This is a genomic window from Bradyrhizobium sp. NAS80.1 (assembly GCF_001908205.1).
GTDB lineage: Bacteria > Pseudomonadota > Alphaproteobacteria > Rhizobiales > Xanthobacteraceae > Bradyrhizobium.
Window position 1 is genome coordinate 1 of the sequence record NZ_LGHL01000040.1, and the last position, 48,688, is coordinate 48,688.

The following is a 48,688-nucleotide window of genomic DNA, read 5'->3' on the forward strand; positions in this document are numbered from 1 at the left end:
GTGTTGCGGAAACCATCTTGGCCAGCGGCGACCAAGCTGCACAGACAGGCCGGACATCTGGATGCAAGCGATCCGATCAAACCTCACAATGCTCTTGTGCCACGGGGGCCGTCCACATATGGGTCCCCGCGTTCGCGGGGACGACACCGAGTTGTTGGAGACGCCTTCGCGCCCCCACTATTACTCCGCCAGCGCCTTCATCTCCCTGTAGAGATCCGACTTGCCTTCAAACCCGATGCCCGGCAGATCCGGCATGGTGATGTGACCGTTCTCGACGCGCACACCATCCGGGAAGCCGCCATAGGGCTGGAACAGGTCGGGGTAGCTCTCGTTGCCGCCGAGGCCTAGGCCGGCGGCGATGTTGAGCGACATCTGGTGGCCGCCGTGCGGGATGCAGCGGCTTGGCGACCAGCCGCAGGTCTTCAACACTTCGAGCGTGCGCTGGTATTCGCACAGGCCGTAGGACAGCGCGCAGTCGAATTGCAGCCAGTCGCGGTCGGGGCGCATGCCGCCGTAGCGGAGGAGATTGCGCGCATCCTGGTGACTGAACAGGTTTTCGCCTGTCGCCATCGGGCCCGGATAGAATTCGGCGAGTGCGGCCTGGAGTGCGTAGTCGAGGGGATCGCCGACCTCCTCGTACCAGAACAAGGGATAATCGCGCAGCATCTTGGCATAGGCGATCCCGGTCTCCAGATCGAAGCGGCCGTTCGCATCTACCGCGAGCTGCGCGTCCTTGCCGATCTCCTTCAGCACCGCCTCGATGCGCGTGCGATCATCCTCGATCGGCGCGCCGCCGATCTTCATCTTCACGACGTTGTAGCCGCGGTCGAGATAACCGCGCATCTCGTCGCGCAGCATCGAGAGATCCTTGCCGGGATAGTAGTAGCCGCCGGCTGCATAGACGAACACGCGCGGATTGGCGGTCACGCCGTGGCGCTCGGCGAGCAGGCGAAACAGCGGCTTGCCCGCGATCTTCGCCACCGCGTCCCACATCGCCATGTCGATGGTGCCGACCGCAACCGAGCGCTCACCGTGGCCGCCGGGCTTCTCGTTGGTCATCATCGCGCCCCAGACCTTGTCGGGGTCGAGATTGTCGCCGGCCGTGTTCAGAAGCGACTTCGGATCGGCCTCGAGAATGCGCGAGGCGAAGCGTTCGCGGATCAGGCCGCCCTGCCCATAGCGGCCGTTGGAGTTGAAGCCGTAGCCGACGACGCGCTTGCCATCGCGGACGACGTCGGTGACGACGGCAACGAGGCTCGTCGTCATCTTGGTGAAGTCGATATAGGCGTTGCGGATCGGCGACGAGATCGGCTTGGTGATCTCGCGGACATCGACGATGCGGACGGACATGGGGTGGCTTTCAGTTTATTGGCGTCATTCCGGGATGGTCCGAAGGACCACACCCGGAATCCCGAGATTCCGGGCTCGCGCTAACGCGCGCCCCGGAATGACGGCTTCGCCGTCACTTCTTATCCCTGAAATACGGCTCCACCGGACCATGCACCTTGATCGTCAGCGGATTGCCGTAGCGGTCCTTGGCGTTGCCTGCGGTGACGCGGACCCAGCCTTCGCTGATGCAGTACTCCTCGACATTGGTCTTCTCGATGCCCTTGAAGCGGATGCCGACGTCGCGCGCCAGGATGTCCGCATTGTAATAGGGGCTGTTCGGGTCGACCGACAGGCGGTCCGGAAATTCGTCGCTCATGATTGTCTCGCTCATAACAGGGTCTCGATCTTCTGCCGCAATCCTTCGGGCCGGGCGGTCGGCGCGTAGCGCGCGACCACCTTGCCGGCACGGTCCACCAGGAATTTGGTGAAATTCCATTTGATGGAGGCCCCGAGCAGGCCGGATTGCTGGTGTTTCAGGTACTCATACAGGGGGTGCGCATGGGCGCCGTTGACGTCGATCTTCTCGAACAGGGGAAAGGTGACGTCGTAGTTGGTCGAGCAGAACGCCTGGATCTCGCTCGCCTCCCCCCGGCTCCTGCGCGCCGAATTGGTTGCAGGGAAAGCCGAGCACCGAGAAGCCGCGCGGCGACAGGTCGCGATGCAGATCCTCGAGCCCGCGATATTGCGGCGTGAAGCCGCACTTGCTCGCGGTGTTGACGATCAAGAGCACCTGTCCCTCGAAGCGGCGCATCGGCACCTCCTCGCCGGCAAGCGAGTTGGCCTTGAAGTCGTAGATGACAGACATCGCTAACCCACAGGATCGATCGGCGACGGCGGCACACCGCCCGCCTCGATTGCTTCGCCCGCGAGCAGGCAGAGATCCTCGCGATAGCGGCCCGAGACGATGTGCACGCCGACCGGCGCCTTGCCCACGAGACCGGTGGAGACCACGAGGCCCGGCAGGCCCATGAACGGAATCGCAATCTGCGGCAGCTGCGCTTCCCAGACGCGCTTGAAGGACTCGTCGTCCTTGCGGTCGAGATGATCCGGGAACGGCAGCTCGCCGGAGACCGGCGTCAGTAGCACGGCATATTTTTCGAAGAACAGCATCCATTCGCGGGTCAGCGTGGCGCGACGCGTGAGCGCCTTTGCGTAGTTGGCCTGATCCATTGGCGTGACCCTGGCGCGGTTGCCGCGCAGGCAGACCAGCGCGCCGGGATCGCCTTCACGCTCGGCCATCTCGAGCTGGGCCTCATAGCCGTCGCCGAGCCAGAGTTTTATCTGCCACTCGACCGCCTCGCGCATCGGCGGGGTGTTCTCGATCACATCGACGGTCCACCCCGCCCGCTCCAGCCGCTTGCCGGCATCGCTCACCGCGGCCTTTACTTCAGGCGTGGTCGCAAGGCCGTCCGGGTTGAGGCAGAGCGCGGCGCGCTTCGGCCTGGCCGGGCCCTCCAGCGGCACCGGGACCCACCAGGGATCGCGCACGTCGCGCGCCGACATGGCGGCGAGCGAAATCCTGATGTCGTTGACGGTGCGCGCCAGGGGTCCCGACACCGCCATGATCTGCGGCCCGATCGGGCGCTCCGGCAGCGCGGGATTGAAGGCCGGGATGCGGCCCAGGGTTGGGCGCAGGCCATGCACACCACAGGCATAGGCAGGGTAGCGGATCGAGCCGGCAATGTCGGTGCCGTGGGCGATATGGCCGATGCCGGCCGCGACGGCCGACCCGGCGCCGCCAGACGAGCCGCCCGGCGTCAGCGAGGCGTCGCGGGGGTTCTTGGTGTCGCCATGGACCAGACTGGTGGTGAACCAGCGATAGGAGAAGGCCGGGCAATTGGTGCGGCCGAGCAGGATGGCGCCGGCTTTGCGGAAATTGGCGACGACCGGATTGTCCTCGCGCGCGATCAGGTCGCGCTGCAGCTTGAGGCCGTTGGTGGTGGCGAAGCCTTCCTGGTCGACATTGGCCTTGATGGTGACGGGCACGCCGGCCAGCACGCCGGGGTCCTCCCCCCTCGCGATCGCGGCATCGACAGCGTCAGCCTGCTTGAGCACGTCCTCCGGCCGGTGGTCGATCACGGCGTTGAGCTTGGGATTGACCGCATCCAGCCGGGCGAGGCCAGCCTTGGCCGCCTCCTTGGCTGACACCTTCCTGGACTTGACGAGGGTAGCGAGGTCGGCGGCCGACAGGCGCCAGAGATCTTGCATGGCTTGCTCCGTGTGACCGGCGTCTTTTAGCGCCGGGAACGCGGCAAAGCCATGCGGATTTCGCGGGGGCGAAGGTGAAGCTAGTGGCGAGTGGCCGACTGATCGGGGATGTCCAGCAGCGCCTCGGTGAAGGGAAACTCGAGCACGATTTCCCCATCGACGTCGGTCACCTCGATAACCGCCTCAAGCAGGGCCCGCTGGGTACCCTCGGACTTCACGACCTCAAGGATCATCTGGCGGGCGACTTCCCAGGCGCGATCAGGATTGCGCAGGTCCTCGCCGTCAGGATCCACGATCAATTCGTCGCCGATACGGGTGTTGAAGAAGTATCTGGGCATTACCGAATTCCAGCTGGGTCGCCTGTACCGGATTGAAAGCTGCACTGCACTCACAACTGCTTTATCAGGACAGGCTTCGCGACCGAATGCGCCACGCGCAAGGCAGCGTCGTCAGAAGTGATGTTCCACCATCATTTTCGCGCCGCAACATGGCTTTCTCGGGAAAATTTCACTGGCGAACTTTTCCGCCCGCAGTAATTTAACCGTTGGGCGGATACGTCCGAATTCGCGAATATGGAGAGCCAAAATGGCCTGGAAAGCCCCCAAGATCGTCGAAGTGCCCTGCGGTATGGAAATCAACATGTATGTGAGCGCCACCCGCAAGTAAGCGGTTTGTGAGTTCGCGTTCCGCGCAGGTGGATCTTTCGGTCACGATAGGTTTCCGGAAGATCGAGGTGTCTCGGCCTGAGATCCACCTCGCGACATTCCCTCCAGGAGACGGATTATGCTTCGCGTCGTCGTCCTGGGCGCCGGGGCCGGCGGCGGAGTACCGCAATGGAATTGCGGCTGCGAGGGCTGCCGGGCGGCCCGTACGAATGGCCATGAGCTTCAGAGAACCCAGGCCTCGGTCGCCTTCAGTGGCGACGGCGAGCACTGGTTTTTGATCAACGCCTCCCCCGACCTTCGCCAGCAATTGAACGCCACGCCGCAGCTACATCCGAAGGCGGGCGCGTTGCGCCACACGCCGATTGCGGGCGTGATCCTGACCAACAGCGAAGTGGATGCGGTCGCAGGCCTGCTCTCGATGCGGGAGGGTTCGCCCTTCACGGTCTATGCGCATGAGAAGGTGCTGGCGATCCTGAAGAGCAACAGCATCTTCAACGTGCTGAACGAAAAGAACGTACGGCGCCAGCCGATGGCTATCCGCGAGCCCTTCGAGCCGCGGCTCACCGATGGCGCGCGCTCGGGACTCGAAGTGCTGCCCTTCGCGGTGCCCGGCAAGTCGGCCTGGTATCTCGAAGGCAAGGCACATCCCGGCGGGGAGACCGGCGACGGCGATACGCTGGGGCTGAAGATCACCGACAAGTCGACCGGCAAGTGCTTCTACTTCATTGCCGCCTGCGCCGAGGTGACCGACGCGCTCAAGGCCGAGATCGATGGCGCCGCGCTGGTGTTCTTCGACGGCACGGTCTGGCGGGACGACGAGATGATCAAGGCCGGACTCGGCCACAAGACCGGCAAGAGCATGGGACATGTCGCGATGTCCGGCGACGACGGCGCGATCGCGCGGCTGGCCGATCTCAATATCGACAGGAAGCTGTTTCTGCATATCAATAACTCGAATCCGGCGCTGCTGCCTGGCTCGATCGAGCGCAAAGCCACTGAGGAGGCGGGCTGGCAGATTCCCGCCGATGGAACGGAGATCGTGCTGTGAATGCCGCGTCACTGACTGGAATGACCGCGCTCTCGATCGGCAAGGACATCAGGCTCAACTCGGCCGAGGAGCTGGAGGCGACGCTGCGCCATATCGGCGCGACGCGCTATCACAGCCTGCATCCGTTCCATAAGCTGCTGCATGGCGGCAAGCTGAACAAGGGCCAGGTACAGGCCTGGGCACTGAACCGCTACTATTACCAGAGCACGATCCCGATCAAGGACGCGGTGGTGATCTCGCGCTTCCGCGACCGCGCCACGCGCCTGGAATGGCGCCACCGCATCGAGGACCATGACGGCGATATCGGCTCTGAAGGCGGCATCGAGCGCTGGCTCAAGCTGACCGACGGCCTCGGGCTCGACACCGCCTATGTGGAATCGACGGAAGGGATTCTGCCGGCGACGCGCTTTGCGGTCGAGGCCTATGTCCATTACTGCCGCGAGAAGAGCCCGCTGGAGGCGATCGCCTCCTCGCTCACCGAACTGTTCGCGCCGAACCTGCACGAAGAACGTATTGCCGGGATGCTGGAGCACTACGACTTCGTCAACCCTGACATCATGAGCTACTTCAAGCGCCGTCTGGCGCAGGCGCCGCGCGACGCCGGGTTCGCACTCGACTACGTCAAGGCCCATGCGAGGACACCTGAAGAGCGCGCCTCCGTCTGCAATGCTCTGATCTTCAAGACCAACGTGCTATGGGTGCAACTCGATGCGCTCTACCATGCCTATGTCGAAGGCCACATTCCGCCGGGCGCGTTCGTGCCCAAGGCGAGCTGAAGAGGAACAGAAATGGCCGGGCCGCGTAACATCAGCGTCAGCGAGGCAAGCCGCCCCGTGCTGCCGCGGCATGCCAAGCTTAGATATGACGAGACGCGAAAAGTCTGGGTGATCCTGGCGCCGGAACGCGTGCTGGCGCCCGACGAAATCGCGGTCGAGGTCTTGCAGCTCTGCAACGGCGAGCGCAATGTCGGCGACGTCGCCGATCAGCTCGCGGCCAAATACGCCGCGCCGCGCGATGCGATCCTCACCGACGTGATCGCCATGCTGCAGGATCTCGCCGACAAGGGCTTCCTCACCGAGGCCCGGGAGAAGACGTTATGAGCGACGTGCTCGGCAATCCCGCTATCCCGCCCGACGCTAGCGACAGCCTCGCGGTGCTGGAGAAGCAGCGCTCGACGGCGGAGACCTTTGGCATTCCGCTCGCCGTGCTGCTCGAAATCACCCACCGCTGCCCGCTGCAATGTCCCTATTGCTCCAACCCGGTCGAGCTCGACCGCTCGAACAAGGAGCTGACGACGGATGAATGGAAGAAGGTCCTGAGCGAGCTCGCCGAGATCGGCGTGCTCCAGGTCCACTTCTCCGGGGGCGAGCCAACGGCGCGGAAGGACCTCGTCGAGCTGGTCAAGCATGCCAGCGATGTCGGCCTCTACACCAATCTCATCACCTCGGCCGTGCTGCTGACGCGCGAGAGGCTGAGCGAGCTTGCGGATGCCGGGCTCTGCCATGTGCAGATCAGCTTCCAGGGCACCGAAGACGGCCTTTCGGATCGCGTCGCCGGCTACAAGGGCGCGCATCACAAGAAGCTCGAGGTCGCGAAGTGGACGCGCGAGCTTGACCTGCCGCTCACCGTGAACGCGGTGATGCACCGCCAGAACCTGCACCAGCTCCCCGACGTCATCCAGATGGCGATCGATCTCGACGCCGACCGGCTCGAGGTCGCCAACGTGCAGTATTACGGCTGGGCGCTGAAGAACCGCGCCGCACTGATGCCGACGGTGGCGCAGCTCGATGAGGCCACGCGCCTCGTCGAGGAAGCACGCGAGCGGCTGAAGGGCACGCTTGCGATCGACTACGTCGTTCCCGACTATTACGCGCTGCGCCCGAAGAAATGCATGGGCGGCTGGGGTCGTCAGTTCTTCAACATCTCGCCGGCCGGCAAGGTGCTGCCCTGCCACGCGGCCGAGAGCATCACCGGGCTCGACTTCGAATCCGTTCGTTCAAATCATTCGATCGCCTGGATCTGGCAGAACTCGGACGCCTTCAACCGCTATCGCGGCACCGGCTGGATGAAGGAGCCGTGCAAGTCCTGCGAATTCCGCGAGATCGATTTCGGCGGCTGCCGCTGCCAGGCCTTCGCGCTGACGGGCGATGCCGCCAACACCGATCCGGCCTGCGCGCTGTCGCCGCTGCACGAGACCATCTTCAAGCAGGCCGAACGCGAGGCCGAGGGCGAGACCAACCGCTTCATCTACCGCAACTTCGCCGGCGGCACTCTGGAATCCGAGAATGGTGCCTGACGCCGACGCGGCCGCATCCGCCAAACGTACCGATCCCTTTGCGCCGCTGACCTCCGAAATGCTCGACGTCGGCGACGGCCACGAGCTTTACGTCGAAAGCGTCGGCCGCACTGAGGGCATTCCCGCAGTCTATCTGCATGGCGGCCCCGGCAGCGGCTGCCAGCCCGACCATCGCCGCCTGTTCGATCCCGATCGCTTCTGCGCCGTGCTGTTCGACCAGCGCGGCTGTGGCCGCAGCCGGCCGAAGGGATCGCGCGAGCACAACACGACGCAGCATCTGATCGCGGACATGGAAAAGCTCCGCGAAAGATTCGGCTTCGACCGCTGGATTGTCGTCGGCGGCTCCTGGGGCGCAACGCTGGCGCTGGCTTATGCGGAGGCGCATCCCGAGCGCGTCTCCGGCATCGCGCTGCGCGCGACCTTCCTGGGCACGCGGGCCGAAGTCGAGACGGCCTTCACCTCGCGCCTGCGACAGTTCTATCCCGCGCTTCACGAGGACTTTTTGAGCGCGCTGCCGCTAGAGGAACGCGAGCAGCCGGTGGACGCCATTTGGCGCCGCATCCTCAACGCCGATCCGGCCGTTCACGGGCCCGCGGCGCGCGCCTGGCACGACACCGAACGCACATTGTCCGAGCACAAGCCCGCAAAGACGCGACTGGACCTTGCCTCACTGAACGTCTGGCGCACACTGCCCGCGACGCCGTTCATGGAGGCGCATTATTTCATCAACAATTCCTTCATGACGGAGGACCAGTTGTTGCGAAATGCAAGCCGGCTGTCCGGCATTCCCGGCATCATGGTCCAGGGTCGCTACGATCTGTTGTGCCCTCCTGAGACATCCGAGGCGCTCGCTAAAGTTTGGCCGGGTTCCGAGATTCGTATCGTGGAAGGGGCCGGACATTCGCTCTATGATGCCGGCGTCAGGGACGCGGTCATGAGGTCGATCGCGGACCTTGCTTCGAAGACACCACGCTAGAAATCTAGACCCTCATCCTGAGGAGCGCGCTCTTTGCGCGCGTCTCGAAGGATGAATGGCCGAGGTGCTGCCGCGGGGGCCTTCATGGTTCGAGACGGCGCTTACGCGCCTCCTCACCATGAGGGTCTGGGTTCGCAAGGGAAGGACAACAAGAAAATGCCGCTCGCCGGGAAAGGCATGCTGCTGACGTCGATGAACATCGACGAGGCTGATGAGGCCGATTTCAATCGCTGGTACGATCGCGAGCATCTGGAAGAGCGCGTCGCGATCGAGGGTTTCCTGGAGGCGCGGCGCTATGTCGCGCACGCCGCCAATCCCAAATATCTCTGCCTCTATTCGACCGCGACGCTCGACGTGCTCGACAGCCCCGCCTACCGGACGCGGCTCGCAAATCAGACCGATTGGTCGCGGCGGACCATGGCGCGCTTCAAGAACATGCTGCGCGTGGTCGCACGCATCACCATCAGCAATGGCACCGGTCGCGGAGCTGCGCTCGGCGTGGTGCGGCTGCGGCCAACGCCCGACAATGCAGGGGCATGGCGCGATGCACTGCAAGAAAAGCTGGCGCCGGAAACGCACGAGGGCATCGTCTCGATGCATCTGCTCGAGAGCGAGCCGGAGCTATCCGGCGCAACGGTTGGGATTCCGGTTGTGCGCAACGAAGGCGCACGCGACTGGTTCGTGCTGATCGACGGCACGCATGTCGGCGCGGTCTCGGCCGTGATCGCCGAACGCCTCACCGGCCCTGCTGCCGCGCCCTTCCCGCTGCCCGTCTCCGTCGGCACTTACAGCCTGATGTGGGATCTCGCGAAGAGCGATATCACGCAGGGCTGAAGCAGCTATCCGCAGCGCAACATGTTGCACCGCCGCATTACCGCGCGCGGCCGCCAATGCCGTCTGCGCGCAGCTCCCATGAAAGGCGGTGATCGCGAAAATTTAGCGTTGTACTTCGGAACGGTTCTAATAAGCTAACCTCATGACGTCATTCAGAAACCAGATCGAAACGCCCTAAGCGTTCGCCAAGCTCAAGAAAAGGCCGCGGGGTCTTTGGGCCTGCGCGGACAGGGTAGGAATGAAACCGACCGATATCGCGGCCCCCGACTACTTTCACAAAGTGGTCGATTGTCAGTGGGCCTGTCCTGCGCACACCCCGGTTCCCGAATACATTCGACTGATCGCACAAGGCCGCTACAGCGACGCCTATATGATCAATTGGAAATCAAACGTGTTTCCCGGAATTCTGGGACGCACCTGCGATCGTCCATGCGAGCCGGCGTGCCGCCGCGGCCGCGTCGAGGAAAATCCCGTCGCGATCTGCCGCCTGAAGCGCGTCGCGGCTGACTTCAAGGATGACATCAAGCAGCGCCTGCCGCGCCCCTCACCCAGGAACGGCAAGCGCATTGCGCTGGTCGGCGGCGGGCCCGCCTCACTGACGGTCGCGCGCGATCTCGCGCCGCTCGGCTATCACTGCACCGTGTTCGATGCAGATCCCGAAGCCGGCGGCATGATGCGCACCCAGATCCCGAAGTTCCGCCTGCCCAATTCGGTGATCGACGAGGAGACCGGCTACATCCTCAATCTCGGCGTCGAGTTCAAAGGCGGTCATCGCATCGACAGCATGACGTCGCTGCTTGCCGAGAAATACGACGCGATCTTCGTCGGCTCCGGCGCGCCGCGCGGCCGCGAGCTCGACATTCCCGGCCGGAAAGAGGCGGCCGCCAACATCCACATCGGCATCGAGTGGCTGGCCTCGGTCTCGTTCGGCCATACCGACAAGATCGGCAAGCGCGTGATCGTGCTCGGCGGCGGCAACACCGCGATGGATTGCTGCCGCACCGCGCGCCGCCTCGGCGGCGAGAACGTCAAGGTAGTCGTCCGCTCCGGCTTCGAGGAGATGAAGGCCTCGCCCTGGGAGAAGGAGGACGCGATCCACGAGGACATCCCGATCCTCAACTACATGGTGCCGGTGGCATTCAAGCATGTCGCCGGCAAGCTGATCGGCGTCACCTTCGAGAAGGTGAAGGCCGAATACGACGCCAAGGGCCGTCGCAACCTGGTGCCGTCGGGCGAGCCGGACGAGACGATCGCCTGCGACGACGTGCTGGTCGCGGTCGGCCAGGAGAACGCCTTCCCGTGGATCGAAAAGGACTGCGGCATCGAGTTCGACAAATGGCATATGCCCAAGGTCGATCCGAAGACGTTCGTCTCCACCAATCCGAAAGTGTTCTTCGGCGGCGACGCCGCGTTCGGGCCGAAGAACATCATCTGGGCCGTCGCGCACGGCCATGACGCCGCGCTGTCGATCCACAAGATGCTCTCGGGCGAGGACATCAGCGAACGCCCGCTGCCGGAGGTGCAAATCTCCTCGCAGAAGATGGGCATCCACGAATGGAGCTATGACAACGACATCTCCAACGACAAGCGCTTCAAGGTGCCGCATCGTGACAAGGTCGTCGCACTGAAGGACATCCGTGCCGAGGTCGAGCTCGGCTACGACGTCAAGCTGGCGCTTGGCGAAGCCGAGCGCTGCCTGAACTGCGACGTCCAGACCGTGTTCTCGACCTCGCTCTGCATCGAGTGCGATGCCTGCGCCGACATCTGTCCGATGGATTGCATCACCTTCACTGACAACGGGGAGGAAAGCGATCTTCGCCAGCGCCTGAAGGCACCCTCGCCGCACCAGGACCAGGACCTCTACGTCTCCAGCGATCTCAAGACCGGGCGCGTGATGGTGAAGGACGAGGACGTCTGCCTGCATTGCGGGCTGTGCGCCGAGCGTTGTCCCACCGGCGCCTGGGACATGCAGAAGTATTTCATTGAAATGACCTACGCAGGATCATCATGCCCGACAAAAAGCCGATCAGCAGCGTAAACGACTTCGTCGTCCGCTTCGCCAACGTCAACGGCTCGGGCTCGGCCAGCGCCAACGAGATGTTCGCGCGCGCGATCCTGCGCCATGGCGTTCCGGTGAGCCCTCGCAACATCTTCCCCTCCAACATCCAGGGCCTGCCGACTTGGTACGAGGTGCGGGTGACCGAGGACGGCCATCTTGGTGCCCGCGGCGGCGTGGACATGATGGTGGCGATGAACCCGCAGACCTGGGACAAGGACGTCGCCGGCATCGAGCCCGGCGGCTATCTGTTCTACGATTCGACCAAGCCGATGCCGTCGACCAAATTCCGCGACGACATCACCGTGATCGGCGTGCCGCTCACCGCGATCACCAACTCGACCTACACCGATCCGCGCCAGCGCCAGCTGTTCAAGAACATCATCTATTTGGGCAGCCTCTCGGCGCTGCTCGACATGGACCCGAAGCTGATCGAACAGCTGATCGGCGAGCAGTACAAGGGCAAGGAGAAGCTGCTTTCGTCCAACGTCCATGCGCTGCATCTCGGCCGCGACTGGGCGCTGCAGAACCTGAAATGCCCGATTGGGCTGCGGGTGAAGAAATCCGACAAGGTCGGCGACCGCATCTTCATCGAGGGCAACAGCGCGGCCGCGCTCGGCGCTGTCTATGGTGGCGCCACCGTATGCGCATGGTACCCGATCACGCCGTCCTCGTCGGTGGCGGAAGCTTTCACCGCCCATTGCAAGAAGTATCGGCACGACCCTGAAACGGGCAAGGCGAAATACGCGATCGTGCAGGGCGAGGACGAGCTGGCTTCAATCGGCATCGTGATCGGCGCGTCCTGGAACGGCGCCCGTGCCTTCACCGCGACCTCCGGCCCGGGCATCTCGCTGATGACTGAGTTCATCGGCCTGTCCTACTTCGCCGAGATCCCGGCCGTGATCATGAACATCCAGCGCGCCGGCCCCTCCACGGGCATGCCGACCCGCACCCAGCAATGCGACATCATCGCCTGCGCCTATGCTTCGCATGGCGACACCAAGCACGTGCTGCTGTTCCCCGAGGATCCCGCGGAAGCCTTCGAGTTCGCGGCGGCGGCCTTCGATCTCGCCGAACGGCTGCAGACCACCATCTTCCTGATGCTCGACCTCGACATCGGCATGAACCACCGGCTCTGCCGCCCGCTGAAGTGGGACGACGCGCGGCAATACGACCGCGGCAAGGTGATGACCGCGGAGATGCTGGAGGAAGGCCGCGACTTCGGCCGCTATCTCGACGTCGACGGCGACGGCATCCCCTACCGCACCTATCCCGGAACGCATCCGACCAAGGGCTCCTACTTCACCCGCGGCACCTCGCGCGACCGCTATGCGCGCTACTCCGAGGAAGGCTCGGTCTATGCCGACAACATGCAGCGGCTCGTACGCAAGTTCGAAACTGCACAGGATCTGGTGCCGCGGCCGCTGCAGGCCAATGCGGAACGGCCGACCAAATACGGCGTGATCTATTTCGGCTCGACCTCGCCAGCGATGGACGAGGCGATCGGGCTCCTGGAAGCACGCGGGCATCAGCTCGATCGGCTGCGTATCCGCGCCTTCCCGTTCCACTCCAGCGTGGCGAGCTTCCTCGCCGAGCACGACTTCGTCTACGTGGTCGAGCAGAACCGCGACAGCCAACTCCGCCAGCTCATCGTCAACGAGAACGGCATCGACCCGGTGCGCCTCGTGCCGATCGTGCACTATGACGGCACCCCGATCACCGCCCGTTTCATCGCAAAAGCCATTGGCGACCATCAGGATCACCTCAAGGTGACCCCGCTCCGCAAGGCCGTATCATGACCTATATTGCAAAGCCGAAATTCCATCATCCCGGGCTGAAGAAGAACGAGCTCGGCTATACCCACCGCGACTACGAGGGCAAGATCTCGACGCTGTGCGCCGGCTGCGGCCACGACTCGATCACCGCCTCCATCATCGAAGCCTGCTACGAGCTCTCGATCGAGCCGCACCGGGTGGCCAAAATCTCCGGCATCGGCTGCTCGTCGAAGACGCCGGACTATTTCCTCGGCAACTCGCACGGCTTCAATTCCGTGCACGGCCGCATGCCCAGCGTGCTGACCGGAGCCAACCTCGCCAACCGTGACCTGATCTATCTCGGCGTCTCCGGCGACGGCGACTCCGCCTCGATCGGCTTCGGCCAGTTCGCGCATTCGATCCGGCGCGGCGTCAACATGACCTATATCGTCGAGAACAACGGCGTCTACGGCCTGACCAAGGGCCAGTTCTCGGCGACAGCCGACCGCGGCTCGAAATCCAAGAAGGGTGTCACCAACACCGACAACGCCATCGACCTCGTCGCGATCGCGTTACAGCTCGGCGCGACCTTCGTCGCGCGCAGCTTCTCCGGCGACAAGGCCCAGCTCGTGCCGCTGATCGCGGCTGCGATCCGCCACAAGGGCGCATCCTTCATCGACGTCATCAGCCCCTGCATCGCCTTCAACAACCACGCCGGCTCGACCAAGAGCTTCGACTATGTCCGCGAGCACAATGACGCCGTGAACCGGCTGGACGTGCTGGTCGGCCGCGATCCCATCGCCGTCGATTACGCGCCGGGCACGGTGCAGCTCGTTGAACAACATGACGGCAGCAAGATCGCGCTGCGCAAGATCGACGCCGACTACGATCCGCATGACCGTCTTGGCGCCCAGACCTTCCTCCAGAAGCACGCCGCGAAAGGGCAGATCGTCACCGGCCTGCTCTATGTCGACCCTGATGCGGAAGATTTGCACGAGCATCTCAACACGGTCGAGACGCCGCTCAACACGCTGGAAGCGGACACGCTGTGCCCGGGCTCTGCGGTGCTGGACAAGATCAACGCCAGCCTGCGGTGATCGCCCAAAGCTTGATGGTTGAGCCACCTCTCCCCGACGGGGAGAGGTCGGATTGCGAAGCAATCCGGGTGAGGGGCCGCGGCCATTCAGTGAGACTGTAATCCCTCACCCGGACCGCATCTTCGATGCGATCCGACCTCTCCCTACGGGAGAGGTGGAAACCGGTTTCCCGGCCGGCAGCGATTCAATCAAAATTCATCGCGTTCTTACCAGGCTTGCAACAGGCTGCCTGACGCGCACGGTGATCTTCTCCGACACGATGGGTGGCTCGAACGGATAGTGCTTCGCATCTCCCAGCACCAGCTGCAGCGTGTGTGTCCCGGGTGGAAGCTCGAGGAAGGTTTCGGTCTGCCCCGCCCCGAAATGCAGATGCGACTTGTCCTGGAGGATCGGCTCTTTGGGATCGATGGGATCGTTGACGTCGACCAGCAGGTGATGATGACCGGCGTTCTGGTAGTCGTCGCCGGCGTGGGTGACGCCCATGTTGCGCAAGCCGAACCGGACCCAGAAACCACCGCGAACCTTCTGCCCGTCATGCGGCGTGATGAAATAGAGCTTTGCGTCCTTGGGAGCGGTCTTGCCCTGCGCAAGGGCGATGCCCGGAAGCAATGCGAGCACCGCCGACAGCGCGATGCAGCGAAGGATTTTCATCAAACCTACTCCCGCACCTAAAGGACTGCGCTTAAGGACTGAGCGCGACGCGGAATCCATGCGTCGGATAACGAACATTGGTATCGTAGCCATCGCGGTTGGATGGCCTCACATATCTCGAATCGTTCTTCCAGGAGCCCGAGCGCAGCACGTGCGAGGTGCAGTCCCCGCCGGTCCATGCCGAACCGTCACCGGATGCGCCCTGATAGGTCCTGCGCCAGCAGTCCTCGACCCACTGATCGACACCACCGCCCATGTCGTGGAGGCCGAACGGATTCGGCTTGAAGCTGCCGACCTTCGCCGGCTGCTCGGCCGCGAGGTCACCGCAATCCTTGCATCCAGCCATGCCCAGCTGGAGCTTGTCGCCCCACCAATATTTGGTCTGGGTTCCACCGCGCGCGGCATATTCCCATTCGGCTTCGGTCGGAAGTCGATACGGCTTCTTCGTCGCCTGCGCGAGATAGGCCACATATTGTTGCGCGTCGGTCCAGCTTACATTGCTGATCGGCGCATCATCTTTTCCGGTGGCCGTGAAGCCGCACGCCTTTGCAGCGGCGCATTCGTTCCATTCCTGCACCGTCACCGGATATTTGCCGATCGAGAACGGCTTGACCGTGACCTGGTGGACGGGACGTTCGGTCGGATCGTCATTGCTGCCCATCGCAAAGCTGCCGCCGCGAATGGCGATCATCTCGGGTTCGCGGAGCGGCGTCGCCGCTTGTCTCGGTGCTTGAGTTGGGGCCGGAACGGGCGATGGGGACGACAACGCCGGCGAGGGGGGGCGGCTGCGGCGTTTGCGTCGCGGCTTCGCGCTGCGGAGGTTGCGGGCTTGGTGATGCGACCGGAGCGGTCGGCACGGCGGCCTGCTTGCCTACCTTGCCCGGCGGCGCCAGCAGATACCACAGCACGTTGCTGGCCATCACGAGCAGCATGATGCCCAGGAGAAAGATCAGAGTATTTTCGCGACGGCCTCGCGTCCTCCCGACCGCATCTGAGTCCGGCAGCACGCGATAGACGCGTACCGGATCGGTAATATTCTTGACCTTGCGGTCCCCGAGTGACTCGTAGCCACATACGATTTTGTGCTTGATCTGCTCGTAGATCGCGCCGGAGATGTAGACTTGGCCGGGCTCGGCGATCCCCTCGATGCGCGTGGCAATGTTGACGCCGTCGCCGTAGACGTCGTCCGGCTCCACGATGACGTCGCCGAGATTGACGCCGATCCGGTATTCGATCCGGGAGTCCTTCGGAAGCGAAGCGTTGCGGCCGATCAGATTCTGCTGGATGACGATACTGCATCTGACAGCCTCGACTGGACTGTCGAAGATCGCAATGAAGCCATCGCCCGTCGTCTTCACCAGCGTTCCATGGTGCTCGACGATGCTGGGCTGGATGAGGTCCCGCTCGATCCGCTTGACGCGAACATGCGTGCCTTCCTCGTCGGCCTGCATCAAGCGACTATAGGAAGCGATGTCACCGACAATGATTGCGGCGAGACGACGAGGCATTGAGCCGTGTGGAGGCGGCTCATCATGATTTCCGGATCTGAAGTTGCGAATTTCACCCATTGCGGGGACTCCACAAACTTGCAAAGGCGGATCAGCTTACGATTGCGAAATACAGGTGTCTGTGAAGACTATCACATTGATGAACCGCGACAATGTCATAGACATCGGCGTCGAGTTCCCGGGCAAAACCGCAGCAAGGATTGAACCTTCCTGATCCGACAGCGACTAAGGCTGGTGCGGGCTCACCTAGGAACGTGGGCCTAGGCCTGCACTGTCCGCCGCTACGATGCGCAGCATCTGCCCCAATGCCCGGGAGCTGCGTGCCGTTCTAGCTGACGGGCTCAGGCTCAGGCACGGCGCGGCCATGATATGCCAATCGCCCGGCAGTCCAATATTGCTTGCAGGTATCGAAAAGTGTTTCGGCGTCCATGGTCAGGCCGCCGGCATTGACGACCACGCCGTCCGCACCAAGCGCCTTATTCATCAGCGACAATACGCGCTTGAGAAGCCCCCCGGCGAACCGCTCTGCGACGAGGGGGTCAAGTTTGAGCACCACGATCTTCTGATTGCGTTGCTGCCAGGGCAGTATGTCCCGCACAGATCTCCAGGCGATGGTCTCGTCGGCGATCCTGGTGTCGCGAATGCCGACACGGCTGATGAAGATCACCGGCTCCCTGGAGGAGATCAACATCCAGAGTATCTTGCAGGTGGCAAGGGCGGAAAACGCCACGCCGATATAACAGGCCGCTATCTGGAACGTGGTGATGTTCTTGCCGAGGTGCCAATTGAGCGCGAGCGCGGCACACAGGAGTGTCAACAGCAGGCCGGCCGCCAGGAGCTTCAGCAGCCGCACTCGGGAATAACCAATTGCAACGTTGGGCAAGTTTTGACTGACGGACATTTCCATCACCACCGACCAATAGCAACAACCAGTGGTTTACCAAATGCCCTCCTTCAAAAGTGTTAAGATGGAACTCAAGGCAGGGTCTCGGAGAACTGCGAGGCAAGAGCAACTTGAACGCGCGGCGCCCGGCCTGCGACTAACCGCCAGTTGGCCCCCACCGTCCCGATGGGGCCGTCAACGGCTCACACGTCCGGTGCGATCATGAAGCTTGCCCTCGTCCTTCCGCTGGTCCTTGCCGCATCCATCGGCGCCGCGCGGGCCGACGAGGCTGACGACATGCGCGAGCCAACCAAGGCCGAGGCCGAGACCTTCAACGCACGCATGTACGCCGGTACGCCCGGCGACAAGGCCTATGCCTGCTTCGTCAGGCACTATGATGCAGAGCATCTGGCGCGGCACCCGAAGCAGGAGGTCGCCTCGATGAAGCTGCTGATCTCGGCGGAGTACGACAAGGAAGACAGGGAGCTCCATAACTCCTTCCGGCTCGGCTTCAGGTATCGCCACCGCAGCGGCGATTTCGACTCCAGCGGTTCGTGCGGCCACGCCGTGTTCACCAAAAACGGCAACGAGGTGCGCCTCGGTTGCGGCGTCGACTGCGAGGGCGGCGGCATCGGCGTGGCGCTCTCCAAGGACGACAAGTCGGCGATCGTGCGGCTTGCGCGGGTCAGGGTCTGGCAGAACAACAAGCCGGATAACGATGCCGAGGAGTCGCTGGTGGCGAGCGCCGACGACGGGATTTTCCGGCTCGACCGCACCGACACCAGCGAATGCGCCTCGCTGGTGACTGACCGCAAGGAACTCGCCGCGCTGCGCCACAAGTGATATGTATTCGGTGAAATCAGGCCCGATCGAAGGAGATCGCCATGAACCGCCGGAACATCCTGTGGAGCGCAGTATCGACCCTGGGCGCAGCACTCGGCGCCTCCAGCGCGAAGGCCGCTACGGAAGCCGGAGCGGGCAACAAGCTCAGGGTCGTCTACCATCTTAGCGATGCCGAGAAGGTCAATTTCGTGCTCGGCAACATCCAGAACCACATCGACGGCGTCGGCGGGCCCGACCATGTCACCATCGCGCTGGTGATCCACGGGCCGGCGCTGAAGGCGTTTCAATCGGCGCAGGCCACCCCTGACGTCAGCAAACGCGTCGGCGATTTCTCCAAGGACGGCGTCGAGCTCGCCGCCTGCGGCAACACGATGAAGGCGCAGAACGTCACGCTCACGGACCTGCTGCCCGGCTTCGTCAGCGCGGAGAAGGGAGGCGTGGTTCGCCTGGCCGAGCTCCAGTCGCAGGGCTATCTCTATCTGCGGCCCTAGGAAGCGGGCAGAGCCCGGCAGGATAGCTCCTACATCGCGCTTGACTTATCCATAACTGTGCGGTTATGAATTTAACCATAACTTATAGGTTATGGATTTCTCATGTCTGCCGCTCACGACCTCCTGTTCAGGACGCTTGCCGACCCCACCCGGCGGGCGATCTTCGAGCGGCTGTGCCGCGAGGGCGAGCAGACGGTCGGGGCACTGACGGCGCGATCAGGCGTTTCCCAGCCGGCGGTCTCAAAGCATCTCGGCGCGCTGAAGCAGGCCGGGCTGGTGCGTGATCGCCACGAGGGACGCCAGACCCATTACAGCGCGCAGCCTGGTGCGCTCAATCCGCTGATCGACTGGACCAGCCAGATGGCCGGGTTCTGGCAGAACCGGCTCGATGCTCTCAATGATCTCCTGAAGAGGATGGACCAATGACCGAAACTGCAGCCCAGACACGCTCCGTGGTCGTCGAGCGCGAGTTTTCCTTTCCGGCGGAGCGGATCTGGCGCGCGCTGACGCAGCCGCATCTGATCGAGGAATGGCTGATGAAGAACGACTTCAAGCCGGTCGTCGGTCATCGCTTCAATCTTCGCGGCGAGTGGGGCGGCGTGCTGGACTGCGAGGTGCTCACCATCGAGCCGCAACGCAGCCTCGCCTACACCTGGAATTTCTCGCATGAGGACGCGGCCTTCGATCTGAAAAGCGTGGTGACCTTCACGCTCACGCCGACGGGCGCCGGCACGCATTTGCGCGTCGAGCAAGCGGGCTTCAGCCCGACGCAGAAGCAGGCCTATGGCGGCGCGCATGCCGGCTGGAAGCAGTTTTTTGCCAAGCTGGACGAGGTGCTGGCGCGGGCAGACTAACTCCCCCCGCCGGCCGCAATTCCGATTATTCCCAGAGGAGATTCCAATGAGCTCGAACAAGTGGATCCGGCAAATTCATCGCTGGCTGTCGATCGCCTTCACGCTCGCTGTCATCGCGAACATCGTCGCCATGATCCAGCAGGTCCCGGCGACGTGGATCGGCTTCCTGGCGCTCGTGCCGCTGATTCCATTGCTGATCACCGGCCTCTATTTGTTTGCACTGCCCTATGTCAGCCGCCGCAGCGACGCGTGAAGAGGCGAGATCATGAAGAAAGCCGTAACGGCAAAAAAGAGCAGCGCGAAGGAAGTGAATGGGCCTTCGCCCTCCGGGCTGATCGACGGCCGGATCAAGGAGCTCGGCGACTGGCGCGGCGAGATGCTTAAACGGATCCGCGGCCTGATCAAGGAGGCCGACCCCGATGTCGTCGAGGAGTGGAAGTGGCGCGGCGTTCCCGTGTGGGAGCACGACGGCATCATCTGCACCGGCGAGACCTACAAGGCCGCTGTGAAGATGACGTTTGCAAAGGGCGCGGCACTGGATGACCCCACCGGCCTGTTCAATTCCAGCCTCGAAGGAAATGTGCGGCGCGCCATCGATTTCCACGAGGGTGCGAAGATCGACGAGAAGGCGTTTAAGGCGCTGATCCGCGCGGCGGTGGATTTGAACGCGTCCAAGGTCAAAAGCAAGCCTGCCAAGAAGCGCTCGACGTAAACGGCGGCGTCAGGCCGCCGCCGGGATCGGGCGCGGGCTCACGACATATTCGCGCAAGACCTTGTCGTTGGCATCGACCTCGATCAGCGAGACGTCATAGGTCCAGAGATCGGCCAGATGCTGGAGCACCCGCTTGGCGTCGGTCTCGTTTAGCTGCGAGCCCTTGATGACGTGGTGATGCAGGATCAGGCGGCGATCGCCCGAGAGATCGACGTCGACCACCTCGATATTGGCGTCGATGAAGCCGACATCGTGCTGCCGCGCCAGCTCGCGCCGGACGCGGCGGAAGCCGCGCTCGTCGTGGATGGCATCGACCCGGATGCCGGCGCGCTCCTCGGGATCGTCGTGCAGGTGGAACATGCGGAAGTGCCGCATCAGCTTCGGGCTCAGGAACTGGCCAATGAAGCTCTCGTCGCGGTAATTGGCCCAGACGTCGCGCAGCACGCCCATGACGTCGTTCCTCCCGGCGATATCGGGAAACCATTCGCGGTCCTCGTCTTCCGGCCTGGTGACGATGCGCTCGATGTCCTGCATCATGGCAAAACCGAGCGCATAGGGATTGAAGCCGGAGAAGCGCGGATCGTCGAATTCGGGCTGGAACACGACGTTGGTGTGCGACTGCAGGAATTCGAGGAAGTTGCCGTCGCTGATGCGGCCCTGCTCGTGCAGCTTGCTCAAGATGCGATAGTGAACGTAGGTCGCCGTCCCCTCATTCATCACCTTGGTCTGGCTCTGCGGATAGAAATACTGCGCGATGTGGCGGACGATGCGCAGCAGCTCGCGCTGCCAGGGCGCAAGCCGCGGTGCGCTCTTCTCCAGGAAATAGAGCAGGTTTTCCTGCGGCAGGCCGAGCAGCTTGCGGCGGCGTTCGATGCTGAGAGCGGACCGGCTCTTGGCCGCGCCCTTGGGCACGGTGCGCCAGAGATCGTTGAAGACTTCCTCCTCGTGCTGGCGGCGCCGCCCTGCCCGCTTCTCTTCGGCGCGCAAGTCCAGCTTCTTCTTGCCGGGATAGCGGTAGATGCCGTGCGACATCAGCGCGTGCGCGGCGTCCAGCGTGCGCTCGACCTCGACGCGGCCGTAGCGCTCCTCGCAGGTCGCAACGTAATTCTTGGCGAAATCGAGATAATCCAGGATGCCGTCGGCATCGGTCCACTGCTTGAACAGATAGTTGTTCTTGAAGAAGTGGTTGTGGCCGAATGCGGCGTGCGCGATCACCAGTGTCTGCATCGTCGCCGTGTTCTCTTCCATGAGGTAGGAGATGCAGGGCGAGGAGTTGATCACGATCTCATAGGCGAGTCCCATCAGGCCCTTGCGATAGGACGCCTCGTGGAACGCGAAATGCTTGCCGAAGGACCAGTGCTTGTAGAACAGGGGCATGCCGACGGAGGAGTAGGCATCCAGCATCTGCTCGGCGGTGATGACCTCGATCTGGTTCGGATAGACGTCCAGCCCGAGATCGTTCTTGGCCAGTTCCTCGCAGGCATCGGTAATGCGCTGCAAGGTGTGGAAGTCCCAATCCGCGCCCTCGAACAATCTTTCCGTCATGGAGCGGCCTTCTCCTGGGCTGTTTCGCGACGCTGGAACAGGTCGTGGAACACCGGGAAGATCTCGCTGCGCTCGCTGACCTTGCGCATCGAGAGCGGCGCGCCGCTGTTGCGCAGGCGCTCGTAGAGAGTCCAGAGCGAGGAGTCGGAGAGGTCGAAGGCGCTGCCGCCGGACTCGCCGACCTCGATATAGGCGAAGAACTGGCAGACCGGCAGGATCTTGTCGGTCAGCAGCATGCCCGTGAGCTCTCCGTCGGAATAGGAGTTGTCGCCGTCGGAAGCTTGCGCGGCGTAGATATTCCAGTCCGACGGATTGAAGCGCTCGCGCACGATCTCGTACATCGCCTGGAGCGCGCTGGAGACCAGCGTGCCACCCGACGCCGGGCCGTAAAAGAAGGTCTGCTCGTCGACCTCCTCGGCGCGATCGGTGTGGCGGATGAAGACGATCTCGACATGCTTGTAGCGGCGTTTCAGGAACACGTAGAGCAGCATGTAGAAGCGCTTGGCGAGATCCTTCATGTGCTCGGACATCGAGCCGGAGACGTCCATCAGGCAGAACATCACCGCCTGCGCCACCGGCCGCGGCACCGTCTCGAAGCGGCGGTAGCGGATGTCCAGCGGATCGATGAAGGGAATGCGCTTGGATTTGGCCTTGAGCATCTCGAGCTTTTCGACGAGCTCGGCACGCAAATCCTCGTCGGTGCAGGCAGCGATCTCGGCTTCCAGCTCCTCGATCTCGCTCTTGCGCGGACGACGGAGCGCGATGCGGCGGGCGAGCGCGAGCTGCACCGTGCGGCTCACCGAGATGTTGGCGGGCGAGCCCGACGTGGTGTAGCCGGCGCGCTGGATACCCTCGCTCTCGGTCTGCGCGATCCTGCGCTTGGCGAGATCGGGCAGCTCGAGATCGTCGAGGAAGAGGTCGACGAACTCGTCGCGGCTCAGCACAAAGCGGAAGGCGTCCTCACTGTCGCCTTCGCCTGGACCGGAATTCTTGGCGCTGCCCTGGCCGGACCGCTGGAGATAGTCGCCCTCAGTGAACTTCTTGTTCCCGGGCAGCACCATGTCGCGGGTTCCGCCTTCCCGGCGGAAGCGCGGCTCGTGCATGCCGTCGAGCGGGATCGTGACCTCACCCCCCTCCAGGACGTCCTTGATGTCGCGGTCCTGCGAGGTCTTCTTGACGGCGCCCTGCACCAGGGACTTGGCCCGACGCAAGAACCGCTGACGGTTCTCGAGGCTCTTGCCGCCTGGATTCAGGCGCCTGTCAATAATGTGAATGGCCACTTTCTCATCCGCCTTAACCGGCCTGCTTCACGCGCATGTACCATTCGACGAGCCGGCGAACCTGACGCTCGGTGTAGCCGCGCTCCACCATGCGTGCGACGAACTCGCCGTGCTTTTTCTCCGTCTCGCCGTCCTTCTTCGACCCGAAGGAGATGACCGGAAGCAGGTCCTCGACCTGAGAGAATATCCGCTTTTCGATCACGTCGCGAATCTTCTCGTAGGAGGTCCAGTTCGGGTTCTTGCCGCTGTTCTGGGCCCTTGCCCGTAACGAGAACTTGACCACCTCATTCCGGAAGTCCTTCGGGTTGGCGATGCCGGCCGGCTTCTCGATCTTGGTCAGCTCCTGGTTCAACAATTCGCGATCGAGCAGCTGGCCGGTGTCGGGATCCTTGAAGTCCTGATCCTCGATCCACGCATCTGCATAGTCGACGTATCGGTCGAAAAGGTTCTGACCGTAGTCGGTGTAGGATTCCAGATAGGCCTTCTGGATCTCATTGCCGATGAATTCGGCGTAGCGCGGCGCGAGTTCCGCCTTGATGAACTCGAGATAGCGCTTCTCGGTTTCCTCAGGCAGCTGTTCGCGGCGGATCGCCTGTTCCAGCGCGTACATGAGGTGAACGGCGTCGGCGGCGACTTCCTGCGGATCGTGGTTGAAGGTCGCAGCCAGGATCTTGAAGGCAAAGCGCGTGGAGACGCCGTCCATACCCTCGTCGACGCCGGCGGCATCCCGATATTCCTGGACGCTGCGCGCCTTCGGATCGGATTCCTTCAGGCTTTCACCGTCGTACACCCGCATCTTGCCGAACAGGGTGGAGTTCTCGTGCCTGCGCAGGCGCGACATCACCGAGAAACGAGCCATCGTCTCCAGCGTCGACGGCGCGCACGGCGCCGACGCCAGCTCGGAGCCCTGGATCAGCTTCTCGTAGATCTTCTGCTCCTCGGTGACCCGCAGCACGTACGGCACCTTGATCACGCAGATGCGGTCGATGAAGGCCTCGTTGTTCTTGTTGGACTTGAAGCTCGTCCACTCGGCCTCGTTGGAGTGCGCCAGGATGGTGCCGGTGAAGGGGATCGCACCGATATTCTCGGTGCCGATATAGTTGCCCTCCTGCGTCGCCGTGAGCAGCGGATGCAGCATCTTGATCGGCGCCTTGAACATCTCGACGAATTCGAGGATGCCCTGGTTGGCGCGGTTGAGGCCGCCCGAATAGCTGTAGGCATCGGGATCGTTCTGCGCATAGGTCTCGAGCTTGCGGATATCGACCTTGCCGACCAGCGAGGAGATGTCCTGGTTGTTCTCGTCGCCGGGCTCGGTCTTGGAGACTGCGATCTGGCGCAGCCGCGACGGCTGAATCTTGGCGACGCGGAATTGTGAGATGTCGCCGCCAAAGGCTTCGAGCCGCTTGTAGCACCACGGGCTCATCAGACCGGTGAGACGGCGGCGCGGAATGCCGTACTTCTCTTCCAGTATCGGCCCAAGTTGCTCAGGTTCGAACAGGCTGAGCGGGCTTTCGAACACCGGACTCAATTCATCGCCGGCCTTGAGCACGTAGATCGGTTGCACTTCCATCAGCGACTTGAGCCGCTCGGCGAGCGAGGATTTGCCGCCACCGACCGGGCCGAGCAGATAGAGGATCTGCTTGCGCTCTTCGAGGCCCTGCGCCGCGTGGCGGAAGAAACCGACGATGCGCTCGATGGTTTCCTCCATGCCGTAGAAGCCGGCGAAGGCCGGATAGGTGCGGATCGTGCGGTTCAAAAAAATACGGCCAAGGCGTGGGTCCTTGGCCGTGTCAATCGTTTGAGGCTCACCAATCGCCGCTAGCAGTCGTTCGGCCGCATTCGCGTATTTCATGGGATCGCTTCGACACGATTCCAGATATTCCGCCATCGACATGTCGTGCTGGCTTCTCGCCTCGAACGACCGAGCGAAAGCGTTGAACAGAGAATCGTTGTACATGATCCCTCTCCGCGTGAGTTCCCGCTACAAGCTGAAACGAAAGCAGTTACTGGACCGTTCCTCAGGCCGCTTCGAATCAGCGTGAGCACATGACGATCATTGGACACCCTGGTGCCAACTCGACGCAACGCACAACGTAGGCACTCGTTGAGTTACGAACAGGCACATGCCTGTTATTTGTGCGAATCTATATCTATCTTCGCTCATTTCCAGAAAATGTCACTTGGTCGCAACATCCGGGCAATACCGGAGACCGTGTCCATCCGGCACTGCAGCATAGCGACCTGCCAGCGGCAAACTTATGACGCTTGTACGGCGAAGCCTTGCGTGCCCCGTTCATCTTCCTGCTGCAATGCAGTGCGTGGATGGCTTGCAGCATGGCAATCGCGGCACGCGCGCAGCAGTGTGTCAAAATCGGTCGCCAGCCCCTCGGAGCGAATGAGGACGCGATCAGCCTGCGCGCAGCGCGAGGCGGCGCGGATGCAGGAGAGCTGGCGCTGCAAGGCCGGAGTCGGCGTCAGCACGATCATCATGTGCCCGCGGTCGTCTTCAGCGGAAATCTCCGCAATCGAGTCCCACAACAGAAATTCATTGCCGATGCGGAGATCACGGATGCCGTAGGGGGTGACGATCACCACTGGTCCCCGTTCAGCGGGCAGCGTCCAGATCCGGCCGGTCAGCAGGCCGAACACCACGACGCCGGCATAGCCGACCGTCGGATCGTAGATGCCGAGACCCTTCCACCAGTCGAAGGCAAGGGTTGCACTCAGCAGCGTCATCACGAAGCCCGCCGCGACCAGCAGCCGCAGAGGGGGCCTACATGGATTGATTTCGAGATCGTGGGTCGCATCGACGCATACGGCCGGCGCGGCCGCTTGCGGGCTGTCGGCGACGGCGGCCATCCGCCCGTCACGATGTGGGTGCATGCTGTCCCCCAAGCATGGCCATTCGCGACCAAGCCACGATTCATCACGCAGACCGGAATCCGCTGATGACACTCCGCGCAGCCATTAGCTGACAATCACAAAGCGGCCGACGTTAGGCAACGAGCGGCCAAACCTTCCCGGCCGACGACTTTTTACGCAACACCGCCACTTCCGCCTGGATCGCCATGATCGCAACGGCGTTACACTGGAGGGTATGACGCCCATACCCTGGATCGGTTCCCTCCCGGGAGCATGTAAGCTAGAGAATAGCGCGTCAGGACCGGCGCGGAAACCCCTCGCCCGCAGGCTTGGAGAGAAATAAGCATCATGAATCCCGTCAAAGAACTGGAAAAGCACGGACAAGCCGTCTGGCTGGACTTCCTCGCCCGTGGCTTCATCGCCAAGGGTGACCTGAAGCGGCTGATCGACACCGATGGCGTCAAGGGCGTCACCTCCAATCCGTCGATCTTCGAGAAGGCGATCGGCAGTTCCGACGAATACGACGCCCCGATCGGCAAGGCGCTGAAGCGCGGCGACCGGACCGTGGCCGACCTGTTCGAGGCCGTCGCAATCGAGGACATTCAGAACGCCGCCGACGTGCTCCGCCCGGTCTATGACCGCCTCAAGGGAGGCGACGGCTATGTCAGTCTCGAAGTCTCGCCCTATCTCGCGATGGATACCGCCGGCACGGTCGCCGAGGCGCGGCGGCTCTGGAAGGACGTCAATCGCAAGAACCTGATGGTGAAGGTCCCGGCGACGCCGGAGGGCCTGCCGGCGATCGAGCAGCTCACCGGCGACGGCATCAGCATCAACATCACGCTGTTGTTCTCCAAGGCCGTCTATCTCGAGGTCGCCGAGGCCTATCTCGCGGGCCTGGAGAAATACGTCGCAGGCGGCGGCGACCCCTCGCACGTGGCCAGCGTGGCGAGCTTCTTCGTCAGCCGCATCGACACGATGGTCGACAAGCAGCTCGACGAGAAGATCGCCCGCGCCAACGACCCCAGCGAGAAGGAACGGCTTGCCGCACTCAAGGGCAAGGTCGCGATCGCCAACGCCAAGCTCGCCTACCAGGACTACAAGCGCCTGTTCTCGGGTGCGCGCTGGGAGAAGCTCGCCGCCAAGGGCGCCAAGCCGCAGCGCATGCTGTGGGCGTCCACCGGCACCAAGAACAAGGACTACAGCGACGTCCTCTATGTCGAGGAGCTGATCGGCCCGGACACCATCAACACCGTGCCTCCGGCAACGCTGGATGCGTTCCGCGACCACGGCAAGCTGCGCGACAGCCTGGAAGAGAATATCGACGACGCCGCCCGCGTGCTGGAGGAGCTGGAGCGCTCCGGCGTCTCGCTCGAGGCGATCACCGAAGAGCTCGTCAAGGACGGCGTCAAGCAGTTCGCCGACGCCGCCGACAAGCTCTACGGCGCGGTCGCCCACAAGCGCGCGACCGTGCTCGGACCCGCGCTCGACCGCCAGCAGCTCTCGCTTGGCGACGGCCTCGGCAAGGCCGTGGCCAAGAGCACCGAGGAATGGCGCGCATCCGCAAAGATTCGCCGGCTGTGGCAGCGTGACAAATCGGTCTGGACCGGCACGGACGAGGACAAATGGCTCGGCTGGCTCGACAGCGCGGCGAAGGCCGACGTCGCCGACTATGAGGACTATGCGAGCCGCGTGAAGGGCCAGAAATTCTCCGACGCCGTCGTGCTCGGCATGGGCGGATCGAGCCTCGGACCCGAGGTGCTGGCCGAGACGTTCGCGCGGAAATCCGGGTTCCCGAAGCTGCACGTGCTGGATTCCACCGATCCGTCACAGGTGCGGGCGATGGAAGCGAAGATCGACATCGCCAACACCGTGTTCATCGTATCCAGCAAGTCCGGCGGCACCACCGAGCCGAACGCGATGAAGGATTATTTCCATGAACGCGTCGCGCAGGCGGTCGGGCCGAAGGTCAAGACCGGCCATCGCTTCATCGCGGTCACCGATCCCGGTTCCTCGCTGGACAAGGCGGCCAAGAGCCTCAACTACGCCCGCGTCTTCCATGGCGAGCCGTCGATCGGCGGACGCTACTCGGTGCTCTCGCCGTTCGGCCTGGTTCCGGCGGCAACCGCGGGCATCGACGTCAAGACCTTCATCAAGCACGCGCTTGCGATGGCCCACTCCTGCGGTCCGGACGTGCCGCCAAATGAGAACCCCGGCGTCCAGCTCGGCCTTGCCATGGGTCTTGCCGGCCTCGAAGGCCGCGACAAGGTGACGATCCTGTCCTCGAACAAGATCGCCGATTTCGGCGCCTGGGCCGAGCAGCTCATCGCAGAATCGACCGGCAAGGAGGGCAAGGGCCTGATCCCGATCGCCGGCGAGCCGCTTGGCGACCCCTCCGTTTACGGCAACGACCGCTTCTTCATCGACATCCGCACCGAAGGCGAGGTGGACGCCGCACATGACGGAAAGCTTGCCGCGATCGAAGCGGCTGGCCATCCCGTGGTGCGCATCGTCATGAAATCGATCGACCATCTCGGCCAGGAGTTCTTCCGTTTCGAGATGGCCACGGCGGTGGCAGGCAGCATCCTCGGCATCAACCCGTTCGACCAGCCGGACGTGGAAGCGGCCAAGATCAAGACCCGTGAGCTCACCGCGTCGTTCGAGAAGACCGGCGCCCTGCCGGCGGAGCGGCCGGTAATCAGCACGGATCAAGCCGATCTCTATACCGACGAGGCCAACGCCACGGCGCTGCGCGCCGCCGGCGCCAACGGCGACCTCACCTCATGGCTGAAGGCGCATCTCTCGCGCTCCAACCATGGCGACTATGTCGCCCTGCTCGGCTACATCGCGCGCGACAAGGCGACGATCGACGCCCTCCAGACGATGCGGCTCGAAGTGCGCGAGAGGCGGCATGTTGCGACCTGCGCCGAGTTCGGCCCGCGCTTCCTGCACTCGACCGGGCAGGCCTACAAGGGCGGACCGGACAGCGGCCTGTTCCTCCAGATCACCGCCGACGATGCCAAGGACCTGGCCGTGCCGGGCCAGAAGGCAACCTTCGGCGTGATCAAGGCTGCGCAGGCGCGCGGCGATTTCGACGTGCTCACCGAGCGTGGGCGGCGCGCGCTGCGGGTCCATCTGAAGGGCGGGCTCAAGAAGGGTCTAGCGGCGCTCAACGCCGCGCTCACGGACGCGCTGAACTAAGGGAATATCTCAAATGCAACTCGGCATGATCGGCCTCGGCCGGATGGGCGGCAACATCGTTCGCCGCCTGATGCGCCACGGCCATTCGACCGTGGTCTACGACAAGGACGCCAAGGCCGTCGCGGGCCTCGCCGCAGACGGCGCACAGGGCGCGGCGACGCTGGAAGAGTTCGTCGCAAAACTGGAGCGGCCGCGCACCGCGTGGGTGATGCTGCCTGCGGGGCGCATCACCGAGACGACGATCGACACGATCGCGGGCGTGATGCAAGCCGGCGACGTCATCATCGACGGCGGCAACACCTTCTGGCAGGACGACGTCCGCCGCGGCAAGGCGCTCAAAGAGCGCGGCATCCACTATGTCGACGTCGGCACATCCGGCGGCGTCTGGGGTCTCGACCGCGGCTATTGCATGATGATCGGCGGTGAGAAGCAGGTGGTCGACCGGCTCGATCCGATCTTCGCCGCGCTCGCGCCCGGCGCCGGCGACATCCCGCGCACAGAGGGACGAGAGGGGCGCGATCCCCGCATCGAGCAGGGCTACATCCATGCCGGCCCGGTCGGCGCCGGACACTTCGTCAAGATGATCCACAACGGCATCGAATACGGCCTGATGCAGGCCTATGCCGAAGGCTTCGACATCCTCAAGAACGCCAACATCGAGGCGCTGCCGGCGGACCATCGCTACGATTTCGATCTCGCCGACATCGCCGAAGTGTGGCGGCGCGGCAGCGTGATCCCGTCCTGGCTGCTCGACCTCACCTCGACCGCGCTCGCCGACAGCCCGGCGCTGTCGGAATATTCCGGCTTCGTCGAGGATTCCGGCGAAGGACGCTGGACCGTGAACGCGGCAATCGACGAGGCAGTCCCGGCCGAGGTGCTGACTGCGGCGCTCTACACACGTTTCCGTTCCCGCAAGGAACACACCTTCGCCGAAAAGATTCTTTCCGCGATGCGCGCGGGTTTTGGCGGCCACAAGGAGCCGAAGCAGCCGGGCGCGGCAAAGCCCAAGTAAAAGCCCAAGTGAGAGCCAACCAAGCGAAGGCCAACTGTTCGTGACCAAAGACCCGCAGCCGCAGCGCAAGCCGGAAAATTGCGCCTTCGTCATCTTCGGCGTTACCGGCGACCTCACTCACCGCCTCGTGATCCCGTCGCTCTACAATCTCGCCGCCGAAAACCTGTTGCCCGAAAAGTTCTGCGTCGTCGGCGCGGCCCGCAAGAGACTGTCGGATGACGAGCTGCGCGACAGCCTGATGAAGGGCCTGCGCGAGTTCGCAACGCGCCCCGTGGACGACGTCGTCGCCCGGCAGCTGCTGCAATGCGTTACCTTCGTCGAGGCCGACGCGAAGGATCCGCCGTCATTCGACCGCTTGCGCGAGCATCTTGATAAGCTGGAATGCTCGCGAGGCACCGGCGGCAACCGCTTGTTCTACCTCGCGACCCCGCCGGCGGCATTCGCACCGACCGCGCGCGAGCTCGGCCGCACAGGACTGATGAAGGAGAACGGTGCCTGGCGGCGGCTGGTAATCGAAAAGCCGTTCGGCACCGACCTCGCCTCGGCGCGCGCGCTGAATACCGAACTTCTCAATTTCATGGAAGAGCACCAGATCTACCGGATCGATCACTATCTCGGCAAGGAGACGGTGCAGAACATCATGGTGCTGCGCTTTGCCAACGGCATGTTCGAGCCGATCTGGAATCGCAACCACATCGACCACATCCAGATCACGGTCGAGGAGAAGCTCGGCGTCGGCCATCGCGGCGGCTTCTACGACGCCACGGGCGCACTGCGCGACATGGTGCCGAACCATCTGTTCCAGTTGATGTCACTGGTTGCGATGGGGCCGCCGACCCGTTTCGATGCGCATTCGGTCCGCTCGGAAAAGGCCGAGGTGCTCTCTGCGATCCAGAAGCCCAGCGAAGACGAAGCGCTGAGGAGCTCCGTCCGCGCACAATACCTTGCCGGCCGCATCGGCGACGACGAGATCCCGGACTATCGCAAGACCAAGGACGTCAAGCCCGGCAGCACCACCGAGACCTATGTCGCGCTGAAGCTGATGATCGACAATTGGCGCTGGGCCGGCGTGCCCTTCTATTTGCGCACCGGCAAGGCGCTGGCGCACAAGCGCACCGAGGTCGCGATCAAGTTCAAGCAGGCGCCGCTGGCGATGTTCTCAGGCACGGCGGTCGATCGCCTGTCGCAGAACTTCCTAACCATCGGCATTGCGCCGACCGAGACCATCGAGCTTCAGTTCAACGCCAAGATTCCCGGCCCGAGCGTCACCATCGACGGCGTCGAGATGAAATTCCGCTACGGCGACTACTTCCGGGCCGATCCCAGCACCGGCTACGAGACGCTGATCTATGACTGCATGATCGGCGACAACATCCTGTTCCAGCGCGCCGACGGCATCGAGGCCGGATGGCGAGCGGTGCAGCCGTTCCTCGACGCCTGGAAAAATGCGGGCAGCAACGGCATCGAGACCTATCCGGCCGGCAGCGAGGGCCCCGCCTGCGCCGACGAACTGCTAAGGCGCGACGGGCGAAGCTGGCGGAAGTTTTCGTGATGAGCGCGGCCGACCCGCCGAAGCTGATGGTCGCGGCCGATGCCGAAGCCCTTGCCCACACTGCTGCCGAGCGAATGATGGCGCGGATCGCCGCCAATCCCAGCCAAATCAGGATCTGCCTGACCGGCGGCTCCAGCCCGAAGAGGCTCTATCAATTACTCGGAAGCGATGCCTGGCGCAGCAAGATCCCGTGGGACCGCGTGCACTGGTTCATCGGCGACGAGCGCTTCGTGCCTGACAGCGATCCGCTCAACAACATGGCGGTCGCGCGCGCGACCTTTCTCGATCACAACGCGCCGTCCGGTCATATCCACCCGATCCCGACCACGACTGACAATCCCGACCGCAGCGCCGATGTCTATGCGCGCGAACTGCAGGGCTTCTACGGCGCTGAACGCCTCGATCCGGCGCGGCCGCTGTTCGACATGGTTTTGATGGGTGCGGGCCCGGACGGCCACACCGCCTCGCTCTTCCCGGGCTACCCCGCGATTGAGGAGACCAAGCGCTGGGTCGTCGGGGTTCCGAAGGCCAATGTGGCTCCCTTCGTGCCGCGAGTCTCGCTCACGCTGCCCGCGCTGGCGTCCTGCCATGAAATGCTGTTCGAGATTGCCGGGCACGACAAGCAGGCGATCTTGACGCGCCTCCTCAATGGCGAGAATCTGCCCGCGTTGCGCGCGCGCTCGAATGGTGAGACCGTCTGGTTGGTCGACCGGGCCGCGCTTCCGGAGGGAATTCGTGGCGGGCGTTGAAGCACCTTGTGCGTTGATCGTGATGGGCGTGTCGGGTTCGGGCAAGAGCACAGTTGCGGAGGCGCTCGGTGAGCGACTCGGCTGGCGCTTCGAGGACGGTGACAGCTTTCACCCTGCCAGCAACGTCGAGAAGATGCGGGCGGGCCACCCGCTCACCGACGAGGACCGCTGGCCCTGGCTCAACGCCATCGCGGACGAGATTGCGCGGGTCTGCGGACGCGGCGAGCACGTCATCATCGCCTGTTCAGCGCTGAAGCACACCTATCGTGACGTGCTGCTGCGTGGGCGCGACGACGTCCGCTTCGTCTTCCTGAGGGGCACGAAGGAGCTGATCGCCGCCCGTCTCGCGCAACGCAAGGGCCATTTCATGCCGCCGGAGTTGCTGACAAGCCAGTTCAACACGCTGGAGCCGCCGGAAGCGAGCGAGCATGTGATCACCGTCTCGATCGACGAATCCGTCGAGGCGATCGTGGACGGCGTCGTGCGGCAATTGAGATTGGTCGCCGACAAACGCAAGGCCATCGAACCTGAGGTCGCCAAACCCAAGGTCCTGCCATGACGCCAATCTCACTCGTGGTCTCCGACGTCGACGGCACGCTGCTGACCAAGGACAAGACGCTGACCGACCGTGCGAAGTCCGCGGTGCATCGGCTGCACAAGGCGGGCATCGGTTTCACCATCACCTCGAGCCGCCCCGCGATCGGCATGCGCTTCCTGATCGAGCCGCTGGCGCTCTGGCTGCCGGTGGGCCCCTTCAACGGCTCCTCGATCGTCGATCCCGAGATGAAGCCGATCGAGCAGCACCTGATCCCCGCAAGCGCGGCTGAACGGTCCTTGCAAATTCTCCGCGAGTTCGGCGTCGACATCTGGCTCTTTACCTATGACAAATGGCTGATCGACAACCCAGGCGGCAAGTATGTCCCGCACGAGCAGCACACGATCCGCTCCGACCCGACCATCGTGACGGACTTCTCGCCGTACCTGGCGAGCGCCTGCAAGATCGTCGGCGCGAGCGCCGATGCCGCCGGGCTCGAGCGCTGCGAGAAGGTGATGCAGGAGGCGCTCGGCAGCCAGGCAACGGCGGTGCGCTCGCAGACCTATTATCTCGACATCACCCCGCCGGGCTTCAACAAGGGCACCTTCGTCGAGGCGATGGCCAGGCGCTTGGGCATTTCCACCAACACGATCGCCACCATCGGCGACATGCAGAACGACCTCGCAATGTTCCGCGTCAGCGGCGTCTCGATCGCCATGGGCAACGCCACCGACGACGTCAGGGACCAGGCCACCCATGTCACCGCGACCAATGAGCAGGACGGTTTTGCGGAAGCGATGGAGATGATCCTGAAGCGCAATGAGGTTAGCTAGGCCGCTATTGCGACCGCTGCACGGCCGGCTTCTCGCTCTCCTGCCTTGCCGCCGACAGATTATGCGCGGTGTTGATCAGCGCGATGTGGGTCAGCGCCTGCGGAAAATTGCCGGTCTGGCGCCGGGCATCTGAATCATATTCCTCGGCGAGCAGCCCGACGTCGTTGGCGATGCCGACCACGCGATCGAGCAACATCTGTGCCTTGCCGAGATCGCCCGACAAGACATGAGCATCGGCCAGCCACAGGGTGCAGGCCAGGAACGCGCCCTCGATCGGCTGCTTCTCTTCGGAGACTTCACGCGGATCGTGGCGCAGCACGAAGCCGTCGCGCATTATGTGTTTCTCGACGGCAGCGATGGTGCCACGGACGCGCGGGTCCGATGCCGGCAGGAAGCCGACCGCCGGCAGCAGCAGCACGCTGGCGTCGAGCAGTTTTGAACCATAGGACTCGACGAAGGCATTCTCCTGCGCGTCAAAGCCCTTGTTGCAGACGTCGCGATGAATCGCCTCGCGCAAGGTGCGCCAATGCAGCAGCGGCGCCTTGAAGCCAAAGGTCTCGGCACTCTTGATGCCGCGGTCGAAGGCGACCCAGGTCATCACCTTGGAAAAGACGTAGTGCCTGGGTTGCCCGCGCCGCTCCCAGATGCCGTGGTCGGGATGATCCCAGACCTCGGCGAGGTGATTGAGCACGGCGCATTCCAGCGCCCAGGACTCCTCGTCGAGCTTGAGCTTGGCCATGCGTGACTGGTGGAATGCGTCGATCAACTCGCCATAGACGTCGAGCTGGAGCTGCGCATGCGCGGCGTTGCCGACGCGCACGGGCTGGGCGCCCTCATAGCCGTCGAGCCAGCCCGCCTCCCATTCCAGCAACCGCCGCTGCCCCCAGATGCCGTACATGATCTGCATGTTCGAGGGCGAGCCGGCGGCCGCGCGCAATAGCCAATTGTGCCAGGCCAAGGCTTCATCGGTGTAGCCGGCATTCATCAGCGCCAGCAGCGTGAAGGTGGCGTCGCGCAGCCAGCAGAAGCGGTAGTCCCAGTTCCTGCTGCCGCCGAGCTTTTCCGGCAGGGATGTGGTGGGCGCCGCGACAATGCCGCCGGTCGGGTCGAAGGTCAACGCCTTCAGCGTGATCAGCGAGCGCACGATCCGATCGTGATAGTCGCCGTCGCGAATGCACCGACCGCACCACTCCTGCCAGAACTCCTCGGTCTGCTGGAGCGCGATCTCCGGGTCGATCGGCTTGGGCGGATCGAGATGCGAGGGGCCATAGGTCAGCACGAACGGCACGGCCTCACCGGCCTTCACCTCGAAGTCGGCAACCGTGGTCATATCCTCGCCGCGGGTCTCGACTGGCGTCCGCAGCACCGTCATGTCCTGGCCGCAGATCGCCAGCAGGGAATGGTCGATCCGCCGGACCCAGGGAATATCGGCGCCGAAGCCGAAGCGAATGATGAGCTGCATCCGCATCTTCACTGTGCCGCTGACGCCGCGAACCATCCGCACGATGTCGGAGGCCTTGCCGCGCGGCGGCATGAAGTCGGTCAGGGCGACTGTGCCGCCCTTCGTCTCAAAGCGTGTTTCGAGGATGAGGGTGTTGCCGAGATAGCGGCGCGAGGTCGTGGTGACGTCCTCGCTTGGTGCGATCAGCCAGCGGCCGTTCTTGTGCGTGCCGAGGATTGCGGCAAAGCAGGCGTCGGAATCGAAGGCCGGCCAGCACAGCCAGTCGATCGAGCCGTTACGCCCGACGAGCGCCGCCGTCTCGCAGTCGCCGATCAGCGCATAGTCCTCGATCTTCTGCGACAATGTTTGCGAGCCTTGGAACTAGCCCTTGGAAATAGTCCCTGGAAATCCCCGGCTAGTCAACTCCCGCCGGTCAGTGAACGTTCCCGCGTCGCGGCCTTCAAAGCCGCGAGATCGATCTTCGAGGCGATCTTGTCGAGCGCAACAGGCAACCGCCGGCGCCAGTTCGGATGCTCGTCGATCGTGCCGGGAATGTTGGGCTGGTCGATCACGCCGAGCAGATCCTCCAGCGACACCGCGAGCAGCCGCGAGGGCGTGCGCGACAGGAAGGCGAGCACCGAATAGAGATCGTTGGCGTTGATGCCGTTCTGGCGCAGGATCTCGTCAAGCATGCCGAGCGCATCCCAGCGCGCCTGGTCGTTCTCGCCGGGGTCAAGTCCGAGCGACCGCTTCATCTTGAGGTCGCTGAAGGAGCGCCAACCCGCGTAGGTGCACAGATCATGCGTGTTCAGCGTCACCAGCGCGTTCGGCCGGTAGTAGTCGACATTGCGGAAGTGACCGGCGTGGTCGCGTTCGAACATCATGACGAGGTAGGACCAGATGCCGAAATCCTGCATGGTCTCGCGAAAGCCTTCCGGCACGGTCCCGAGATCCTCGCCGATCACGATACATTTATGCGCCGCGCTCTCACGCACCACGGCGCCAAGCATCGCCTCGAACGGCATCTGCACATAGGCGCCGTTGTCCGGCTTGAAGCCGCGCGGCACCAGATAAAGCCGCTTCAGCCCAAGCACGTGATCGAGCCGGATCGCGCCGGCATGGCGCATCGAGGCGGCCAGCATATCGGCAAACGGCACGAAGGACTTCGCTTCCAGGCCGCCGGCGTTGAAGCCGGCCAGGCCCCAGTCCTGGCCTACGGTATTGAGCACATCGGGCGGCGCGCCGACGGCGAGGTGGCGCGAGATCGCCATCTGCTCGTTCCAGGCATCGAAGCCGTTGGACTGCACGCCGACGGCGACGTCGAGATATAGCCCGACCCGCATGCCGAGCTGGCCGGCAAGCTCCCTGGCAGCATGCAGTTGCAGATCAGCCGTCCATTGCACGAACTCGACGAACTCGACCTCGCGCTTGTCCGGACCGTTGCGCAACTCGGCGCATTTTGCATCAATCGGCTGCTGCCATTCCACCGGCCATTCCCACCACGGCGCCATGAAGCGATGGCGCAGCACCTCGAAGCAGGCAAAACGGGACAACAGCGGAGCGCGAGCGGTGCGGAATGCGTCGAACTCCCTGCGGCGTGCATCGCTCGCCTTTGTCACGAAAGCGTCAAAGACAGCCCGCAAGCCGCGCCATTTCAGCGCCGCCATGTCGGCATAAGGCACGCGATCGCCTTCGCGCAGGCGCGCGGCGATCGCGGCCGCGTCAGGCACGAGGTCCGCCGAATATTCCGGAATCGCCTCGACGTCGATATAGAGCGGATTGAGGAACAGCCGGCTGTTCGGCGAATACGGGCTACAATCGGCCGGATGATTGTCGAACAGCACGTGCAGCGGGTTGAGCCCGACGCCGTCAGCCCCTAGCTGCTTTGCGAGCCGGACAAGGTCGGCCAAGTCGGTGAAATCGCCGATGCCCCAATTGCGGTTCGAGCGGATGCTGTAGAGCTGCACGGCAAGCAGCCAGCCGCGGTCGAAATCGCCGCCGAAGGCTCGTTCGGGCGCCACGATCATCGGCACCTCTTCCGTCACCCCGTCGGCATCGGTCAGCGTCAACCGGTGGTAACCGAGCGGCAGGCCGTCGGGCCAGGCAATAACGGGCTCGCGCGTCTCGCCTTGGGCGATCACATTAGCGTTGCCGTTGATTTTCCATTTGAGCGGCGGCGCGCCGGTGGCCACCAATTCCGTCCGCGGATGTCCCAACGCGCGAACCACGACGGGACCACTGACGAAGCGGTAGACCCGCTTTTCCGGCAGGGCGTCCAGGATGGATTTGAGGGCTACGGGATCGGTGACCCGCAGCTTTCCGAGGGCGTCGATGAATTCGGACTGAACGCCCTTGATCTGGGCTTGAACTAAAAGATCCATTCGGCACGCAGCTTGCTGGCCACCCTTTTGCCGGGGGCATCGATTTTAATGAGGCAGCGAAAGACGTTAGTCGGCAACTCGCAGACGCACCTGCTGTTCCCGCAGGGAACCAATGACACACAAGCGGCTTTCTATATAGGTACCAAGCGTAGGTTCCCGATAAGGGAAACGGGCCCCTGCTTTCTTGTCAATGGCATCACCGTGAACAAGACAATTCAAACTGTCGAGAGTGCCGCAGGCGGCGGTGCCTTCCTTATTGAGGCCTTCCTTATTGAGGACGTCTATCCGTTGATCGATAGTGGCCGCTTCGCTGTAAAGCGGATCGCGGGTGAGCGTGTCGAGGTCTGGGCCGACATCTATCGCGACGGCGACGCCGTTGCCAGCGCTGCGCTGATCTGGCGCGAGGAGCAGAACCGGGAATGGCAGAACGAGCCTATGATCCATCACGGCAATGACCGCTGGTCAGGCTCGTTCACACCCGCTGAGCCCGGTCAGTATATCTATGCGATCGAAGCCTGGACCGACGAATTCGCCACCTGGTCCCACGGGGTCGCGCAGCGACACCATGTGACGGCACTCGAAAATCTCCTCACCGGCGAACAGTCCCGCATCGAATGGGGCGGGATCAGGTTGTATATTGATCCCGACCGCGATCCGGCGCTCTTGTTCCGCTGCCTGGCGTAAGGGGCCACGCCATGAATGTTCTGTCTTCCGTCGACACCAAGAAAGTTGAGGCTGCCGAGATCGTGGACGAGCTCTGGTACAAGGACGCCATCATCTACCAGCTGCACGTCAAGGCTTTTGCCGACAGCAACAATGACGGCATCGGCGACTTCGCTGGCCTGACCGAGAAGCTGCCCTATCTCCAGGAGCTCGGCGTCACCGCGCTGTGGCTGCTGCCGTTCTATCCCTCGCCCGGCCGCGACGACGGCTACGACATCGCCGATTATGGCTCGGTCAACCCCGATTTCGGGACGATGAAGGACTTCAAGCGCTTCATCCAGGAAGCGCAGAAGCGCGGCCTGCGCGTCATCACCGAGCTCGTCGTCAACCACACTTCCGACCAGCACAAATGGTTCAAGCGCGCACGCCGCAGTCATCCGGGCTCGAGCGCGCGAAACTGGTATGTCTGGAGCGACACCGACCAGAAATACCAGGGCACGCGCATCATCTTCACCGACACGGAGAAGTCGAACTGGACCTGGGATCGCGAGGCCGGCGCCTTCTACTGGCACCGCTTCTTCTCGCACCAGCCTGACCTCAATTTCGACAATCCGCGCGTGGTCAGCGCCCTGATCCAGGTGATGAAGCGCTGGTTAGACGCCGGTGTCGACGGCTTCCGTCTGGACGCCATTCCCTATCTCTGCGAGCGCGAGGGCACCTCGAACGAGAATCTCCCGGAGACGCATGCGATCATCAAGCGCCTGCGCCAGGAGCTGGATTCCTATTCCAAGGGCAAGCTGCTGCTCGCCGAGGCCAATCAATGGCCGGAGGACGTGCAGGAATATTTCGGCCGTGGCGACGAATGCCACATGGCCTACCACTTCCCGCTGATGCCGCGCATCTACATGGCGATCGCGCAGGAGGATCGTTTCCCGATCACCGACATCCTGCGCCAGACCCCGGACATTCCGGCGAGCTGTCAATGGGCACTGTTCCTGCGCAATCATGACGAACTGACGCTGGAGATGGTCACCGACGTCGAGCGCGACTATCTCTGGACCACCTACGCCAACGACCCGCGCGCCCGCATCAATGTCGGCATCCGCAGGCGCCTTGCGCCACTGATGGACAACGACCGGCGCAAGATCGAGCTGATGAATTCGCTGCTGCTGTCGTTCCCCGGCACGCCGATCATCTATTACGGCGACGAGATTGGCATGGGCGACAACATCTATCTCGGCGACCGCAACGGCGTGCGCACGCCGATGCAGTGGAGCCCGGACCGCAACGGTGGCTTCTCGCGCTGCGACCCGGCCCGCCTCTACGCGCCGCTGATCATGGATCCCGTCTACGGCTACGAGTCTGTGAACGTGGAGGCGCAGTCGCGCAGCCTGTCCTCGCTGCTCAGCGCCACCAAGCGGCTGATCTCGGTGCGCAAGTCGACGCTCGCCTTCGGCCGCGGCACCATGACCTTCATCCGCCCGGCCAACCGCTCCGTGCTCGCCTACGTCAGGCAGTATCGCGACGAGGTGATCCTCTGCGTCGCCAATCTATCGCGCGCCGCGCAGGCGACCGAGCTCGACCTGTCGCCGTGGAAGGACCGCATCCCGCAGGAGATGCTCGGCCGCACCCGCTTCCCGGCGGTCGGCGAGCTGCCCTACATGATCACGCTGGGGCCCTACGGCTTCTACTGGTTCCACCTGCTGGAGCGCGACAAGTCCGAGCCGGTGACGCCGCGCGCGGTGCCGGAGTTCGAAACGCTGGTGGTGCCGGTCAATTCGACCTGGGTGTCGCTCGCGCGCGAGCGTGGCGTGTTCGAGCATGACGTGCTGCCGGACTTCCTATCGCGCACGCGCTGGTTTCCCGAGCACAACCCCAAGCACATCAACCCCACGCTGACCTCGGCGGTGCCGTTCTGCGACATCGGCGACAACCGACCCTGGATCGCGTTCTTCGAAGCGACACAACACGACGTCACCACGCGCTATGTGCTGCCGATGCAGATCGAGTGGTTGCGCTTCGACCGCGACCGCTTCAACCCGAAAGCGCTCGCCGCCGTTCGCCAGGGCGCGCGCGAAGGCACGCTGCTCGATGTCGCGACCGGACAGATCTTCATCGGCCTGTTCCTGCGCAATCTGTCGCAGAACCTGGTGGTGGAGGAGAACAATCTGCGGCTGGAGTTCAAGGCGACCAGCCTGTTCGCCGATTACACCATCAAGGAGCCCGAGCGCATTCGCGCCATCGAGCAGTCCAACAGCACGGCGTTGGTCGACAACCAGTATGTCGCCAAGATCTATCGCCAGCTCGAAAGCGGCATGAACCCCGAGATCGAGATCGGCCACTATCTCACCGAGGTCGCACGCTTTGCCAATGCGCCGGCGCTGCTCGGCAGCGTCGAGCTGGTCGAAGGTGAGCAGCGCAGCGCTATCGGAGTGCTGCACGCCTTTGTCGCGAACCAGGGCGACGGCTGGGGCGTGACCACGGGCTATCTCGACCGCTATATCGACGAGCAGCGAGTGCTGCAGCCGGGCGAAATGCCCCGAGAGACTCAGGAACAGGCGCCTTATCTGCACTTCATGGCGCAGATCGGCCGGCGGCTCGCCGAGCTGCATGTCGCCCTGGCTGCGGCAAAGCCCGACGATCTCGCCCCGGAGCCGACCGGCTCCGCACACATCAGGCGCTGGATGGCCGACCTCAAGGCGCGTGCCGAGAGGGTCTTCGAGCGGTTGGCCGACAGCCGCGACGGCCTGCGGGAAGCGGACCGGCCGCTGATCGACGAACTCGCAGCAGTGCGTGCGACCCTGCCCGACCGGCTGAATGCACTATTGCCACCCGACATCGGCGGGTTGAACATCCGTCATCATGGCGACTTCCGGCTCGGGCAAACTCTGATCGTGAAGGACGACATCTTCATCATCGACTTCGACGGCGATCCGCGTCTGCCGCTGGCCGACAAGCGGCGCAAGGCACCGGCCGCGCGCGACGTCGCCGGCCTGATCCGCTCGATCGACCTGTCGGTGACCGCGGCGCTCCATCGCGCGCTCGCGGGCGCCTCCGACGAGCAGGCCCGGCTCACGGCCGCACTCGACGAATGGCGCGAACGCGCCACCGCGACATTCATGTCCGCCTACCGCGACGCCATGACCGACCGGCGGCTCTGGCCGAACGATCCGCGATCTGCGCAAGGCCTGTTAAGGTTTTTCCTGCTTGATCACGCGTTCGACGAGGTAGAGTACGAGCTGTCGCACCGGCCCGAGGGGCTCCAAGCGCCGCTGACCGGACTGCTTCGCATTCTGTCCAGTACCGAGAGCGAAGCCCATGCCTAAACTGCCCGCCGAGGCCTACGCGATCATCGAGGGCCGGCACTCCGATCCCTTCCACTATCTCGGGCTGCATCCCGAAGGTGGCAAGAGCGTGGTGCGCGCCTTCCTGCCCGAGGCCTCGAATGTCGAGGCGGTCGGTGAGCATGGCGAGGTGGCGAAGCTCGATCGCGTCCACGACGCAGGCCTGTTCATCGGCACCCTGCCGAACGGCTCGAAGCACTATCAGCTGCGTGCCAGGTTCGGCGATAACGTCGTCGAGTTCGAAGACGCCTACCGCTTTCCGCCGATCCTGACTGATTTCGACCTCTATCTGCTCGGCGAGGGCACCCATCAGCGCCTCTATGACAAGCTAGGCGCGCATCCGATGCGGCTGGAAGGCATCGACGGCATCGGCTTCGTGGTACTGGCGCCGAATGCGCGGCGCGTGTCCGTGGTCGGCGATTTCAACTTCTGGGACGCGCGGCGTCATCCCATGCGGGTACGCGGCAGTGGCTATTGGGAATTGTTCATCCCGCACGCCAAGCAAGGGGATCACTACAAGTTCGACATCGTCGGGCCGAACGGCCACCAGCTGCCGCTGAAGTCCGATCCGCTGGCGTTTGCGACCGAGCTGCGGCCGAAGACGGCCTCGATCGTGTTCGACGAGGCGCATCTGCCGCGTCCGCGCCCGGCGCCTGACGGGATCAACGCGCTGTCGGCGCCGATGTCGATCTATGAGGTCCATCTCGGCTCGTGGCGGCGCAAGAACGGCAATGAATGGCTGACCTATCGCGAGCTCGCCGAGCAGCTGCCGGCCTATGCCCGCGACATGGGCTTTACCCATCTCGAATTCCTCCCCGTGAGCGAGCACCCGTTCGACGGCTCCTGGGGCTATCAGCCGACCGCCCTCTATGCGCCAACCAGCCGTTTCGGGACGCCGGAGGAGTTTGCCGCGCTGGTCGATGCCTGCCACCGCGAGGGCATCGGCGTGCTGCTCGACTGGGTGCCCGGTCACTTCCCGGACGATCCGCACGGGCTCGGTCATTTCGACGGCACCTCGCTCTACGAGCACGCCAATCCGCTCCAGGGCCGTCACCTCGACTGGGGCACGCTGATCTATAATTACGGCCGCACCGAAGTAACGAACTTCCTGGTGTCGAACGCACTGTTCTGGCTGGAGCGATACGCGATCGACGGGCTGCGCGTCGATGCGGTCGCCTCCATGCTGTATCTCGACTACAGCCGCCCGCCCGGTGCCTGGATTCCGAACCAGTATGGCGGCCGGGAGAACATCGAGGCGATCGCGTTCCTGCGCCGCTTCAACACCGAATTGTTCTCCCGCTTCCCGCAGGCGACCACTGCGGCCGAGGAATCCACCGCCTGGCCGCAGGTCTCACGTCCGGTCGAATTCGGCGGCCTCGGCTTCGGCTACAAGTGGAACATGGGCTGGATGCATGACACGCTGAACTACATCAGCAAGGATCCGATCCACCGCAAGCATCATCACGGCGAGATCCTGTTCGGCCTGCATTACGCCTTCTCGGAGAACTTCATCCTGCCGCTGTCGCATGACGAGGTCGTGCACGGCAAACGCTCGATCCTCGGCCGGATGCCCGGCGACGAATGGCAGCGCTTCGCGAACTTGCGTGCCTATTACAGCTTCATGTTCGGTCATCCCGGCAAGAAGCTCCTGTTCATGGGCGCGGAGATCGCGCAAAGCCGCGAGTGGAATCACGACCAGTCGCTCGACTGGCACCTGCTCGAATACAAATATCATTCCGGCATCCAGGCGCTGATCCGCGACCTCAACCGGCTTTATCGCGCGGTGCCGGCGCTGCACCAGATGGATTGCGATCAGGCCGGCTTCGAATGGGTGATCACTGACGACGCCAATCGCAACGTGTTCGCCTGGCTGCGCAAGGGGTTTGACGAGCACGCGCCGTGCCTGGTGATCGTCAACTTCTCACCCAATGTCTATCGCAACTACCGCGTTCGCGTGCCCTTTGCCGGCAGGTGGAAAGAGGTGTTCAATTCGGACTCCGCCCATTATGGCGGCACCAATGTCGGGAACATCGGCGAGGTCCACGCGGTTGACGGCAAGGCGCCCGAGCTCCGCCTCACCGTTCCGCCACTCGCCGCGATCTTCCTCGTTCCTGAAAGCTGACCCATGCGCCTCACCGCCGGATCGCCCGCACGCCTCGGCGCCAGCTGGGACGGACGCGGCACCAATTTTGCGCTGTTCTCCACCAATGCGCAGAAGGTCGAGCTTTGCCTGTTCGACGCGCAGGGCCGCCGCGAGCTGGAGCGCATCGAACTGCCCGAGCGCACCGAGGACGTCTGGCACTGCTATCTCAACGACGTCTCGCCGGGCCAGCTCTACGGCTACCGCGTGTATGGGCCGTATGCACCCGAGCACGGCCATCGTTTCAACGCCAACAAGCTGCTGCTCGATCCCTATGCCAAGCGGCTCGCCGGCCGGCTGGTCTGGAGTGATGCGCATTTCGCCTATCGTACCGGCTCACCGCGCGAGGACCTGTCCTTCGACCGGCGCGACAACGCTCGCGGTATGCCCAAGGCCGTCGTCGTCGACGAGACCTTCAACTGGGGCCGGCGCGAGATCCGGCCTCATATCGCATGGGAAGACACCATCATCTACGAGGCCCACGTCAAGGGCCTGACGCAGAAGCGCGACGACGTCCCGCCGGGCCTGCGCGGCACCTATGGCGGCCTGTCGTCGCCGGCGATGATCGAACACCTGAAGAAGCTCGGCGTCACCACGATCGAGCTGCTGCCGATCCACAGCTTCGTCGACGACCGCATATTGGTGGAGAAGAAGCTCGTCAATTACTGGGGCTACAATACGCTATCCTTTTTTGCGCCGGAGCCGCGCTACGCCCAGGACAATGCGCTCGACTCCTTCCGCACCACGGTTGCCCGCCTGCACGATGCCGGCATCGAGGTGATGCTCGACGTCGTCTACAACCACACCGCCGAGGGCAATCATCTCGGCCCGACGCTGTGCTACCGCGGTATCGACAACGCCTCCTACTACTGGCTGAACCGCGAGAACCCGCGCTACTATGACGACTTCACCGGATGCGGCTCGTCGGTGAACCTCACCCATCCGCGCGTGCTGCAGATGGTGATGGACTCACTGCGCTACTGGGTCGAAGTCTGCCATGTCGACGGCTTCCGCTTCGACCTCGCCACCACGCTGGCGCGCGGGCCGAACGGCTATGACCGCAGCAACTCATTCCTGACCGCGGTCCGGCAGGATCCGGTGCTGGCGACCGTCAAGCTCGTCGCCGAGCCGTGGGACCTCGGCCTCGGCGGCTACCAGGTCGGCGCATTTCCCTCGCAATGGTCGGAATGGAACGACCGCTATCGCAGCGCCATGCGTCGTTACTGGAGCGGCGAAGGCAGCTTGATCGGCGACATTTCCAGCCGCATGACGGCGTCCTCCGACCTGTTCAACCACGATGGCAGGCGGCCGCGCGCCGGCATCAACCACATCACGGTGCACGACGGTTTCACCCTCGCCGACCTCTTCAGCTACAACGAGAAGCACAACGAGGCCAATGGCGAGGACAATCGCGACGGCTCCAACGACAACCACAGCAACAATTGCGGTGTCGAGGGCCCGACCGACGACCCCGCGATCCTCAGACTGCGGCGGCAGCTCCGCAAGAACGTGCTGGCCTGCCTGATGCTGGCGCAGGGCACTCCCCTGATCCTCGCCGGCGACGAGGTCGGCAACTCGCAATCCGGCAACAACAACGCTTATTGCCAGGACAACGAGGTCGGCTGGGTCGGCTGGGGCAATCTTGGCCAGGAGGGCGACGACATGGTCGGCTTCGTCTCCCATCTCGCCGACATCCGCCGCCGGTTCTCGCAGCTTCGCAGCCATCGCTGGCTCGATGGTCGCCCCGCGGATGGCGTCTCCTACGGCGCGCTGTGGTTGACGCCCGCCGGCGACGAGATGACGGAGAGCGACTGGAAATTCCCGGAAGGGAGATTCCTCTCCTATGTGGTGGGGCCGGTGGAACCGCGTGAGGCCGCGATCTTTATCGTACTGAACGCCGCGCCCGAAGAGATCGCATTCAAATTGCCCAAAATGCCCGAATACAAGAGCTGGCAGCAGATCCTGAACACGACCGACGCCATGCTGAACAGTGTTGATTTCCTGCCCGGAAGCGACAGCAAGGCGCCGCCGCGCTCCGTGCTTGCCTTTACGGGGGCGCCATGAGGCCATCCTTCGGGGCGAAGCCGATCAAGGACGGCGTGTCGTTCCGTTTGTGGGCGCCCGCCGCGCGGCGCGTCGATCTCCTGCTCGACCGAAGGCACGCGATGCAGCGCCGGCAGGATGGCTGGTTCGTGGCCCAGATCGCCGGTCTGGCTGCCGGCAGTCCCTACAAGTTCAGGATCGACGACGAGATCGACGTGCCCGATCCGGCCTCGGCCTTCCAGCCCGAGGATGTGTTCGGCCCGAGCGAGGTGATCGATCATGACGCCTTCGCCTGGCGTGCGCGCGATTGGCGCGGCCGTCCCTGGGAAGAGACGGTGCTGATCGAAACTCACGTCGGCAGCTTCACGCGGGAGGGCACCTACCGCGCCATGATCGAGAAGCTCGATCATCTCGTCGCGACCGGAATCACCGCGGTCGAGCTGATGCCGCTTGCCGATTTCGCCGGCCGCCGCGGCTGGGGCTATGATGGCGTTCTGTGGTACGCGCCCGACAGCGCCTATGGCCGCCCCGAAGACCTGAAGATGCTGATCGACGAGGCGCATCTGCGCGGCCTGATGGTTTTCCTCGACGTCGTCTACAATCATTTCGGCCCCGAAGGGAATTATCTCGGCCGCTACGCGCCGACTTTCTTCACCGACGCGCAAACGCCCTGGGGCAGCGCGATCGATTATCGCGTGCCGCAGGTGCGGGCGTTCGCGGTCGAGAATGCGCTGTCCTGGCTGACCGACTACCGCTTCGACGGCCTGCGGCTTGACGCTGTCAACCACATCATGGCGATCCCCGGCGAACAGTCGATGTTGCAGGACCTCAGCGTCGCCGCCGGCGAGCTCGCCAAGGCCACCGGTCGCCACATCCATCTCGTGCTGGAGAACGGTGACAACCGCGCGAGCCTGCTCGATGCCGCGCAGGAGCCGCCGAACGGCAAATACCGCGGGCAGTGGAACGACGACTACCATCACGCCTGGCATGTGATGCTGACTGGCGAGCATGCCGGCTATTACGCGGACTACCAGACGCCGCGGCTCGATCTTGCGCGCGCGCTGGCCTCCGGCTTCGTCTATCAGGGCGAGATCTCGGAATTCTGGGGCAAGAAGCCGCGCGGCGAGCCAAGCGGCGAGCTGCCGCCGGCGACCTTCGTCAACTTCCTGCAAAACCACGACCAGATCGGCAACCGTCCGCTGGGCGACCGGCTCGAGAGCCTGGCATCGCCGCGGCAGATCGAAGCCGCGCTCGCAGTAACCTTGCTGGCGCCGATGGTGCCGATGCTGTTTCAGGGCGAGGAATGGGGCTCGACAGTGCCGTTCCCGTTCTTCTGCGACTTCCAGGGCGGGCTCGCGGACGCCGTGCGCAAGGGGCGCAAGCAGGAATATGCCTGGGCCTACGAAAAATTCGGCGACGACGTGCCCGACCCGCTCGATCCGGCGACATTGCAATCGGCCGTGCTCGACTGGGCCGGCCGGACGCCGGAGCAGGAAATACGGCTCGCGCTGGTGCGAGAGCTGCTCGCGCTCCGCCGCAGGGAGATCGTGCCACGGCTGAAGAAGGCGACCTTCGGCGATGCTGAGGCGGCCGACAACGGCCTGCTCACCGCGCATTGGCGCATGGGCGACGGCACGACGCTGCGCCTGACCGCCAATCTCTCGGACCACGAGAGCGAGTCCACAGTCAGCACGGGCACGCCGATCTGGGGCGGCGAGACCGGCGCCCGGCTTCCACCCTGGTCAGTGGTCTGGCGCCTCGGAGGTTAGCATGCCTCCTGACATCCCTGTTGCGACTTACCGGCTTCAGCTCACCGCGGATTTCGACTTCGACAAGGCTGCCGTGGTCGTGCCTTACCTCAAGTCGCTGGGAATCACGCATCTCTACGCCTCGCCGGTGATGAAGGCGCGCAAGGGCTCGGCGCATGGCTACGACACCGTCGATCACAGCCAGCTCAATCCCGAGCTCGGCGGCGAGGCGGGCTTTGCGCGGCTGACCGAAGCTCTGCTCGAGCACGACCTCGGGCTCATCATAGATTTCGTGCCGAACCATGTCGGCGTGCATTTTGCCGATAACCCGTGGTGGCTTGACGTTCTCGAATGGGGCCAGGCCTCGCCGCATGCGGTCTCCTTCGACATCGACTGGGATCAGTTGGCCTTCCGCGCGCGCGACGGCGTGCTGCTGCCGATCCTCGGCGCGTCCTATGGCGAGGCGCTCGAGCGTGGCGAGATCGAGCTGCGCTATGATGCCGAGGAAGGTAGTCTGTCCGCCTGGTATTTCGAGCACCGTCTTCCGATCGCGCCGGAGCGCTATGGCGAGATTCTGCGCATCATCGTCAAGGAAACGGACGCCGCCGAGACAGAGGCCGGCAAGCGCCTGCTTGCACTTGCCGCCCGCTACACCGGGCTGCGCCATCCCAACCGCAAGGAAGCCCCTAGCTTCAAGGCTGAGCTTAAGGAAATCGCAGGTGCCGCAGACGTCATCGGTCACGGTCTTGCCGCCTATCGCGCGGCCAAGGATCGTCCCGCGCAAACGCTGGCGCTGCATCATCTGCTTGAGCGCCAGCACTACAAGCTCGGCCATTGGCGGCTCGCCTCCAGCGACATCAACTATCGCCGCTTCTTCGACGTCAACGGGCTCGCCGGCCTGCGCGTCGAGGATCCCGGCACGTTTGCCGCGACGCATCGGCTGGTGAAGCAGCTCGTTGCCGACCGCAAATTGCAGGGTATCCGCCTCGATCACATCGACGGCTTGCGCGATCCCGCGCAGTATTGCCAGCGGCTGCGCCGGCTGGTGCGCGACGCGCAAGGAAAGACAAAGCCGTTCTATACGGTGATCGAAAAAA

At 63.7% G+C, this 48,688-nt stretch carries 41 protein-coding genes and 2 pseudogenes; 28 read left to right on the forward strand and 15 right to left on the reverse strand.

The window, feature by feature from the left end; genetic code table 11:
- Window positions 1-180: 180 nt before the first annotated feature.
- The 6 genes from tarD to AC629_RS09910 all read right to left on the reverse strand — a co-directional run bounded on the left by tarD (window position 181) and on the right by AC629_RS09910 (window position 3,935).
- Window positions 181-1,350, reverse strand: a complete 1,170-nt coding sequence (tarD, locus tag AC629_RS09890) for a D(-)-tartrate dehydratase (RefSeq protein ID WP_084804612.1) — start codon at window positions 1,348-1,350, stop codon at window positions 181-183.
- 112 nt (window positions 1,351-1,462) lie between these two features.
- Window positions 1,463-1,720 carry a DUF3297 family protein gene (locus AC629_RS09895; protein WP_027548492.1) on the reverse strand — a complete coding sequence of 86 codons (258 nt, stop codon included), beginning with the start codon at window positions 1,718-1,720 and terminating at the stop codon, window positions 1,463-1,465.
- Window positions 1,717-1,962, reverse strand: coding sequence for a hypothetical protein (locus AC629_RS50495; protein WP_502693006.1), 246 nt, complete (start codon window positions 1,960-1,962; stop codon window positions 1,717-1,719). Before AC629_RS50495 ends, AC629_RS09895 begins: the two co-directional genes overlap by 4 nt.
- Complete coding sequence (locus AC629_RS09900; RefSeq protein WP_502693005.1) at window positions 1,871-2,194, reverse strand: hypothetical protein; 324 nt, start codon at window positions 2,192-2,194, stop codon at window positions 1,871-1,873. The genes AC629_RS50495 and AC629_RS09900 overlap by 92 nt, the downstream gene beginning before the upstream one ends.
- A 2-nt stretch (window positions 2,195-2,196) precedes the next feature.
- A complete protein-coding gene (locus AC629_RS09905) occupies window positions 2,197-3,597 on the reverse strand; it encodes an amidase family protein (protein WP_084804613.1) in 1,401 nt (466 codons plus the stop codon).
- A gap of 80 nt (window positions 3,598-3,677) precedes the next feature.
- Entirely contained in the window at window positions 3,678-3,935 is a 258-nt protein-coding gene (locus AC629_RS09910; RefSeq protein ID WP_084804614.1) for a DUF6894 family protein, read from the reverse strand.
- Between the two features lie 247 nt (window positions 3,936-4,182).
- Here AC629_RS09910 and pqqA point away from each other — a divergent pair, with 247 nt between their 5' ends.
- The 10 genes from pqqA (at window position 4,183) to AC629_RS09960 (ending at window position 14,323) form a co-directional block, all read left to right on the forward strand.
- Entirely contained in the window at window positions 4,183-4,263 is an 81-nt protein-coding gene (gene pqqA / locus AC629_RS09915) for a pyrroloquinoline quinone precursor peptide PqqA (RefSeq protein WP_007595659.1), read from the forward strand.
- A 117-nt stretch (window positions 4,264-4,380) separates the two neighbouring features.
- Complete coding sequence (pqqB, locus tag AC629_RS09920) at window positions 4,381-5,310, forward strand: pyrroloquinoline quinone biosynthesis protein PqqB (protein ID WP_084804615.1); 930 nt, start codon at window positions 4,381-4,383, stop codon at window positions 5,308-5,310.
- On the forward strand, window positions 5,307-6,086 hold the full coding sequence (gene pqqC / locus AC629_RS09925; protein WP_084804616.1) for a pyrroloquinoline-quinone synthase PqqC: 780 nt from the start codon (window positions 5,307-5,309) through the stop codon (window positions 6,084-6,086). Before pqqB ends, pqqC begins: the two co-directional genes overlap by 4 nt.
- 12 nt (window positions 6,087-6,098) lie before the next feature.
- Complete coding sequence (pqqD, locus tag AC629_RS09930) at window positions 6,099-6,410, forward strand: pyrroloquinoline quinone biosynthesis peptide chaperone PqqD (RefSeq protein ID WP_084804617.1); 312 nt, start codon at window positions 6,099-6,101, stop codon at window positions 6,408-6,410.
- Window positions 6,407-7,606, forward strand: coding sequence for a pyrroloquinoline quinone biosynthesis protein PqqE (gene pqqE / locus AC629_RS09935; protein ID WP_084804618.1), 1,200 nt, complete (start codon window positions 6,407-6,409; stop codon window positions 7,604-7,606). The genes pqqD and pqqE overlap by 4 nt, the downstream gene beginning before the upstream one ends.
- Window positions 7,596-8,582, forward strand: coding sequence for a prolyl aminopeptidase (gene pip / locus AC629_RS09940; protein WP_084804619.1), 987 nt, complete (start codon window positions 7,596-7,598; stop codon window positions 8,580-8,582). The genes pqqE and pip overlap by 11 nt, the downstream gene beginning before the upstream one ends.
- 156 nt (window positions 8,583-8,738) lie before the next feature.
- Complete coding sequence (locus AC629_RS09945; protein ID WP_084804620.1) at window positions 8,739-9,416, forward strand: DUF4286 family protein; 678 nt, start codon at window positions 8,739-8,741, stop codon at window positions 9,414-9,416.
- Between the two features lie 238 nt (window positions 9,417-9,654).
- Complete coding sequence (locus AC629_RS09950; protein WP_084804621.1) at window positions 9,655-11,454, forward strand: FAD-dependent oxidoreductase; 1,800 nt, start codon at window positions 9,655-9,657, stop codon at window positions 11,452-11,454.
- Complete coding sequence (locus tag AC629_RS09955; RefSeq protein ID WP_084804622.1) at window positions 11,424-13,271, forward strand: 2-oxoacid:acceptor oxidoreductase subunit alpha; 1,848 nt, start codon at window positions 11,424-11,426, stop codon at window positions 13,269-13,271. Before AC629_RS09950 ends, AC629_RS09955 begins: the two co-directional genes overlap by 31 nt.
- Window positions 13,268-14,323 (forward strand): 2-oxoacid:ferredoxin oxidoreductase subunit beta, encoded by a 1,056-nt coding sequence (locus AC629_RS09960; protein WP_084804623.1) that lies wholly within the window; start codon window positions 13,268-13,270, stop codon window positions 14,321-14,323. Before AC629_RS09955 ends, AC629_RS09960 begins: the two co-directional genes overlap by 4 nt.
- A 195-nt stretch (window positions 14,324-14,518) precedes the next feature.
- Here AC629_RS09960 and AC629_RS09965 read toward each other — a convergent pair whose 3' ends face one another.
- The 3 genes and pseudogenes from AC629_RS09965 to AC629_RS09975 form a co-directional block, all read right to left on the reverse strand.
- A complete protein-coding gene (locus AC629_RS09965) occupies window positions 14,519-14,974 on the reverse strand; it encodes a DUF4399 domain-containing protein (RefSeq protein WP_084804624.1) in 456 nt (151 codons plus the stop codon).
- 31 nt (window positions 14,975-15,005) lie between these two features.
- Window positions 15,006-16,542, reverse strand: a pseudogene (locus tag AC629_RS09970) (SUMF1/EgtB/PvdO family nonheme iron enzyme).
- A 268-nt stretch (window positions 16,543-16,810) separates the two neighbouring features.
- On the reverse strand, window positions 16,811-17,383 hold the full coding sequence (locus AC629_RS09975) for an STM3941 family protein (RefSeq protein WP_084804647.1): 573 nt from the start codon (window positions 17,381-17,383) through the stop codon (window positions 16,811-16,813).
- A 204-nt stretch (window positions 17,384-17,587) separates the two neighbouring features.
- On the opposite strand from AC629_RS09975, the gene AC629_RS09980 reads away from it, so the two are divergent.
- From AC629_RS09980 to AC629_RS10005, 6 genes are all read left to right on the forward strand, one after another.
- Window positions 17,588-18,208, forward strand: a complete 621-nt coding sequence (locus tag AC629_RS09980; protein ID WP_084804625.1) for a hypothetical protein — start codon at window positions 17,588-17,590, stop codon at window positions 18,206-18,208.
- 41 nt (window positions 18,209-18,249) lie between these two features.
- On the forward strand, window positions 18,250-18,699 hold the full coding sequence (locus AC629_RS09985) for a DsrE family protein (protein ID WP_084804626.1): 450 nt from the start codon (window positions 18,250-18,252) through the stop codon (window positions 18,697-18,699).
- A gap of 102 nt (window positions 18,700-18,801) precedes the next feature.
- Window positions 18,802-19,125 (forward strand): ArsR/SmtB family transcription factor, encoded by a 324-nt coding sequence (locus AC629_RS09990; protein ID WP_084804627.1) that lies wholly within the window; start codon window positions 18,802-18,804, stop codon window positions 19,123-19,125.
- On the forward strand, window positions 19,122-19,553 hold the full coding sequence (locus tag AC629_RS09995; protein WP_084804628.1) for an SRPBCC family protein: 432 nt from the start codon (window positions 19,122-19,124) through the stop codon (window positions 19,551-19,553). Before AC629_RS09990 ends, AC629_RS09995 begins: the two co-directional genes overlap by 4 nt.
- 46 nt (window positions 19,554-19,599) lie before the next feature.
- The gene (locus AC629_RS10000) at window positions 19,600-19,806 is read left to right on the forward strand and encodes a hypothetical protein (protein ID WP_084804629.1); all 207 of its coding nucleotides are present in this window, start codon (window positions 19,600-19,602) and stop codon (window positions 19,804-19,806) included.
- 12 nt (window positions 19,807-19,818) lie between these two features.
- Complete coding sequence (locus AC629_RS10005) at window positions 19,819-20,265, forward strand: DUF1801 domain-containing protein (RefSeq protein WP_084804630.1); 447 nt, start codon at window positions 19,819-19,821, stop codon at window positions 20,263-20,265.
- A gap of 9 nt (window positions 20,266-20,274) precedes the next feature.
- On the opposite strand, the gene AC629_RS10010 is transcribed toward AC629_RS10005, so the two are convergent.
- The 4 genes from AC629_RS10010 to AC629_RS10025 form a co-directional block, all read right to left on the reverse strand.
- Entirely contained in the window at window positions 20,275-21,810 is a 1,536-nt protein-coding gene (locus AC629_RS10010) for a SpoVR family protein (RefSeq protein WP_084804631.1), read from the reverse strand.
- The gene (locus AC629_RS10015) at window positions 21,807-23,084 is read right to left on the reverse strand and encodes a YeaH/YhbH family protein (protein ID WP_210419013.1); all 1,278 of its coding nucleotides are present in this window, start codon (window positions 23,082-23,084) and stop codon (window positions 21,807-21,809) included. The genes AC629_RS10010 and AC629_RS10015 overlap by 4 nt, the downstream gene beginning before the upstream one ends.
- 19 nt (window positions 23,085-23,103) lie before the next feature.
- Window positions 23,104-25,047, reverse strand: coding sequence for a PrkA family serine protein kinase (locus AC629_RS10020; protein ID WP_084804633.1), 1,944 nt, complete (start codon window positions 25,045-25,047; stop codon window positions 23,104-23,106).
- Between the two features lie 299 nt (window positions 25,048-25,346).
- The gene (locus tag AC629_RS10025; protein ID WP_084804634.1) at window positions 25,347-25,973 is read right to left on the reverse strand and encodes a hypothetical protein; all 627 of its coding nucleotides are present in this window, start codon (window positions 25,971-25,973) and stop codon (window positions 25,347-25,349) included.
- Between the two features lie 327 nt (window positions 25,974-26,300).
- Between AC629_RS10025 and AC629_RS10030 the strand changes: the two genes are divergently transcribed.
- Genes AC629_RS10030 through AC629_RS10055 form a run of 6 tightly spaced genes read left to right on the forward strand, consistent with a single transcriptional unit; the run spans window position 26,301 to window position 33,831 of the window.
- Window positions 26,301-29,150, forward strand: coding sequence for a bifunctional transaldolase/phosoglucose isomerase (locus AC629_RS10030; RefSeq protein WP_084804635.1), 2,850 nt, complete (start codon window positions 26,301-26,303; stop codon window positions 29,148-29,150).
- Window positions 29,151-29,163: 13 nt separating this feature from the next.
- Window positions 29,164-30,162 (forward strand): phosphogluconate dehydrogenase (NAD(+)-dependent, decarboxylating), encoded by a 999-nt coding sequence (gene gnd, locus AC629_RS10035; RefSeq protein ID WP_084804636.1) that lies wholly within the window; start codon window positions 29,164-29,166, stop codon window positions 30,160-30,162.
- 40 nt (window positions 30,163-30,202) lie between these two features.
- Complete coding sequence (gene zwf, locus AC629_RS10040; RefSeq protein WP_084804637.1) at window positions 30,203-31,714, forward strand: glucose-6-phosphate dehydrogenase; 1,512 nt, start codon at window positions 30,203-30,205, stop codon at window positions 31,712-31,714.
- A complete protein-coding gene (pgl, locus tag AC629_RS10045) occupies window positions 31,714-32,463 on the forward strand; it encodes a 6-phosphogluconolactonase (RefSeq protein ID WP_084804638.1) in 750 nt (249 codons plus the stop codon). The genes zwf and pgl overlap by 1 nt, the downstream gene beginning before the upstream one ends.
- Window positions 32,450-33,022, forward strand: coding sequence for a gluconokinase (locus AC629_RS10050; protein ID WP_084804639.1), 573 nt, complete (start codon window positions 32,450-32,452; stop codon window positions 33,020-33,022). Before pgl ends, AC629_RS10050 begins: the two co-directional genes overlap by 14 nt.
- On the forward strand, window positions 33,019-33,831 hold the full coding sequence (locus AC629_RS10055) for a Cof-type HAD-IIB family hydrolase (RefSeq protein WP_084804640.1): 813 nt from the start codon (window positions 33,019-33,021) through the stop codon (window positions 33,829-33,831). The genes AC629_RS10050 and AC629_RS10055 overlap by 4 nt, the downstream gene beginning before the upstream one ends.
- A 4-nt stretch (window positions 33,832-33,835) precedes the next feature.
- Here the strand turns inward: AC629_RS10055 and AC629_RS10060 are convergent, their stop codons facing one another.
- Complete coding sequence (locus AC629_RS10060) at window positions 33,836-35,635, reverse strand: glycoside hydrolase family 15 protein (RefSeq protein ID WP_084804641.1); 1,800 nt, start codon at window positions 35,633-35,635, stop codon at window positions 33,836-33,838.
- A gap of 56 nt (window positions 35,636-35,691) precedes the next feature.
- On the reverse strand, window positions 35,692-37,653 hold the full coding sequence (malQ, locus tag AC629_RS10065; RefSeq protein ID WP_084804642.1) for a 4-alpha-glucanotransferase: 1,962 nt from the start codon (window positions 37,651-37,653) through the stop codon (window positions 35,692-35,694).
- Window positions 37,654-37,854: 201 nt separating this feature from the next.
- Between malQ and AC629_RS10070 the strand changes: the two are divergent.
- The 6 genes and pseudogenes from AC629_RS10070 to AC629_RS10095 all read left to right on the forward strand — a co-directional run.
- A pseudogene (locus AC629_RS10070) lies at window positions 37,855-38,214 on the forward strand (maltotransferase domain-containing protein); the annotation flags it as partial.
- A 134-nt stretch (window positions 38,215-38,348) separates the two neighbouring features.
- Window positions 38,349-41,642, forward strand: coding sequence for a maltose alpha-D-glucosyltransferase (gene treS, locus AC629_RS10075; protein WP_084804643.1), 3,294 nt, complete (start codon window positions 38,349-38,351; stop codon window positions 41,640-41,642).
- Window positions 41,635-43,782: a 1,4-alpha-glucan branching protein GlgB gene (glgB, locus tag AC629_RS10080; RefSeq protein ID WP_084804644.1), complete on the forward strand. Its 2,148-nt coding sequence runs from the start codon at window positions 41,635-41,637 to the stop codon at window positions 43,780-43,782. Before treS ends, glgB begins: the two co-directional genes overlap by 8 nt.
- Before the next feature lie 3 nt (window positions 43,783-43,785).
- Window positions 43,786-45,864 (forward strand): glycogen debranching protein GlgX, encoded by a 2,079-nt coding sequence (gene glgX, locus AC629_RS10085; RefSeq protein WP_084804645.1) that lies wholly within the window; start codon window positions 43,786-43,788, stop codon window positions 45,862-45,864.
- The gene (treZ, locus tag AC629_RS10090; RefSeq protein ID WP_084804646.1) at window positions 45,861-47,612 is read left to right on the forward strand and encodes a malto-oligosyltrehalose trehalohydrolase; all 1,752 of its coding nucleotides are present in this window, start codon (window positions 45,861-45,863) and stop codon (window positions 47,610-47,612) included. The genes glgX and treZ overlap by 4 nt, the downstream gene beginning before the upstream one ends.
- A gap of 1 nt (window position 47,613) precedes the next feature.
- Window positions 47,614-48,688: alpha-amylase family glycosyl hydrolase (locus AC629_RS10095; protein WP_245331784.1), on the forward strand; the 1,075-nt coding region annotated here is incomplete at its 3' end.

What these genes read in the sequence shown, in the direction of transcription:
- treS (WP_084804643.1), top strand. Translation starts at nt 38,349, where the DNA reads ATGAATGTTCTGTCTTCCGTCGACACCAAGAAAGTTGAGGCTGCCGAG.
- gnd (WP_084804636.1), top strand. Translation starts at nt 29,164, where the DNA reads ATGCAACTCGGCATGATCGGCCTCGGCCGGATGGGCGGCAACATCGTT.
- glgX (WP_084804645.1), top strand. Translation starts at nt 43,786, where the DNA reads ATGCGCCTCACCGCCGGATCGCCCGCACGCCTCGGCGCCAGCTGGGAC.
- AC629_RS09960 (WP_084804623.1), top strand. Translation starts at nt 13,268, where the DNA reads ATGACCTATATTGCAAAGCCGAAATTCCATCATCCCGGGCTGAAGAAG.
- AC629_RS09955 (WP_084804622.1), top strand. Translation starts at nt 11,424, where the DNA reads ATGCCCGACAAAAAGCCGATCAGCAGCGTAAACGACTTCGTCGTCCGC.
- treZ (WP_084804646.1), top strand. Translation starts at nt 45,861, where the DNA reads ATGAGGCCATCCTTCGGGGCGAAGCCGATCAAGGACGGCGTGTCGTTC.
- AC629_RS09950 (WP_084804621.1), top strand. Translation starts at nt 9,655, where the DNA reads ATGAAACCGACCGATATCGCGGCCCCCGACTACTTTCACAAAGTGGTC.
- pgl (WP_084804638.1), top strand. Translation starts at nt 31,714, where the DNA reads ATGAGCGCGGCCGACCCGCCGAAGCTGATGGTCGCGGCCGATGCCGAA.
- AC629_RS09980 (WP_084804625.1), top strand. Translation starts at nt 17,588, where the DNA reads ATGAAGCTTGCCCTCGTCCTTCCGCTGGTCCTTGCCGCATCCATCGGC.
- AC629_RS09965 (WP_084804624.1), bottom strand. Translation starts at nt 14,974, where the DNA reads ATGAAAATCCTTCGCTGCATCGCGCTGTCGGCGGTGCTCGCATTGCTT.
- AC629_RS09990 (WP_084804627.1), top strand. Translation starts at nt 18,802, where the DNA reads ATGTCTGCCGCTCACGACCTCCTGTTCAGGACGCTTGCCGACCCCACC.
- glgB (WP_084804644.1), top strand. Translation starts at nt 41,635, where the DNA reads ATGCCTAAACTGCCCGCCGAGGCCTACGCGATCATCGAGGGCCGGCAC.
- AC629_RS09985 (WP_084804626.1), top strand. Translation starts at nt 18,250, where the DNA reads ATGAACCGCCGGAACATCCTGTGGAGCGCAGTATCGACCCTGGGCGCA.
- AC629_RS09900 (WP_502693005.1), bottom strand. Translation starts at nt 2,194, where the DNA reads ATGTCTGTCATCTACGACTTCAAGGCCAACTCGCTTGCCGGCGAGGAG.
- pqqE (WP_084804618.1), top strand. Translation starts at nt 6,407, where the DNA reads ATGAGCGACGTGCTCGGCAATCCCGCTATCCCGCCCGACGCTAGCGAC.
- AC629_RS10000 (WP_084804629.1), top strand. Translation starts at nt 19,600, where the DNA reads ATGAGCTCGAACAAGTGGATCCGGCAAATTCATCGCTGGCTGTCGATC.
- AC629_RS10005 (WP_084804630.1), top strand. Translation starts at nt 19,819, where the DNA reads ATGAAGAAAGCCGTAACGGCAAAAAAGAGCAGCGCGAAGGAAGTGAAT.
- AC629_RS09995 (WP_084804628.1), top strand. Translation starts at nt 19,122, where the DNA reads ATGACCGAAACTGCAGCCCAGACACGCTCCGTGGTCGTCGAGCGCGAG.
- AC629_RS09945 (WP_084804620.1), top strand. Translation starts at nt 8,739, where the DNA reads ATGCCGCTCGCCGGGAAAGGCATGCTGCTGACGTCGATGAACATCGAC.
- pqqB (WP_084804615.1), top strand. Translation starts at nt 4,381, where the DNA reads ATGCTTCGCGTCGTCGTCCTGGGCGCCGGGGCCGGCGGCGGAGTACCG.
- malQ (WP_084804642.1), bottom strand. Translation starts at nt 37,653, where the DNA reads ATGGATCTTTTAGTTCAAGCCCAGATCAAGGGCGTTCAGTCCGAATTC.
- pip (WP_084804619.1), top strand. Translation starts at nt 7,596, where the DNA reads ATGGTGCCTGACGCCGACGCGGCCGCATCCGCCAAACGTACCGATCCC.
- AC629_RS09905 (WP_084804613.1), bottom strand. Translation starts at nt 3,597, where the DNA reads ATGCAAGATCTCTGGCGCCTGTCGGCCGCCGACCTCGCTACCCTCGTC.
- AC629_RS10030 (WP_084804635.1), top strand. Translation starts at nt 26,301, where the DNA reads ATGAATCCCGTCAAAGAACTGGAAAAGCACGGACAAGCCGTCTGGCTG.
- AC629_RS10055 (WP_084804640.1), top strand. Translation starts at nt 33,019, where the DNA reads ATGACGCCAATCTCACTCGTGGTCTCCGACGTCGACGGCACGCTGCTG.
- AC629_RS09910 (WP_084804614.1), bottom strand. Translation starts at nt 3,935, where the DNA reads ATGCCCAGATACTTCTTCAACACCCGTATCGGCGACGAATTGATCGTG.
- tarD (WP_084804612.1), bottom strand. Translation starts at nt 1,350, where the DNA reads ATGTCCGTCCGCATCGTCGATGTCCGCGAGATCACCAAGCCGATCTCG.
- pqqD (WP_084804617.1), top strand. Translation starts at nt 6,099, where the DNA reads ATGGCCGGGCCGCGTAACATCAGCGTCAGCGAGGCAAGCCGCCCCGTG.
- AC629_RS09895 (WP_027548492.1), bottom strand. Translation starts at nt 1,720, where the DNA reads ATGAGCGAGACAATCATGAGCGACGAATTTCCGGACCGCCTGTCGGTC.
- AC629_RS10025 (WP_084804634.1), bottom strand. Translation starts at nt 25,973, where the DNA reads ATGCACCCACATCGTGACGGGCGGATGGCCGCCGTCGCCGACAGCCCG.
- AC629_RS10020 (WP_084804633.1), bottom strand. Translation starts at nt 25,047, where the DNA reads ATGTACAACGATTCTCTGTTCAACGCTTTCGCTCGGTCGTTCGAGGCG.
- pqqA (WP_007595659.1), top strand. Translation starts at nt 4,183, where the DNA reads ATGGCCTGGAAAGCCCCCAAGATCGTCGAAGTGCCCTGCGGTATGGAA.
- AC629_RS09975 (WP_084804647.1), bottom strand. Translation starts at nt 17,383, where the DNA reads ATGTCCGTCAGTCAAAACTTGCCCAACGTTGCAATTGGTTATTCCCGA.
- AC629_RS10010 (WP_084804631.1), bottom strand. Translation starts at nt 21,810, where the DNA reads ATGACGGAAAGATTGTTCGAGGGCGCGGATTGGGACTTCCACACCTTG.